This is a genomic window from Streptodolium elevatio (assembly GCF_053592165.1).
In genome coordinates, this window is record NZ_JBSFVE010000002.1 from 610,687 (window position 1) to 668,357 (window position 57,671).

At 72.6% G+C, this 57,671-nt stretch carries 38 protein-coding genes, 1 pseudogene and 1 riboswitch (1 of these 40 running past the window's edge); of the genes and pseudogenes, 8 read left to right on the plus strand and 31 right to left on the minus strand.

The window, feature by feature from the left end; translation table 11 throughout:
• Positions 1-888: 888 nt before the first annotated feature.
• On the minus strand, positions 889-1,962 hold the full coding sequence (locus tag ACWD12_RS06895; RefSeq protein WP_435839057.1) for a DUF2637 domain-containing protein: 1,074 nt from the start codon (positions 1,960-1,962) through the stop codon (positions 889-891).
• A gap of 416 nt (positions 1,963-2,378) precedes the next feature.
• Between ACWD12_RS06895 and ACWD12_RS06900 the strand changes: the two genes are divergently transcribed.
• Entirely contained in the window at positions 2,379-3,260 is an 882-nt protein-coding gene (locus ACWD12_RS06900) for a hypothetical protein (RefSeq protein ID WP_450098654.1), read from the plus strand.
• Positions 3,261-3,751: 491 nt separating this feature from the next.
• On the opposite strand, the gene ACWD12_RS06905 is transcribed toward ACWD12_RS06900, so the two are convergent.
• From ACWD12_RS06905 to ACWD12_RS06955, 11 genes and pseudogenes are all read right to left on the minus strand, one after another.
• The gene (locus ACWD12_RS06905; protein ID WP_450098655.1) at positions 3,752-5,716 is read right to left on the minus strand and encodes a serine/threonine-protein kinase; all 1,965 of its coding nucleotides are present in this window, start codon (positions 5,714-5,716) and stop codon (positions 3,752-3,754) included.
• 100 nt (positions 5,717-5,816) lie between these two features.
• Positions 5,817-6,671, minus strand: coding sequence for a TrmH family RNA methyltransferase (locus tag ACWD12_RS06910; protein WP_450098656.1), 855 nt, complete (start codon positions 6,669-6,671; stop codon positions 5,817-5,819).
• Positions 6,668-8,059, minus strand: a complete 1,392-nt coding sequence (locus tag ACWD12_RS06915) for a uracil-xanthine permease family protein (RefSeq protein WP_450098657.1) — start codon at positions 8,057-8,059, stop codon at positions 6,668-6,670. The genes ACWD12_RS06910 and ACWD12_RS06915 overlap by 4 nt, the downstream gene beginning before the upstream one ends.
• Positions 8,060-8,174: 115 nt before the next feature.
• Positions 8,175-9,413 carry a uroporphyrinogen-III C-methyltransferase gene (gene cobA, locus ACWD12_RS06920; protein ID WP_450098658.1) on the minus strand — a complete coding sequence of 413 codons (1,239 nt, stop codon included), beginning with the start codon at positions 9,411-9,413 and terminating at the stop codon, positions 8,175-8,177.
• A 92-nt stretch (positions 9,414-9,505) separates the two neighbouring features.
• Positions 9,506-11,218 (minus strand): annotated as a pseudogene (gene cobT / locus ACWD12_RS06925) (nicotinate-nucleotide--dimethylbenzimidazole phosphoribosyltransferase); the annotation flags it as partial.
• Positions 11,219-15,933: 4,715 nt separating this feature from the next.
• Entirely contained in the window at positions 15,934-17,139 is a 1,206-nt protein-coding gene (cobC, locus tag ACWD12_RS06930; protein ID WP_450098659.1) for an Rv2231c family pyridoxal phosphate-dependent protein CobC, read from the minus strand.
• 66 nt (positions 17,140-17,205) lie between these two features.
• Entirely contained in the window at positions 17,206-17,634 is a 429-nt protein-coding gene (locus tag ACWD12_RS06935) for a cobalamin biosynthesis protein (RefSeq protein WP_450098660.1), read from the minus strand.
• Entirely contained in the window at positions 17,634-18,848 is a 1,215-nt protein-coding gene (cbiE, locus tag ACWD12_RS06940; protein WP_450098661.1) for a precorrin-6y C5,15-methyltransferase (decarboxylating) subunit CbiE, read from the minus strand. Before cbiE ends, ACWD12_RS06935 begins: the two co-directional genes overlap by 1 nt.
• A 156-nt stretch (positions 18,849-19,004) precedes the next feature.
• Positions 19,005-20,441 carry a cobyrinate a,c-diamide synthase gene (locus ACWD12_RS06945; RefSeq protein ID WP_450098764.1) on the minus strand — a complete coding sequence of 479 codons (1,437 nt, stop codon included), beginning with the start codon at positions 20,439-20,441 and terminating at the stop codon, positions 19,005-19,007.
• A gap of 8 nt (positions 20,442-20,449) precedes the next feature.
• Positions 20,450-21,064, minus strand: coding sequence for a cob(I)yrinic acid a,c-diamide adenosyltransferase (gene cobO, locus ACWD12_RS06950; protein ID WP_358364803.1), 615 nt, complete (start codon positions 21,062-21,064; stop codon positions 20,450-20,452).
• Positions 21,065-21,106: 42 nt separating this feature from the next.
• Positions 21,107-23,221 carry a putative cobaltochelatase gene (locus ACWD12_RS06955; RefSeq protein ID WP_450098662.1) on the minus strand — a complete coding sequence of 705 codons (2,115 nt, stop codon included), beginning with the start codon at positions 23,219-23,221 and terminating at the stop codon, positions 21,107-21,109.
• A gap of 119 nt (positions 23,222-23,340) precedes the next feature.
• A riboswitch (cobalamin riboswitch) is annotated at positions 23,341-23,465 on the minus strand.
• A gap of 104 nt (positions 23,466-23,569) precedes the next feature.
• Here ACWD12_RS06955 and ACWD12_RS06960 point away from each other — a divergent pair.
• Both ACWD12_RS06960 and ACWD12_RS06965 read left to right on the plus strand, forming a co-directional pair.
• Positions 23,570-24,583, plus strand: coding sequence for an alpha/beta hydrolase (locus ACWD12_RS06960; protein ID WP_450098663.1), 1,014 nt, complete (start codon positions 23,570-23,572; stop codon positions 24,581-24,583).
• A 65-nt stretch (positions 24,584-24,648) separates the two neighbouring features.
• Entirely contained in the window at positions 24,649-25,419 is a 771-nt protein-coding gene (locus ACWD12_RS06965) for a class I SAM-dependent methyltransferase (RefSeq protein ID WP_450098664.1), read from the plus strand.
• 10 nt (positions 25,420-25,429) lie between these two features.
• Here ACWD12_RS06965 and ACWD12_RS06970 read toward each other — a convergent pair whose 3' ends face one another.
• From ACWD12_RS06970 to ACWD12_RS07005, 8 genes are all read right to left on the minus strand, one after another.
• Entirely contained in the window at positions 25,430-25,888 is a 459-nt protein-coding gene (locus ACWD12_RS06970) for a GNAT family N-acetyltransferase (RefSeq protein ID WP_358364022.1), read from the minus strand.
• Between the two features lie 176 nt (positions 25,889-26,064).
• Positions 26,065-26,877, minus strand: a complete 813-nt coding sequence (locus tag ACWD12_RS06975; protein WP_450098665.1) for a MetQ/NlpA family ABC transporter substrate-binding protein — start codon at positions 26,875-26,877, stop codon at positions 26,065-26,067.
• Between the two features lie 32 nt (positions 26,878-26,909).
• Complete coding sequence (locus ACWD12_RS06980; RefSeq protein WP_358364027.1) at positions 26,910-27,581, minus strand: methionine ABC transporter permease; 672 nt, start codon at positions 27,579-27,581, stop codon at positions 26,910-26,912.
• Between the two features lies 1 nt (position 27,582).
• Positions 27,583-28,683, minus strand: coding sequence for a methionine ABC transporter ATP-binding protein (locus ACWD12_RS06985; protein WP_450098666.1), 1,101 nt, complete (start codon positions 28,681-28,683; stop codon positions 27,583-27,585).
• A 553-nt stretch (positions 28,684-29,236) separates the two neighbouring features.
• Positions 29,237-29,713 (minus strand): GNAT family N-acetyltransferase, encoded by a 477-nt coding sequence (locus ACWD12_RS06990; protein ID WP_358364032.1) that lies wholly within the window; start codon positions 29,711-29,713, stop codon positions 29,237-29,239.
• Between the two features lie 226 nt (positions 29,714-29,939).
• Complete coding sequence (locus tag ACWD12_RS06995) at positions 29,940-30,797, minus strand: SDR family NAD(P)-dependent oxidoreductase (RefSeq protein ID WP_450098667.1); 858 nt, start codon at positions 30,795-30,797, stop codon at positions 29,940-29,942.
• The gene (locus ACWD12_RS07000; RefSeq protein WP_450098668.1) at positions 30,794-32,764 is read right to left on the minus strand and encodes a WS/DGAT/MGAT family O-acyltransferase; all 1,971 of its coding nucleotides are present in this window, start codon (positions 32,762-32,764) and stop codon (positions 30,794-30,796) included. Before ACWD12_RS07000 ends, ACWD12_RS06995 begins: the two co-directional genes overlap by 4 nt.
• Positions 32,761-33,999, minus strand: a complete 1,239-nt coding sequence (locus ACWD12_RS07005) for an alpha/beta hydrolase family protein (protein WP_358364039.1) — start codon at positions 33,997-33,999, stop codon at positions 32,761-32,763. Before ACWD12_RS07005 ends, ACWD12_RS07000 begins: the two co-directional genes overlap by 4 nt.
• 389 nt (positions 34,000-34,388) lie before the next feature.
• Between ACWD12_RS07005 and ACWD12_RS07010 the strand changes: the two genes are divergently transcribed.
• On the plus strand, positions 34,389-36,968 hold the full coding sequence (locus ACWD12_RS07010; RefSeq protein ID WP_450098669.1) for an ABC transporter substrate-binding protein: 2,580 nt from the start codon (positions 34,389-34,391) through the stop codon (positions 36,966-36,968).
• Positions 36,969-37,043: 75 nt separating this feature from the next.
• Here ACWD12_RS07010 and argH read toward each other — a convergent pair whose 3' ends face one another.
• The 7 genes from argH to argC form a co-directional block, all read right to left on the minus strand.
• Positions 37,044-38,462 carry an argininosuccinate lyase gene (argH, locus tag ACWD12_RS07015; RefSeq protein ID WP_450098670.1) on the minus strand — a complete coding sequence of 473 codons (1,419 nt, stop codon included), beginning with the start codon at positions 38,460-38,462 and terminating at the stop codon, positions 37,044-37,046.
• Between the two features lie 51 nt (positions 38,463-38,513).
• Positions 38,514-39,710, minus strand: a complete 1,197-nt coding sequence (locus tag ACWD12_RS07020; RefSeq protein WP_450098671.1) for an argininosuccinate synthase — start codon at positions 39,708-39,710, stop codon at positions 38,514-38,516.
• Positions 39,711-39,978: 268 nt separating this feature from the next.
• The gene (locus ACWD12_RS07025) at positions 39,979-40,548 is read right to left on the minus strand and encodes an arginine repressor (RefSeq protein WP_358362155.1); all 570 of its coding nucleotides are present in this window, start codon (positions 40,546-40,548) and stop codon (positions 39,979-39,981) included.
• Positions 40,549-40,612: 64 nt separating this feature from the next.
• Positions 40,613-41,866 carry an acetylornithine transaminase gene (locus tag ACWD12_RS07030; RefSeq protein ID WP_450098672.1) on the minus strand — a complete coding sequence of 418 codons (1,254 nt, stop codon included), beginning with the start codon at positions 41,864-41,866 and terminating at the stop codon, positions 40,613-40,615.
• A complete protein-coding gene (argB, locus tag ACWD12_RS07035) occupies positions 41,863-42,795 on the minus strand; it encodes an acetylglutamate kinase (RefSeq protein WP_435839173.1) in 933 nt (310 codons plus the stop codon). The genes ACWD12_RS07030 and argB overlap by 4 nt, the downstream gene beginning before the upstream one ends.
• A 38-nt stretch (positions 42,796-42,833) precedes the next feature.
• Positions 42,834-43,985: a bifunctional glutamate N-acetyltransferase/amino-acid acetyltransferase ArgJ gene (argJ, locus tag ACWD12_RS07040; protein WP_450098673.1), complete on the minus strand. Its 1,152-nt coding sequence runs from the start codon at positions 43,983-43,985 to the stop codon at positions 42,834-42,836.
• On the minus strand, positions 43,982-45,010 hold the full coding sequence (argC, locus tag ACWD12_RS07045) for an N-acetyl-gamma-glutamyl-phosphate reductase (protein WP_358362150.1): 1,029 nt from the start codon (positions 45,008-45,010) through the stop codon (positions 43,982-43,984). Before argC ends, argJ begins: the two co-directional genes overlap by 4 nt.
• A 182-nt stretch (positions 45,011-45,192) precedes the next feature.
• On the opposite strand from argC, the gene ACWD12_RS07050 reads away from it, so the two are divergent.
• A complete protein-coding gene (locus tag ACWD12_RS07050; RefSeq protein WP_450098674.1) occupies positions 45,193-45,933 on the plus strand; it encodes a VOC family protein in 741 nt (246 codons plus the stop codon).
• Positions 45,934-46,035: 102 nt separating this feature from the next.
• On the opposite strand, the gene ACWD12_RS07055 is transcribed toward ACWD12_RS07050, so the two are convergent.
• The gene (locus ACWD12_RS07055; RefSeq protein WP_450098675.1) at positions 46,036-48,255 is read right to left on the minus strand and encodes an NADP-dependent isocitrate dehydrogenase; all 2,220 of its coding nucleotides are present in this window, start codon (positions 48,253-48,255) and stop codon (positions 46,036-46,038) included.
• A gap of 333 nt (positions 48,256-48,588) precedes the next feature.
• Here ACWD12_RS07055 and ACWD12_RS07060 point away from each other — a divergent pair, with 333 nt between their 5' ends.
• From ACWD12_RS07060 to ACWD12_RS07070, 3 genes are all read left to right on the plus strand, one after another.
• Positions 48,589-50,427: a hypothetical protein gene (locus ACWD12_RS07060; protein WP_358362146.1), complete on the plus strand. Its 1,839-nt coding sequence runs from the start codon at positions 48,589-48,591 to the stop codon at positions 50,425-50,427.
• Positions 50,428-50,605: 178 nt separating this feature from the next.
• Positions 50,606-52,477: a hypothetical protein gene (locus ACWD12_RS07065; protein WP_450098676.1), complete on the plus strand. Its 1,872-nt coding sequence runs from the start codon at positions 50,606-50,608 to the stop codon at positions 52,475-52,477.
• Complete coding sequence (locus tag ACWD12_RS07070) at positions 52,474-53,274, plus strand: SDR family NAD(P)-dependent oxidoreductase (protein WP_450098677.1); 801 nt, start codon at positions 52,474-52,476, stop codon at positions 53,272-53,274. The genes ACWD12_RS07065 and ACWD12_RS07070 overlap by 4 nt, the downstream gene beginning before the upstream one ends.
• Before the next feature lie 91 nt (positions 53,275-53,365).
• Here the strand turns inward: ACWD12_RS07070 and pheT are convergent, their stop codons facing one another.
• The 3 genes from pheT to ACWD12_RS07085 all read right to left on the minus strand — a co-directional run.
• Complete coding sequence (gene pheT / locus ACWD12_RS07075; protein ID WP_450098678.1) at positions 53,366-55,867, minus strand: phenylalanine--tRNA ligase subunit beta; 2,502 nt, start codon at positions 55,865-55,867, stop codon at positions 53,366-53,368.
• Positions 55,867-56,988, minus strand: a complete 1,122-nt coding sequence (pheS, locus tag ACWD12_RS07080; protein WP_358362141.1) for a phenylalanine--tRNA ligase subunit alpha — start codon at positions 56,986-56,988, stop codon at positions 55,867-55,869. Before pheS ends, pheT begins: the two co-directional genes overlap by 1 nt.
• 157 nt (positions 56,989-57,145) lie before the next feature.
• Positions 57,146-57,671 carry the end of a sensor histidine kinase gene (locus ACWD12_RS07085; protein WP_358362140.1) on the minus strand. Its footprint extends 650 nt past the window's final position, so only the last 526 of its 1,176 coding nucleotides appear in the window; the start codon falls outside the window, past its right edge; the stop codon is at positions 57,146-57,148.

Genomic DNA, 57,671 nt, shown 5'->3' on the forward strand with positions numbered 1-57,671 from the left:
TCCCGGCGACCTTCGTCGGCGAGCCGGCCGTCGTCGTCGTCCTGACCCGCACGCCGGGCGCGGGCGGTCCGGTGACCCAGTTCGTCGAGTTGTTCCGCTTCGACGGCGGAGTCCCGGTGCCGCTCGGCGTGAAGGCCGTGCAGACGGATCCGCGCGCGACCGCCACGAAGTGGACCGTCGAGCCGGGGGCGATCCTGCGCACCGTCACGATCCCCGGCGAGGCCGACGTCGTGAGCCGCTACGCCGTACGCCCCGACGGCACTCTGAGCTGAGCGCCGCCAACCAGCGCCGACGGGCGCTCGCCCGGCGCTGCCGGGGCCTGAACGGCCGAACGCCGTCGGCAGCAGCCCGGCGCAAGCAACCCCCAATTGCCACATACGGGCGCGCAGGCGATCGAGGCGGCGCCGAGGAAGGTTCGCCGGATCCGGGGTGTTCGGTGCTTTGCATGGCCACACGCAGCCGGTGAGGTCTCCCAGCACCGCAATCGGCGCCCGGTGCGCAAGGCCCGATGCCCGGTGCGTGATCGACAGTTCGCCCCGTCCACCAACGGCCGTCTGTCACCGTGTTCTCCTGCCCGAGCCAACTCCCGCTCACTGGCTGCCCGCGCCGCATGCCAATCGGAACCGCCTGCAATTGCGCGCCAGGGCTGGGGGCTGACCGAGGACAGCGCACGCGCCCGCCGAGTACTGCGGTTCACGGCCACGGCAGTCTGTGCTGCTCGTGCCCTTCGGCTCCTGCTCCGCGCCTCCGACGCGGATGTGACGCACGGCCGTCACGCATGGATGCGCACTTACGCGAAGACGCAGGCACGCGAAGGCGCGGGTACGCGAAGGCGCCCTCCGCCCCGGGGAATCGGGTGGAGGGCGCCTTCCGCGTAACGGTGTCCGGTCAGCCGAACTGGCGTTCCAGATCCTTCAGTTTGCGCTCCAACGAGTCGAGGCGCGGCAGCGTCATCGTGTCGTCCTCGGCGGTGAGGTCGATGACGTCGCGTTCGCGTTCGGCGGCAGCTCCCTCGGTCGGCGCGGGAAGGGCAGGACGGCCCGCGGAGTGCGGGGCGTCGAGGGTGGAGGCTGCGGGGCCGGATGTGCTGTCGGCTATGGCCGGCTCCGAAACAGCTTCGGAGCCCCCACCTCCCGGCAGCGCCGCGATCTCCTGACGCGGGCCGGAACGGCCCCAATTGCGGCCGTCGCCACGGCTGATCGCCTTCAGCTGCGCGCGCTCGCGCTTGCTCTGCAGACGGCGCCGCTCCCGCGTGTCCTGCTTTGCACGGCGGTCGTCGCGGACCTCCTCGACGGCTTCGTCGAGCGTACGCACGCCCTCGAGCAGCATGAGCGACCAGGCCGCGTACGTCTCCCGCGGTGCGCGCAGCCAGCGGACGATGCGGATCTGCGGCAGCGGCCTCGGGATGAGGCCCTGTTCGCGCAGCGCCGCACGGCGCGTCTGCTTCAGCGCGCGGTCGAACAGCACCGCGGCGGACAGCGACATACCCGCGAAGAACTGCGGCGCGCCCGCGTGGCCGATGCCGCGCGGGGCGTGCACCCAGTTGAACCACGCCGAGGCACCCGCGAACGTCCAGACCAGGATGCGGGATCCGAGAGCCGCGTCGCCGTGGCTGGCCTCGCGCACGGCGAGGACGGAGCAGAACATGGCCGCGCCGTCGAGGCCGAGCGGTACCAGGTACTCCCAGCCGTCGGTCAGGCCGAGGTTCTCGCGGCCGAAGCCCATCAGGCCGCGGAACGACAGTGCGGCGGCGATGGCGGCGCAGCAGAAGAGCAGCGTGTACGACGCGATGCCGTACCAGAGCTCTTTCCGCCTTCGTCGCTCTTGATCGCGCTCCCAAGTGTCGTCGCCGGCCAGGGCCACTCCGGTGTCGCGCTTGGACCGCAGCAGGTACGCCACCAGTGCCACGAGGAGCACGAATTCGACCAGGCCGACGACGGCCCAGGCCAGGGGTACACCCATGATCTTCATGAAGCCGTTGTGCCTCACTTCCCATACCTGGTCCGGACCGCGGACGCCGGTCCCCCGTGAACCGAGCGAATCGGCGCGCGCCGGACCGGAGTTCGGAGCGTTCCCTGCGCGCCGGATCCCCCTCGTACGGCGCCCTATCTTGGCGGAAAATCCGCTCCGCGTATCCCGAACGGCGGAACAACCCCTGTGCGAGTGAATGGCGCTTCACCCTTGAGGGGCCTGTCCGCGTCCAATGGGCGCGTGGTGATGGGGCGGTCCGAAAACCGGTGCGGTCGGAAACCCGACCGCCCGACGATACAGCCGTTCGGGTGATGCGTGCGCCGCCGCACCGGCTCCCGCGCGTAAACGTCGGTGAAAACCGGATGACAAGCGGGTGCCGACACCTGGAACCTTGCCGCACAACGGACATGACGGACCCTCACCAGGACGGACGTGAAAAGCTGACCGGGATGACCGCGTACAACGGACTCAAGCTGCACCGCCGGACACTTCGCCTCGACGGCCGTTCCTACACGGTCCTGGGCCTGCGCCCGGGCACCGCGGAACGCTTCGCCGTCAACGAGTTCCACGGCACCTGGCACGTCGTCACCCACCGCGCGGGAGCACTCCTTTTGGGCTCCCTGCTTTGGGGCATGGCGCACCAACGCGCACAGAACACCGTCTTGGTCGTGGACCGGCCATTCCTGGACACGAATCCATTCGATGCGGAACCGTCACCGCCGATCGTGATCGCCCCCGCGCATTTGGCACCCTTCGGTGACCGAGCGGCCCGCGAACTCCGGCGCCGTCTACCGCTTTCCACGCCCTCCGAAGGCACGGTCCGATTGCACACCCCCGGATACGCGGAGGCGCTCGCCGACACCCAGGCATGGTTCCGCAACCGTCCGCCTCGGCACTTCCACGGCTACGACGAGCGGCACCGCCGCCCGGTGATCGGCGTCCGCGCGGGACTGCTCGTGCTGCCCGGCACCGCGGAGTGGCTGCGCGAATGGGCGGTGGAGATCGGTCCGCTGGACCCGGCGCGGCCCGGAGCGGCATCCGGTCTCGGCATGGTGTACGACTGCATCCACACCGATTTCAGCCTGGAAGTCCAGGTGTTCGACAACTATCACGACCGCGTCACCGCGGCCCGCCTGGCCCGCGAACAACTCGAGTCGGACCCGGCGGCGCCGAAGGACCCCGACAGCCTGCACCCCCTCGTCTGGGACCGCGGCACAACCATCCACACCCGCATGCGCCGCAACCGGACAGCACGCCGCCCCCGTTCGGCGCCCCGCACCACGCCCTGACGCACGCCCCTGCACTACTCCTTCTTCACCAGCCGACACAATCCGCCTGCGCGTAGAAGAAGGCGATCGCCACCGTCCGCGCATCGTCGACGCGACCGAGACCCGCGGCCCGGTACGCAAGCACCAGCAAACCCGCCCGGGACGGCGATATGGCAGCCGAGCAGGCGCATCGACACCACCTGGGTCGCGTTCGCCGCGCACCGCAGTTCGGCGGAAGTGGCTGTTCTCGGCCGCCTCCGCCAAGAGTGCGCAGCGCGGTCCCGCGTACCCGCTGATCTCCAACCGGCGCCGATGCGGCGTCGGTGGCGGCGTGTCCGGCTCCGAGGTCGGCGGCACGTCCCTCCCGCCATGCCGTGCGGACCTGTTCCTCCGCCGCTGTGAAACCTCCACCGCCCCCCTCCGCCCCCAGTCGTGCCCATCGCCGGCGCCTGCGCGTGCCGGCCGCGCACCGGCGTGGCACCCTGCCCCGCCTGGGAGTTCGCCGATCGGGGTCAGGTGCGCAGGGCGCGTTCGAGGGCGAAGGTGCCGGCTACGGCGGCGGCGATGAGGCAGGGCGCCATCTGCTCGGCGGTGACGGCGGTGAGGTCGGTCCATGTGTCGTGGTCGCGTCCGCCGGGGCGGGAGGCCACCAGGATCGCGGCCACGGACCACTTGAGTGCCGTGGCCAGCGCCCATCCGCCCAGGATCCCGGCGGCCACGCGGTACGGCCGCGCGAGGCCGCCGACCAGCAGGACGATGCCGGTCATCGCCACGCCCATGACGCGCGCCGATCCCTCGGGCGCGGTGACCAGGACGGACGCGGAGCCAAGCAGCGCGCACACGAGCGCCGCCACGGTGGCCCCCGGCCGCGGGCGCAAGCGCGCCCGGTACAGCAGCAGGAGCGCGGCGAACATGCCGGTCGCCCACGCTGCCAGGTACGGGGCGTAGTCGAGGATCGCGTGCACGCCGTCCTCGCCGGTCGGGACCGCGGTACTGCGGATCGCGACGCCGTCGACGAGCCAGACGGCGGCTCCGCCGGTGAGCAGCGCGGCCGCGGTCTCGGCGTGCCGGTCCGAGAACGCCAGGCGTGCCGCGATCAGCACAAGGAGGAACGGCAGATGGGTCGCGGCGAGCATGACGGCAAGCAGCCCGCTGTCCTTCGGAAGGCCTTCCGCCACGAACATCCAGTCGAGCACCCGGACATCGGAGTCCGCCGCGTCGGTTCCCCCGCGCGACGGGTCCGGTTCCGTACCGAATGCCGCACCCATCTCCCAGGACTCCCACGGCTGCGCGGCGAAGCCGGCGGATTCGCTGCCCAGGGGCACCGTGTGGAACTCCAGGGTGGCCCACGACGCGATCCAGGTGACGACCACCGCCAGGGCCGCGAGCCCGACGAGGACCAACGCGCCGCGTCGGCGTACCGGTTCGCGACCGGGCCTGGATGCGGGTGCCTTGGCGGCCGTCCCGGTCCGGACCCCGCTCCCCGGGAGGTACCCGGCCTCCGCGCGGGAGGCGGCGGACCCGGGCACCGGGACCACCGGTCCGGGCACGACGCCGGGCGGGAGTTCGAGTGTCGAGTGCCGCGGCGGGAGCGACGGCAGCGGCGGGAGCGGGGTGGTCGGTGCCGAACTGGCGTTCGCAACCCCGGTATCCGAGGAAGGCGCGGGCAGGGCCAGTGGCCGCCCGCCGCGTACGCCGCCGAGCGCGTGCAACACGCCGTCGACGTCCATGCGGTCGGCCGGGTCCTTCGCCAGCAGCGCTTCGATGACCGGGCCGAGGAGGTCCCCCGCGTGCGGGGCCTGTGGCACCGGGTCGGTGATGACCGCGGCGACGATCGCGACGATGCCGTCCCCGTCGAACGGCGCGGCTCCCTCGACCGCGTGGTAGAGCGTGGCGCCCAACGCCCACAGGTCGGACGCCGGTTCGGGGTGGCCGCGGATCTGCTCGGGGGCCATGTATGCGGGGGTCCCGACGACGGTGCCGGTCCACGGGCTGTCGTCGAGGCGGCGGGCGATGCCGAAGTCGGCCAGTTTCACCCGGTCGCCGGGCAGCAGCATGACGTTCTCGGGCTTGATGTCGCGGTGCACGATGCCGAGCCGGTGCGCGGCGGCGACGACTTCGGCGAGGCGGCGGCCGATCACGGCGACGCGGTCCGCGGACAGCGGGCCGTAGGTGTCGACGACGGCGGCGAGGGTCGGGGCCTGGACGTACTCCATGACGATGTAGACGTCGGCCCCGTCCCGCACCACGTCGTGCACGGTGACCGCGCCGGGGTGGTTGAGGCGGGCGGCGGCCCGGGCCTCGCGTACCAGGACCTCGCGGATCGCCGGGTCGCCCTGGATCGTGGGCGCGTGCAGGCACTTGACCGCGACGGGGCGGCCGAGCACGGTGTCGGTGGCGTGCCAGACGACACCCATGCCGCCGCGTCCAAGCTCCTGGTGGAGTTCGAACCGTTCGGCCAGCAGCCGTTCGCTCACCTCCGCCGCCTTTCGCCACCCGCGGTCGGACTGTTGCCCGCTGCGTCAATTGTGGTGGTTCGGACAGGAGTTGGTCAGTACTTCGGTGGCGAGAGGACGGTCAGCTCTTCGGGCGGGTGGCGTAGAAGACGACGGCCGAGGCGGCGGCGACGTTGAGCGAGTCGATTCCGGCGGCCATCGGGATGCGCACCCACTCGTGGGCGGCGTCGAGCGCGCCGCGGGACAGGCCGTGGCCTTCCGAGCCGAGCACGAGCGCGCATCGTTCGAACTGTTCGGGCGGCAACTCGTCGAGGGGCTTGGCCCGTTCGTCGGGGGTCATGGCAAGTACGCGGTACCCCGCGTCGCGCAACACGGCCAGGCCGGAGGGCCATTCGGCGAACCGCGCGTACGGCACCGAGAAGACCGCCCCCATCGACACCTTGACCGCGCGGCGGTAAAGCGGGTCCGCGCAGTCCGGCGAGAGCAGGATCGCGCCGATGCCAAGTGCGGCCGCGCTGCGGAACGCCGCGCCGAGATTGGCGTGGTCGACGAAGCCCTCGAAGACCGCGATCCGCCCCGGGCCGGTCTGACCGGCTGCGGCCGACGGGCCGGCGAGGCCCAGGAGTTCGGCGGGCTCGGGCAGCGGCTTGCGCTGCATGGACGCGAGCGCACCGCGGTGTACGTGGTAGCCGGTGACGCGTTCCACGATCTCGGGCGCGGCGACGTACACCGGCGCGCCGGACTCGGCGGCGAGTGCGACGACGTCGGCCATCGTGTCGAGCCACCGCTCGGTCAGCAGCATCGACCGCAGCGGGTGCCCGGTGTCCAGGGACCGCCGGATGACCTTGTCGCCCTCGGCCATGAACAGGCCCTCGGCGGGCTCGCGGCGGCGGCGCAGCTCGACGTCGGTGAGGTTCGTGTAGTCGGTCAGGCGCGGGTCGTCCGCGTCCCCGATGCGTACGATCGGCCCGGTCATGCGCGCTCCCCGCCCGGTTCGGAGGTGCCGCCGGGGACCGCCGCGTCGACGAGCGGCGGCTCGCTCTTGAGGTGCGGCGGGGCGAACAGCCGCAGTACGTGGTAGCCGACGATGGTCACGATGGTACCGAGGGGGATGCCGTCGAGCTGGAAGTCGTCGGTGAACTCGAGGGACACGTTGCCGATGCCGATGATGACGCCGGCGGCGATCGGCACGAGGTTGAGCGGGTTGCCGAGGTCGACCTTGTTCTCGTGCCAGATCTTCGCGCCGAGGAGGCCGATCATGCCGTACAGCACGACCGTGATGCCGCCGAGCACGCCGCCCGGGGTGGCCGCCACGACGGCCCCGAACTTCGGACACAGCCCGCACAGGATCGCGAACGCGGCCGCGGCGAAGTAGGCGGCCGTGGAGTAGACCCGGGTCGCGGCCATGACCCCGATGTTCTCGGCGTACGTCGTGGTCGCCGGCCCACCGACGGACGTGGACAGCACGGACGCGGCGCCGTCGGCCGCGATGGCCCTGCCCAGTTCGGGGTCGAGGTCGTCGCCGGTCATCTCCGCGACGGCCTTGACGTGGCCGGCGTTCTCGGCGATCAGCGCGATGACGACGGGCAGCGCGAGCAGGACGGCGGAAAGCTTGAAGTCGGGCGCGTGCAGGCTCGGCAGGCCGAACCAGTCGGCGGAACCGACGCCGGAGAAGTCGACGCGGTTGTGGTCGGTCACCTCCCCCGAGGCGGTCGCGGAGTTGATCTCGCCGAACACGCGGTCGAACAGCCAGGAGGCGGCGTACCCGAACACCAGGCCGAGGAACACCGCGATCCGCGACCAGAATCCGCGCATGACGACCATTGCGACGAGTGTGAACGCCATGGTCAGCAGAGCGATCCACTGGTCCTGCGGCCAGTACGTGCGGGCCACGACCGGCGCCAGGTTGAACCCGATGATCATGACGACGGCGCCGGTGACCACCGGCGGCAGCACCGCGTGCACGATGCGCGCGCCCAGCGCGTGCACGACGAGCCCCACCGCGAGCAGCACCACGCCGACGACGAGCATCGCGCCCGTCACGGTCTGCACGCTGCCGCCGGCCGCTTTGATGGACGCCGCGACCCCCACGAACGACAGGCTCGACCCCAGGTAACTGGGGATGCGCCCGCGCGTGATGAGCAGGAACATCACCGTGGCGACGCCGGAGAGCATCACCGCGAGGTTCGGGTCCAGCCCCATCAACACCGGGGCCACGAACGTCGCCCCGAACATCGCGACGACATGCTGCGCGCCGAGCCCCGCCGTGCGTCCCCACGACAACCGCTCGTCCGGCCGCACCACTTCTCCTGGCGCCGGGGTCCCCCCGTCCCCGTGCAGCCGCCAGCCGAGGCCGAACGCCATGAACCGCTCCTTGCCGAATCAGAAGACCGCGTACCTACCGCGCACACCGTACCGACGAAGATCGATTCGGCCGCGACCCGGTGCGCGGGCGAGCCTCACGACGAGGCGGTCCGGCCTACCGGGCTCCGGCGATCTCGTCGGCGACGGCCACGACGTCGCCGATGACGACGATGGCCGGAGGACGCATGCCGTGCTCCCGGGCGTCGGCCGCGGCGGCGGCAAGAGTGGTACGCAGCACGCGCTGCGTCGCCATCGTGCCCTCCTGGACGATCGCCACCGGGGTGTCCGCGGCACGGCCGTGCGAGACGAGGGTGTCCGCGATGGCGCCGAGACGTTCCATCGCCATGAGCAGGACGAGGGTGCCGCGCAGGCGCCCGAGCGCGGGCCAGTCCGTCAGGGACTGGGGGTTGTCGGGGGCCACGTGCCCGGAGACGACCGTGAACTCGTGGGCCACGCCGCGGTGCGTCACCGGAATGCCCGCGATGGCCGGGACCGAGATCGCGCTCGTGATGCCCGGCACCACCTCGACCGGGATGCCGGCCCGCGCACACGCGATGGCTTCCTCGAAGCCGCGGCCGAAGACGTAGTTGTCGCCGCCCTTCAGACGCACGACGAACTTGCCCGCGGACGCGTGCCTGATGATCTCCTCGTTGATCGCCTCCTGGGCCATCGCCCGGCCGTAGGGGATCTTCGCGGCGTCGATCACCTCGACGTCGGAAGGCAGTTCGTCCAGCAGGGCGCGCGGCCCGAGGCGGTCGGTGATCACGACGTCGGCCTCGGCCAGCAGGCGGCGGCCGCGCACGGTGATGAGGTCCGGGTCGCCGGGCCCGCCGCCGACCAGGGCCACCCCGGCCCGCTTGGCGCGGTAGTGCGCCGCACCGAGCGTGCCCTCGCGCAGCTCCTCGAGCACGCGGTCGCGGACCGCGGCGGCGCGGCGCGGGTCGCCGCCCGCCAGCACCGCGATCTGCAGGCCGTCGTGCCGTCCGCTCGCCGGGGTCCAGGCGCTGGCGTGCGAGGCGTCGTCGGAGCGCACGCAGAAGATCCGGCGCGCCTCGGCGTCCGCCTCGACGGCGGCGTTCACCGCCGGGTCGTCGGTGGCGGCGATGACGTACCAGGCGCCGTCCAGGTCCTCGCCCCGGTAACCGCGCCGCTCCCAGCGCAGCTCGCCGTCGTCGGCCATCGCCTCGACGGACGGCGTGGCCTCCGGCGCGACGACCAGCACATCGGCCTTCGCGTCGACGAGCCCGGGCAGTCTGCGGCGGGCGACCGTGCCGGCCCCCACCATGACGACCCGGCGGCCGGCGAGCCGGAGGCCCGCGGGGTAGGCCGGGACGTCGTCGTACTTCGGGGACATGGCGCTCTTTCTCACTATCCGTCGGAACCCGGGCCGGTGCGGCCCCGGGCCGCACCGCGCGGGACGGGGACACGCCCCGCGCGGTGGGCGGGTCAGCCCGTCTTGCCGCTGACTCCGGCGGAGTCGAACGTCGCCACATCGTGCATCACGCGGGCCGCACTCTGCACCAGGGGGAGGGCCAGGACGGCCCCGGTTCCCTCGCCCAGCCGCAGTTCCAGCTCGACCAGCGGGCGCAGCCCCAGCTTCGCGAGCGCGGCGGCGTGCCCCGGCTCGGCGGAGCGGTGGCCCGCGATGCAGGCCGCCAGCGCGTCCGGCGCGATGCGGTGCGCGGCCAGAGCCGCGGCCCCCGCGATCACACCGTCGAGCACCACCGGTGTACGCATCGCCGCGCCGCCGATGATGAACCCGGCCAGCGCGGCGTGCTCCAGCCCGCCGACCGCGGCCAGCACCCCGATCGGGTCGTCGGGGTCCGGCGCGTGCTTGGCGAGCGCGGCCCGGACGACCTGCACCTTGCGGTCGTGGGTGCTGTCGTCGATGCCGGTGCCGCGGCCGGTCACCTCGGCGGCGTCCGTGCCGGTGAACACCGCGATCAGCGCCGCCGACGCGGTCGTGTTCGCGATGCCCATGTCGCCGGTGAGGAGGCAGCGGTTCCCGGCGGTCACCAGGTCGCGCGCCGTCTCGATGCCGACCTCTATGGCACGCATGACCTCCTCGCGCGACATAGCGGGGCCCTGCGTCATGTCGGCGGTACCCGGGCGCACCTTGCGCGGCAGCAGGCCGGCCCCCACCGGGAGCTCGGACGCGACGCCGACGTCCACGACGCAGACCTCGACGCCGATCTGCCGGGCGAACGCGTTGACGACCGCGCCGCCCGCGAGGAAGTTCTGCACCATCTGCGCGGTGACTTCCTGCGGCCACGGCGACACGCCCTGCGCGTGCACCCCGTGGTCGGCGGCGAACACCGCCACCGCGGCAGGCTCCGGGACCGGCGGCGGACAGGTCCGCGACAGACCCGCCAGCTGCGCCGAGATCATCTCCAGCACGCCGAGCGAGCCGGCGGGCTTGGTCATCACCTTGTGCCGGTCCCAGGCTGCGCTGAGCGCCTTGGCGTCCAGCGGCCGCACCGAGCGGATCGTCTCGTCGAGCAGGCGTACGGGGTCCTCGCCGGGCAGCCCGCGCCGCCCGTACTCCTCCTCGTGCACCACCCACGACAGCGGACGCTGCTTCGCCCAGCCGGACTGCCCGAGCTCCGGCTCGTCGGGGAACGCGTCGACGTAGCCGACACACAGGTACGCGACGATCTCCAGGTGCTCGGGAAGCCCGAGCGCATGGCTGAGCTCGCGCTCGTCGAAGAAGCTGACCCAGCCGACGCCGAGGCCCTCCGCGCGGGCCGCGAGCCACAGGTTCTCGACCGCGAGCGCACTCGAGTACGGGCCCATCTGCGGCTGCGTGTGGCGTCCGAGGGTGTGCCGGCCGCCGCGCGTCGAGTCCACCGTCACCACGATGTTGACCGGCGTCTCGAGGATCGCCTCGGTCTTGATGCCGAGGAACTGCTTGGCCCGGGCCTTGGGCAGCGACGCGGCGTACGCCTCCCGCTGCCGAGCGGCGAGCCGCTGAACGCCCGCGCGGGTCTCCTCGTTGCGGATCACGACGAAGTCCCACGGCTGCGAGAAGCCGACGCTGGGCGCGTGGTGGGCGGCTTCCAGGACGCGGATGAGGACCTCGTCGGGAACCGCGTCGGAGCGGAAGCCGGTGCGTACGTCGCGGCGCTCGCGCATGACGCGGTGCACCGCCTCGCGGTCGGACTCGCCGTAGCCGGGCGCGGGGTCGGTCCCGACGTCGGTCGTGCCTTCGCTCGCGGTGTCGATCTCGGTTTCGCCCTCGGTCTCGGTCTCGGTCTCGTTGTCCGTGTCCGTGTCCGTGTCCGTGCCCGTGTCCGCGTCGTCTTCGGGTCCGGGGCCGGTTTCGCCGTCGGCTTCGATTTCGGCTGCTTCGGCGCGGGGCCCGTCCTGCGACGGGGCGGCGGCCGGCCCCGCCTCGGGTGCGGGGTCCGACGCGGCCGTGCCGTCCGCCGGGGTGCCCGCCTCGGCGGCAGGCGCCGGAGCGGCGTCCTGGCCGGCCTCCTGCGGGGCAGGTGCGACCGCATGTGCCCTCGGCGCCCGCGCGGCGTCGGGCTGGACGGGCGCCGCCTGGGTGGGGCCGGGGTGCGCGGGAGGCTGCGGGACGGAACTACCCGCGGCCGCAGGCGTCTCTTGCTGCTGACCACCCTGCGGGGCGGCATGCGCGGGCGCTGGGGCGGACGCCGCCTGCTCCTCAGGCTGCCCCTCGGACGGTACGGCGGGCGACACGGCAGGCCCCGGGGCACCGACCTGGGCCGGAGCGGCGGCCGCGGCCTGTGCCGGGCCCGGTGTGGCCTCGGCTGTCTGCGAAACAGCAGACTGGGCGGCGGTGGGCTGCGGAACGGTGGGCTGCGGGACAGCGGACCCTGGTCCGGCGTCGCCCGGTGCGGAAGCGGCGGCGGGCTGCGCCGGCTCGCCCTGGGGAACCGCCGCCAGGCGGACCCGCCTACGACCGCGAACGGCCTCGGCGCCCTGCTCGGCGGAAGACGCCGCGACCGCGCCGGGAGAGGCCTGCTGCTCGGCAGGCGTACCGGCCGGTGCCGCCTGACCGGGGGTTGCTGCGGTAACCGGGGTGTCCGTCACGTCTTCCTTGCCCGTCTTGCCGACGTCACCTGTGTTGCCTGTGTCGCCTGTCGTACTGGTCGTGCCGGGGCTGCTCGGGACACTGCCCGCCGGTGCCGACGCGGCGCCGGGAACCGGGACCACCGGCGGAACGGGGATGGGCCCCTGGTGTGCCGGCGCGACCGGCACACCGGCCGCGGGCGTTGCCGCCACCGGGATGCTCTGTGCGGGTGCGGGTGCGGCGCCTGCCTGACCATCGGCCTGTGCCGGTACGGCAGTGGGCACGGGGGCCGGGGCTGGAGCGGGCGCGGGGGCCGGAGCCGGGGCGGGCGCGGGAGCCACGCCCGCCTGGCGCGCCCGGCGCGCGGCGACCCGGCCTGGGGGCGGAAGGGTCGGAGCGCCGCCGGCTGCGACCGGCGGAACGGCATTTGCCCCGGCCGGGCCCGCGGCGGCACCCGGGACCGGCTGCCGGACACCGGCATTCGGCCCCTCGGCAGGCGCGGTGGCACCCTGGGCACCTTGTGCGGCCTGTGCTGCCTGTGCCGCGGGGCTAGTTGCCCCGTCGGCCGGGTTGGTGTCGCCGGCCGACGCCGACGGCATCGCCGGGTTGTCCTGCCCGGCGGTTTCGGCGACCGCGGCGGGAGTTGCCTCGGCCTGAACGCTCTCCCCCGGCTGTGCGGGGACGGTCGCGGCAGGTGTCCGCGTTGCCGATTCCGGCGCGGGCGGACCCGCGGCCGGGGCGGCGGCGTCAGCCGTGGCGGGCAGGTTCACCACGTTCGCGCCTTCGGGACCGAAGGTGGCGCCCTGCGGCGAAACAGGGCCCGTTGCGGCAACTGCCGGGCCCGAGGCTCCTGCTGTCTCGCGCTGCGGATCGTTCGCCGCCGGCTCCTGGACCGGGACCTGACGGGTACGCCCGCGGGGCCGTACGCCGCTGATCCGCGTACGCGACGGCGAAGCAGCCTGTCCCGTCGCCGAGTTGTCCGCCGCGGAAGCCGGAGAAGGCGTGCCCGCAGCAGTTGCGGCGGCTGCGGCCGGTGCCGCGGGCGCCTGCTGGGCAGGCGGCTCGACGGCGGCGGGCGCCGACGGGGGTTGTACGGCTTGCGGCTGTACGGCCTGCGACTGCGGGTCCGGCGTACCGGAACTCGGCGCCACAACCTCAGCGGGAGCCGGCACGGCCGGGGCGCTCGGGGTGTTGGGGGTGTTCGTGGCCTCGGGCGCGTCCGCCTGGGCGGTCTCGGCGCCTCGCGCGCGCAGGTTGCGCGAGCGTACGCCGCGAGGCGCGGCCGCGTCCGGGTCGGCAAACGCGGCCGTACGCATGCGGCGCGGCGAGCCCGCGGCTTCGGCCGCGGGCTCTGCGGCGCCGGTCGGAACCGCCTGCTGCGGCGCCGGCGCGGCGGTCTCGGCGACGCCCGGCTGCTCGGCGGCAGGGGGTGTCGGCGTGGCCGTGGGCGTGGAAGTGGCGAATGCGGCCTGTTCGGTCGGCGTCGGAGCCATCGGCGCGGATCCGGCCGGCGCTGCCCCCGCCTGTACCGGGTTTGCCGCAGCCGACTCGCCCGGTCCGTCCTCTACGGAGGCAGGCTGCGCCGACTCCGCGGGAGCCGCGGCGGGCGGAGTCTCCTGCGCCGGAGTCGGCTGCGCGGGGCCCGCCTGGGCGACGTCGCCGGACTGCACCGGGCCGACCGGCGGCGGCGGAATCCGCGGGACATCCGAACCCGGCGAGTTGGCACCGGTGTTCGCGCCCGCGGGCGGCGGGGCCTGATGCGAGGCGGCATCCGGGACCGGTCCGGAGGCCGGCCCCGTGGTCGCCGGCGGCGCGGCCGCCGGTGCCGCGTCAGCGGCGGGAGGCGTCAGACGGGCCGTGACCTCGGCAATGGGCTGTGCGGGGATTGCCGCCTCTTGTGCGCGTTGGGCACCTTGCACACCCGGGACACTCTGCGCACTTTGCGCGCTCTGCGCACCTTGCGCGCCCTGGGCGCCCGGCGCCGCATCGCCTGACGGGGCCCGCGCGGCCTGGTACTGCGCGGACGCGGGGCCTCGGCCCACCCGGCGCTGCCGCCGGGGCGGGAGCGTCGTCCGCGGCCCCTGCGTGAGCGGGGCTCCTCCGGACATCGCCTGGACCGGCTGCGACTGCGGCGATCCGGACGGCTGATGCGGTAGTTGCACCTGTCCGGACGCGTCCCCGCCGGGCGTCGTGAACGTCACCTCGGCGGAGGCCAAGGCGCCGGAGTGGTGCGGGTTCTGATGTTGCGGAGGCACCGCGACCGGCCCGGACCCACCGGGCAGCGGGTCACCGGGGCCGCCCGGCGGAACCGTTCCGGGGCGTACGCCGGATGCCGGGATGGCGGTGCCCGGCATCCCCGCCTGGGCGGCACCGCTGTCGGTCGCCTGCGGGGCAACCGCCGATGCCTGCCCGGGAATCTGCTGCGGAGCCGACTGAGGGCCCGGCTGGGGGGCGGCGTGTGAACCCGGCTGCGGGAACGCCTCCTGAGCCTGGGACCGCGGTTGGGCCTGCGGCTGCTGCTCCGTCTGTCCCTCGGCACGGACACCACCCGCAGCGTCGGCGGCCGGAGGCGTCTGCGCCTGCGGAGCCGCCGGCTGCTGCGCGGGCAAGTGAGGCTGCGGTTGGGGCTGGTGCCGGACCGGCTGCGGCCCCGGGGCCTGGCCCGGACCGTGCGGCTGTGCCTGGCCCGGGCCGAACTGCTGCGGTGACGCGGGCGCGCCGGCCTGCGGGACCCCCGGCTGCACCGGCGTGAGGCCCGACTGCGGGACCGGAGCCGCGGCAGCGGCCGACATGCGGTCGGCGAGCGAGCGTACGGGGCCCGATGTCGGCCCGGTCCCCGCGTGCGGCACCGCGCCGAGCGCGCCCGATCCGGCCTGGTCCCCCGGTGCGCCGCCGAACTGCGGTACGCCCTGCGGCGGGACGGGTTGCGGGCCGCCGAACTGCGGTGCCGCCGCGGGCTCCGCGGCCTGCGGCATCCCGGGGTATGCGGCACCCGGTACGTCGGCGCCGCCGTATGCCGCCGGACCGGCGGCCGGGTCGAACTGCGGTTGGCCGACATGGGGGGTCACGGGTCCGAGCTGCGACGAGGGCCCCTGAGGGCCGCCGAACTGCGGTGCGCCGGGCGCCTGGCCACCGCCCGGGACCGGGCCGCCGGGCTGCGGCATGCCGGGCTGCGGAACGCCTTGCGAGGCCGCGTCCATCGGCTGAGGGTGCACCGGCTCGGGCCGCGTCGCGGGGGACGGCGCCCCCGCGTGCGGTGCGGCAGGCTGTGTGGTCTGCGGCGGCTGCGGCATGTGCTGCGGCACGACGTACTGCGGCGCGTCGTGCTGCGCCGGGGCGGTCTGCTGAGGCGACGCGTGTTGCGGCACAGCACTGTGCGGCACAGCGCTTTGCGGCACGGCAGCCTGCGGCACACCGGCCTGGGAAACACCAGGCTGCGCAACTCCAGGCTGCGCCAAGCCGTGTTGCGGAACGCCGGGCTGCGGAAGTCCGGACTGCGGAACACCCGGCTGCGGCACCCCAGGCTGGACCATGCCGGACTGGACCATACCGGGCTGCGGCGCCATCGGCCGCTGCTGCGGCGCCGCCGGCCGGCCCGGGAGCCCCTCTCCCTCGACCGGCGCCTGGGCCGCGTACTGCCCCGACTCCGGCGACGGCACCTCGGCCCAACCGCCCTGCGGCCCCGGCATCAGCAGCGCGTCGTCGTCGTCCAAGTCGTCGAGATCGCCGAGGTCGTCGACGCCGGGGTACGCGTACGCCGGGCCCGGAGCGCCGGGGTGACCCGGCCCGCCGTCCATGCCCTGCGGCCCCTGAGCTGAACGAATCTCGTCCGGCTCGCTCATGTCGTCAACACTCCCTCTAGTGCAGCCGTGAAGGCTGTTGTCGTGGCACGGTCCCGTACCGCTATCCGGAGCCAGTCCGGGCCGAGGCCCGGAAAGGTGTCGGCCCTGCGGACCGCGAAGCCCCGCTCGCGCAGGAGTTCGCGGACCTTGAGGCCGTCCTCGACGTGCGCCAGCACGAACGAGGCACGGGGTTCGACGGGGAGCCGGACCCCGGGTATCGCCCGCAGTCTTTCGACAAGGAACGCCCGATCTGTCGCGAGCGTAACGGCCGAGGCGGACGCGCGGGCCAGGGCGTCGGGGCCGCTGCACGCCTCGGCCGCGACGAGTGCGGGAGTCGACACCGACCACAGCGGCTGCGCTTCCACGCAGCGTCGTACCAGGTCGGAGGGGGCGAGCAGGTAGCCGATGCGGAGGCCTGCCAAGGCCCAGGTCTTGGTGAGGCTGCGGACGACGACGAGGCCTGTGAGGTCGCGTCGTTCGGCAAGGCTTTCGGGTTCGCCGGGGACGGTGTCGGCGAACGCCTCGTCGACGACGAGGACGCGCCCGGGGCGGGCCAGTGCGGCCAGCGTCTCGGCGCTGTGCAGGACGGATGTCGGGTTGGTGGGGTTACCGATCACCACGAGGTCGGCCTCCTCCGGGATACGTGCCGGGTCCAGGCCGAAGCCCTCCCGTTCGGTGAGGAGGACCCGACGCACAGTATGCCCGGCCGCCCGCAGCGCGGCCTCCGGTTCGGTGAACTGGGGATGCACGACCACGGTGTGACGCGGGGTCAGCGCGCGGGCGAGCAGGACGAACGCCTCCGCGGCGCCCGCGGTGAGCAGGACTTCGTCCACCGGGCGCCGGTGCCGGGCCGCGACCGCGGCGCGCGCGGCGGTGGGGTCGGGGTACGCGGCGAGGCGCGTGAGGCTTTCGGCGATGCGTTCGGTCAGCCAGGCCGGGGGTGCGCTGCCGCGCACGTTGACGGCGAGGTCGACGAGGCCCGGGGTGGCTTCGCGGTCCCCGTGGTGGCGCAGGTCGACGTCGGCGGCGCGGGCGTCCTCGTTCGGGGAGTCTGCGGTGGCGTACGCGGGCGCGGGCAGTGTGTCGTCGGTGGTGCGCATATGCCCTGTGCCCGTGCCCCTGCCCTGCGTCGTGCGGTCCGCCGTCGTACCGTCGGCGTCCATCATGCTGGTGACTATGCCGGTGCCGGTCGGCGGGGTCATCGGAATGATCACAACCCCGCCCCCTCTGATCGTTTCACTGACCGACAGCCGCCGTCTTGCGCTCGTTCATGTCCGGTTCCCACCAACCCGATGGCATGCAACGGCAATCGTGCACATAGATGGCCGCCGCCTGCTGCGGGTTTTGGCAATCAGCAGCTCACCGCCGCGTGTTGCGGCGAGTGCCGCGGCCTCGGCGACGCTCGGCGTGCCGACCGCGGCCGCCACCGTGGGCGACGGGTGCGGCACGGCGACCGCCGCGAGCACCTCGGCGGCGTAGTCCAGCAGTTCGGCGCCCAGTCCCTCGGCAAGCGCGCGAACCGCCGGTTCGTCGCGTTTCGTGGCTACGGTCGCCACCGTGACCACCTCGGCGGCCGACAGCCCGGCGTCCGCAAGTGCGGCGCGGAGCGTCTCGTCGATCTCCGCATATGCGACGCCGCGCGACGCCCCCACGCCGACGACGAGTCGGGCGTTTCCCGACAGAACCGGACTGGCCATTACAACCGTTCGCCCCACAGCACGAACACCGGGTCGTCCGGCACGAGTCGGTGGGCAAGCCCGCTGACGGGCGCCAGACGCGAGGACTGCAGCAGCGTGCCGTCCACGGCGTACCCGGCGCCGGTGAGCGCGCCGTGCACCGCCCCGACGGCCTCCAGGGCGGGCAGCACGGTCACCACGCGCTCGGGGCGGCGGGCCGCGCACGCGGCGACCACCTCGACTCCGCCGCCGCCGACGAACGCGGTGTCGGGGTCGGGCATCCGGGACAGCGCCTCGGGCGCGGTGCCGGGGACGACGTGGATCTCCACGCCGTAGCGCGCGGCGTTGGCGGAGATGTGCTCGCAGCCGACCGGGTCGCGGTCGACGGCGATCACGGCGGCGCCCTGCCGGGCGATCTCGACGCTGAGCGCGCCGCTGCCCGCGCCGATGTCCCAGACGAGGTCGCCGGGCGTGGGGCCGAGCCTGCCGAGGACGACGGCGCGTACCTCGGGACGCAGGGTGGCGGCGTCGGTGCTGTCGTACGCGTCCTCGTCGAGGCCCCAGCCGCGCACCGGGCCGGGGAAGTTCGAGCGCTGCCCGGCGATCCAGCCCGCGGGGGCGGACGTGACGGGGTTCGGACCGACGACGATGACGACGTTGGGATCGGACCATGTGCGGTCGGCCGCCTTGTCGGCGGCCAGCATCGTGACCTCCTCCTGGTCCGTACCGAGGTTCTCGCAGACCACGAAGGTGCGCGGCACGTCGCCCAGCATCAGGCCGAGTTCGGCCGGGCCCGAGCCGGGGCCGGTGAGCACCGCGACCTTGCCGTACGCGCGGCACACGTTCACCGCCCGCCGGAGCTCGCGGCCGTGGGCGCTGACCACCTTGGCGTCGTCCCAGGGCATGGCGGCGCGCGCGAAGGCGTGGGCGACCGACGACACCGCGGGCACGATCTCGAGTTCGAGGCCGTACTCGGGGCGGCGCAGTATGCGGACGATTCCGAAGAACCCCGGGTCGCCCGACGCCACGACGACGGCGCTGCCGCGGTGCTCGCTGATCCGGCGGGCGGCGACGTGGACATTGCCCATGACGACGCGCTCGGCGGACTCCGGGACGTCCACCGCGTCCAAGTGCCGGGCGCCGCCCGCCACGAGGGTGGCCGAGGCGAGCGCGGCCCGGGCGGGACCGGACAACGGCGCACCGTCGTACCCGATCACGGTCACCCTGTCTGCCATATGCCTACCGTCCCGTTCCGTGCGTTTTGCTCCGTACCGCCACCCGGTCTCACGGGGCACGACGTGTTCCGGCCGTGCGAGGTTCCCGACACGGCGTCGACCGAGGGCGGACCATGCCGCGCGGCCACGGTACGCATCTGGCCCGTCCGTGTCGCGTCATGCACACGGTGTCGCCTCCCGGCATGCCGCGACGAATCGGCTCGCGGTCCCCGGGAATCCGGCCCAATGCGTGTGCAGGTACGAAGCGTGCACGCGCCCGGCCACGAAGCCTTCGCGTACCGGACCGACGACCGGTCCCGCGGAGCCCGGGCGTGTCGGGGATGCCTCCCAGGCCGCGCGTCGGCCCGCCCCGGGGGTCACCTCCGTGCGGTGGAACTCGTGCCCCCGCACGGCCGTTCCGGGCGACGCGAGCACGGAGTCGGCCGCGGCGACCGCCTCGCGGTAGCCGAGCGTCAGACGCCCGGTCATGCGCGCGTCGGCGTCCACGACCGCGCACATGGGGCTGCCGTCCAGCGACCGGGCCAGGTAGAGCAGCCCGGCGCACTCCGCGGCGACGGCCCCGCCGCGCTGCGCGAAGGACGCAACGGCGGTACGCAGCTTCTCGTTTGCCGACAAATCCGCCGCATAGACCTCCGGAAATCCGCCGCCGATCACCAACCCCGCGGTGTGCTCGGGCAGTCCCTCGTCGCGAAGAGGGTCGAAGGGCACCACCTCGGCGCCTGCGGCGGACAGCAGTTCGGTGGTCTCGGCGTAACCGAACGTGAACGCCGCCCCGCTCGCGACCGCGATGCGGGGACGCCGCAACGGCGGCAGGCCGCCGTCGTGCCTCGTCGCGCCGCCGCCCGATGGGCCGTCGTTCTCGAGCGCGGTCTCGCGTACCGGATCCCAGGCCTCGACCTTTGAGGGCCCTGCCTCGCGGGCCACGTGCCACAGCGCGTCCAGGTCCACCGCCGCGCCGACCAGCGTGCCCAGCGCGGCGACTGTCGCCACGGCCTCCGCATGCCGCTCCGCGGCCGGGACCAGGCCCAGATGCCGCGACGGCTTCGCGATCGCGTCGTGCCGCCCGAGCACCCCGAGCACCGGGATGCCGAGCGGTTCGAGGGATTCGCGCAGTATCGCCTCGTGCCGGTCGGTGCCGACTCGGTTGAGGACCACCCCGGCCACCCGCACACCGGCCTCGTACGTGGCGAAGCCGTGCACGAGAGCCGCCACCGAGCGCCCCTGCGAGCGGGCGTCGACGACCAGCACCACGGGAGCCGCGAGGAGGCGCGCGACGTGCGCGGTAGAGGCGAACCCGCCCAGGCCGGCCGCCCCGTCGTACAGGCCCATTACACCTTCGACGACGGCGATGTCCGCACCAAGCGCGCCGTGCGCGAACAGCGGGGCCACACGCTCCTCGCCCACCAGGAACGGGTCGAGGTTGCGGCCCGGCCGTCCGCACGCGAGCGCGTGGTACCCGGGGTCGATGTAGTCGGGGCCGACCTTGTGCGGCGACACGCGCGCCCCGCGCGCGGTGAGAGCGGCCATCAGGCCGGTCGCCACGGTGGTCTTGCCCTGGCCGGAGGCGGGTGCGGCGATGACGACGCACGGCATCGGCGTACTCACCACTCGATGCCCTTCTGGCCCTTCTGCCCGGCGTCCATCGGGTGCTTGACCTTGGTCATCTCGGTCACGAGGTCGGCGTACGCGACGAGGTCCGGGTGCGCGTCGCGCCCGGTGATCACCACGTGTTGGCGCCCCGGCCGGGAGGCGAGCGCGTCGACCACGTCGGCGACGTCGACCCACCCCCACTTCATCGGGTACGTGAACTCGTCCAGCACGTAAAGCCGGTACGTCTCCGCCGCCAGGTCGCGCCGGATCTGCGCCCAGCCCTCCGCCGCGTCGGCGGCGTGGTCGGCCTCGGTGCCGGGCCGCCTACTCCACGACCACCCCTCGCCCATCTTGTGCCAGGTGACCGGCCCGCCCTCCCCCGTTTCATCGTGCACGCGCCCGAGGGTCCGCAGCACACTCTCCTCGCCGACCCGCCACTTGGCCGACTTGACGAACTGGAACACCCCGATCGGCCAACCCTGGTTCCAGGCCCGCAGCGCGAGGCCGAAGGCCGCGGTGGACTTGCCTTTGCCGGCGCCGGTGTGCACCACCACCAGGGGCCGGTCGCGGCGCTGACGTGTCGTCAGGCCGTCGGCGGGGACATGGTCGGGCTTGCCTTGCGGCATGGTCGTCTCCTCGCAGTGGCCGGGCAACGGCCGATAGGGCGGTCAGCTTGCGGCGCGCAGGTCGCGCACCAGTCCGGCGAGGCCGTCGGCGGCCAATTCGCCCAGACCGAGCACGGGTCCGCCGAGGTCGGCGGCGAGCCGGGCGGCCAGGCCGAGGCGGACCCGGCCGCTCTCGCAGTCGACGACCACCGACGCCGTGCCGGAGGCGGCCATCAGCGCGGCGGCACGCCGCGCGTCGCCGAGCGCGTCGCGCCCGTGTGTGGCGCGCCCGTCGGTCACCACGATGACGAGCGGCCGCCGCCGCGGGTCGCGCAACCGCTCGACGCGCAGCGCCTCGTGGGCGCGCAGGAGACCGGCGGCGAGCGGCGTGCGCCCGCCCGTCGGCAGCGCCGCGAGCCGGGCCGCGCCCGCCTCGACGGACGACGTGGGCGGCAGCGCGAGTTCGGCGCCGGCGCCCCGGAAGGTCACCAGCCCCACCTTGTCGCGGCGCTGGTACGCGTCGAGCAGCAGCGACAACACCGCGCCCTTCACGGTCCGCATGCGGGCCCGGGCCGCCATCGATCCCGAGGCGTCGACGACGAAGAGCACGAGGTTGCCCTCGCGGCCTTCGCGGACCGCCTCGCGCACGTCGTCGCGGCGCACGACGAGCCCGGGGCCGCGGCGCCCGCGCGCGAGCTGGTGCGGCGCGGCGGCGCGCACGGTGCCCGCCAGGTGCAGACGCCCGGGTCGTGCGCCGGTCGGGCGGCGCTCCCCGGTGGTCCGGCCGGTGCCGGTCTCGGCACGCGACCGCCGCCCGGCCGCGCCCTGGCCGAGGCCGGGGACGGCGATCAACCGCGCGCGGAAGGGCTCGGCCGCGGCGACGGCGGGCTGATCGGCGGCGGCCGACCCCGGTGCGGCGGGCGGGTGTTCGGCCGCCGGGGGCGCTGTGTCGTGTTCGCCGTCTCGGGGCCGGTCGGCGGCGCGGTCGTCGCGGTCCGCGGCCGGGCCGGCTTCGGGGCCGTTGCGCGGTGCTCCCCCGCCGCCGGGGCCCGGCGCGTCGGGACCGCCGTCCGGATCCGGGTCCGGGTCCTGCTCGGGTCCGTCGGGGGTACCCGACTCCGAGGGGCCGGCCGGGTCGTCCGGGTCCTCCGGGGCGTCCGGCGCCTCGGGTTCGTCGGCCAGCGCCTCGTCCAACCTGTCCTCGTCGAGCCCTGGCGCGTCGAAGGGGTTGCGGCGGCGCCGGTGCGGGAGGGCGAGCCGCGCGGCCTGGCGTACGTCCGCCGCCTCGACCTCGGTGCGCCCGTGCCACGCCGCGAGGGCCATCGCGGTGCGTGCCGTGACCAGGTCCGCGCGCAGCCCGTCGACCTCGAACGCCGCGCACACGCGCGCGATCCGCTCGAGTTCGGTGTCGGGCAGCACGACGTGCGGCAGCAGCTCCCGCGCGGTGCGGATGCGCTCCGCGAGCGCCGCGTCGCCGCCGTCCCAGCGGCGCGCGAAGCCGTCGGGGTCGGCCTCGTACGCCAGCCTGCGCCGCACGACCTCGGCGCGCTCGCGTGGTTCGCGGCTGGCCGCCACCTCGACGGTCAGGCCGAAGCGGTCGAGCAACTGCGGGCGCAGCTCGCCCTCCTCGGGGTTCATGGTGCCAACGAGGATGAAGCGCGAGGCGTGCCGCACCGAGACGCCCTCGCGCTCCACGTGCGCGGTGCCCATGGCGGCCGCGTCGAGGAGCAGGTCGACGAGGTGGTCGTGCAGCAGGTTGACCTCGTCGACGTACAGCAGGCCCCGGTGGGCGGCGGCGAGGAGGCCCGGTTCGTACGCCTTGACGCCCTCGGCGAGGGCGCGCTCCAGGTCGAGCGATCCGACGAGGCGGTCCTCGGTGGCGCCGACCGGCAGTTCGACGAGCCGCGCCCGGCGCACCTCGCCGGGCACGCCCGGGTCGTGGGGCCCGTCGGGGCAGGCCGTGTCGGGGGCCGCGGGGTCGCACGCGAAGCGGCAGCCGGACACCATGGCGGCGTCGGGCAGCAGCCCCGCGAGCGCGCGGACCACGGTCGACTTGGCCGTGCCCTTCTCCCCACGGACCAGCACTCCGCCGACGCCGGGCGAGACGGCGTTCAGGAGGAGCGCGAGGCGGAGGTCGGCGAGGCCGACGACGGCGGAGAAGGGGTAGCCGGCGGTCACCGGCGTACCGCCAGGCTCCGGGAACGGCACGGTATGCGCGGCGACATGGGCTGTCGGCCTCCCTCGGGTGTCCACGCCCTGGTAGGTGGCGGGCCCGCGGCGCGGGCCCGGACAGCCGGAAGTGTCTGGCTCCCGGAAGGCTGATGCCCCTCGCGCGGGCGCGTCGAACGGAGTCGGCGCGCCGGTCGGGTTCAGCCGTCCGGTCACAGTGGCGGGACCGCTCCGGTGTCGCACCGGATTCCTTCCCTGCTGTCGGGCGACAGCCTCTCATACCGCCCACGGGCCGGTATTTGCGGCGGTCGGGGCGCCTTGCGGGACACGCGGCACGGCGATGGCAGACTGCCCTGCATGGAAGACCCGGTATACGTACCCGACGTCCTGGGCGCGCCCTACGAGAGCGCGACGCTGCAACTCCGCGACGACGCGGAGGGCGAGGCGGTGGCGACGCTGGTCCGGCGGCGCGCGGATGCCCCGACACGTCGTGCGGTGCTCTATGTGCACGGGTTCAACGACTACTTCTTCCAGACCCATCTGGCCGACCGGTTCGTCGCGCTCGGCTTCGACTTCTACGCGCTGGACCTGCGGTCGTACGGCCGGTCGATCCGCGCGCACCGCCGCACCAACTACGTCGACGACCTGGGCCGCTACTCCGAGGAACTCGACCTGGCCGCGCACGTCGTCCGCGAGGTCGAGGGCCACGACACGCTGCTGGTGAACGGCCATTCAACGGGTGGCCTGGTGACGGCGCTGTGGGCGCACCACCGCGCGGGGCGGGGCATCGTCGACGGGCTGTTCCTCAACAGCGCCTTCCTCGACCTGAACGCCCCGTTGGTGGCGCGGACGGTCGGGGTGCGGGCCGTGCACGCGGCGCGCCACTACGTCTCGCAGCGGCCCCTGCCGGGCGGCCTCGGCGGCGGCTACGGGCAGAGCCTGCACGTCGGCCACCACGGGGAATGGGAGTTCGACCCGGCGTGGAAGGCGATCGAGGGCATCGCGCCCTACGCGGGCTGGGTGGCCGCCGTGCACCGCGGCCACCGCGCGGTGGCGCGCGGACTCGCCGTCGACTGCCCGGTGTTGGCGATGTCGTCCACCGCCAGTGTGGACGGGCGCGTGTGGCACGAGGGGCTGCACAAAGCCGACGCCGTGCTGAACGCGGACCGCATCGCCCTGCTGGCGCCGCGCATCGGCCGTCACGTCACCATCGTCCGCGTGCCCGGCGGCATGCACGACCTGGCCCTGTCCGGGCCCGAGGTGCGTGCCCAGGTGTTCGACGAACTGGCCCGCTGGATCGGCGCGTACGTGCCATCCGGAACGTCGGCCTCCGCCGCGCGAAGCCTGTCACCGGATCGGGTTAACAGGTGACGGCGAGTACACAAAATCCGTTCTACCTGCGGCGATTCACGGTCCCGGGCTGTTAGCATCGGCGCGTGGGGGCTCACGAGGTCGCGAACACCGGTTACGCACGCTCGGTACGCGTCTACGAACGGGCGCGCCCTGCCTACCCGTTGCCCGTCCTGGCCGAGCTGACGGACGCGCTCGGTCTCGGAGCGGGCCGTACCGTCGTCGAACTGGGCGCGGGAACGGGCCTGTTCACCCGGCTGCTCATGCTCACCGGGGCGCGCGTGGTCGCGGTGGAACCGGTCGCCGCGATGCGCGGACGACTCGTGGAACTGCTGCCCTCGGTCACCGTGGCCGACGGGACCGCGGAGCACACGGGCGTCGCCGCCGGCTCCGCGCACGCGGTCATCGCGGCGCAGGCGTGGCACTGGTTCGACGCTCAGGCGACCCCGGCCGAGGTCGAACGGGTGCTCGCCCCGGACGGCGGGCTCGGGCTGGTGTGGAACACCTCTGACGACACGGTCCCGTGGGTGCGCGACTACCAGGACATCTACTTCCGCCGCGCCCCCGCGGACCTGCCGTCGCACCAGGACGGCACGTGGCGCAAGGTGCTCGAGTCCCGGCCCGGTTGGAGCGGCATCAGCGAGCGGCACTTCCCCAACCCGCACAGGATGTCGCGGGACGGCGTGATCGACCGCATGCTGTCGAGCAGCCACATCGCATGCCTGGACGCCGGCGAACAGGCCCGGGTTCGCCGCGAGGTCGAGGGCGTGCTCGACGGGCACCCGGAGACGCGGGGCCGCGACACCGTCGAACTGCCCTATGTGACCGACCTCTACTGGATGGTCCGGGCCAACTGAGCGGCCGGGCTCAGCCGGTCGCGACCGGCGTGGCCGGGCGGCGCATCTCGACGTGCGGGATGTCGTCCTCCAGGTAGGTGGCGCCGGCGCGGCGGAACCCGAAGCGGGCGTACCAGTCCTCCAGCGGCTCCTGCGCGTCCAGGATGCACGGCGCGTCGCCGATCAGGTCGATCGCGTGCTCCATGAGGCGGGCTGCGGAGCCGGTGCCGCGCTCGGCCCGGGTGGCGCACATGCGTCCGATCCGGGCGGTGCCGTCGGCCTCGCGCAACAGGCGCAGGGTCGCGGCGATCTCGCCGTCGCGCTCGAGCCAGAGCTGACGTGCGCCCGGTTCCAGGTCGCGGCCGTCGAGTTCGGGGTACGGGCACCGCTGTTCGACGACGAAGACGTCCACGCGCAGGCGCAGCAGCCGGTAGAGCACGACGACGTCGAGGTCGAGGGTCCGGGCGCTGCGGAACTCCAGGTCACTCACGCACTCCACGGTACGCTTTCCGGCCACGTGAACAGCCCGGCCGGGCCCCGTGTGTCGGGCCCCGGCCGGGTGAACTCGCCGTGCGCAGCGGTGCTCGGCGCGCGGGCGCAGGTGGGCGCGTACGCGGGCGCGCCCGTGTGGGACGGTGCGGACTTGCGCGGGCCTGTGCGGTCGGCTCAGAAGGCCGGGAGCACCGAGCCCTGGTAGTTGTCCTCGATGTACTTCTTCACCTCGGGCGAGTTGAGGAGCTTCTTCAGCTTCTGGACGTTCTCGTCGTTCTCGTGGCCCTTCTTGACCACGAGCACGTTGGCGTACGGGTTGCCCTCCGCCTTCTCCAGCACCAGTGCCTGCTTGGCCTCCAGGTTCGCCTGGAGCGCGTAGTTGCCGTTGACGACCGAGGCGTCGACGTCATCCAGCGTGCGCGGCAGCTGCTCCGCGTCGAGGGCCTTGAACTTGAGGTTCTTCGGGTTCTCGACGACGTCCTTCTCGGTGGCGTTGACGCCGACCCCGTCCTTGAGCTTGATCAGCCCGTTGTCGGCGAGCAGCTTGAGGGCCCGGCCGCCGTTGGTGGCGTCGTTCGGGAAGGAGATGGTCGCGCCGTCCTTGATCTCGGCGACGGACTTGTCCTTCTTCGAGTACAGGCCGAGCGGTTCGAGGTGGACCGGCGCCACCGGGACGAGGTCCTTCTTGTTCTCCGAGTTGTACTTGTCGAGGTAGGGCTTGTGCTGGAAGAAGTTGGCGCCGACGCTGCCGTCGTCGAGGGCCGGGTTCTGCAGCGAGTAGTCGTCGAAGACCTGGACGTCGAGCTTGAGGCCCTCCTTGTCCGCCAGGTTCTCCTTGACGTACTCGAGAATCTGCGCGTGCGGTACCGCGGAGGCACCCACCTTGAGCGTCCCGGACCCGGAGGACGAGGAGTCGTCGTCGCTGCCGCAGGCCGCGAGGCCCAGCGCGAGGGTTCCGACGGCCGCGAGAGAAATGAGCTTGCGCACGAAGAGTGCCTTCCTACTTGGGTGGGTGGTTCTCAGCGGTGGCTCAGTCGGCGCGACACGAAGTCGCCGACCAGCTGGACCGCCTGCACGATGACGATCAGGACGACGACGGTCACGAGCATCGTCCGGTCGTCGAAGTTCTTGTATCCGTAGCGGATGGCCAGGTCGCCGAGGCCGCCCGCGCCGATCACCCCGGCCATCGCGGAGTACCCGATGACCGCGATCACGGTGACCGTGAAGCCGGAGACCAGGGACGGCAGGGCCTCGCGTACCAGGACCTTGCGCACGATGGTGCCCACCGAGGCGCCCATCGCCTGGGCCGCCTCGACCAGCCCCCGGTCGACCTCGCGCACCGAGGTCTCGACGAGGCGCGCGAAGAACGGGATGGCGCCGACGGTCAGCGGGACCACCATCGCGTCCGTGCCGATCGCGGTGGCCTGCCCGAACAGGCCCATCACCCAGCGGGTGAAGGGGATCAGGGCGACCAGCAGGATCAGGAACGGGAAGGACCGGCCGACGTTGACGACGAAGCCGAGCACCTTGTTGACCGGGGGCACGGCCAGCAGGCCGCCCTTGTCGGTCAGCACCAGCAGGACACCGAGCGGCAGTCCGACCAGGACGGTGAACAGCATCGTCCAGCCGACCATCGAGAAGGTCTCCTGGGTCGCCGTCCACAGCAGCGGGCGCAGTTCGTCCCAGGACATGTCAGGCCTCCTTGGCGAAGGTCGGGGCGGCACCGGGCGCGGTGGCGGCGATCCGCGCGCCGACGATCCGTCCGGCGGCCGGCCCGTCGACGGCCCCGGCCACGTCGGCGTCGGCGTCGGCGTCGAGCACGTCCACCTGGAGCCCCTGTTCGCGCAGGTAGCCGATCGGGACGACGTTCTGCTCGAAACCGCCGTCCAGCGCGATGCGCATGCGGCCGACCTGGCGTCCCCCGACGGTCTCGACGGCGGCACCGAGGATGTTGACGTCGACGTTGTAGGTGCGCGCGAGCGTCGACACGAACGGATGCGCGGTCTCCTCGCCCCGGAACGTGATGTCGACCACGGTGGAGCCCTTGCCGTCGACCGGAACGCCGAGCGGGAACATGTCCCGGGCGAGCCGCGAGTCGGGGCGGGTCAGCAGGTCCGCGACGGAGCCGGACTCCACGACGCGCCCGTCCTCCATGAGCGCGGCGGAGTCGCAGATGCTCTTGACGACATCCATCTCGTGGGTGATGAGCAGGATCGTCAGGCCCAGCGACGAGCGCAGGTCGCGCAGCAGGCCGAGGATCGAGCGGGTGGTCTCGGGGTCGAGGGCCGAGGTGGCCTCGTCGCACAGCAGCACGCGCGGGTCGTTGGCCAGTGCGCGGGCGATCCCGACGCGCTGCTTCTGGCCGCCGGACAGCTGGGCCGGGTACGCCTTGGCGTGTCCCGAGAGGCCGACCAGGTCCAGTAGTTCGGCGACCTTGCGGTTGCGCTCGACACGTCCGACGCCGGCGATCTCCAGCGGTACGGCCACGTTGCCCGCCACGTCGCGGCTGCTGAGCAGGTTGAAGTGCTGGAAGATCATGCCGATGCGCAGGCGCTCGGCACGCAGGTCGCGGGCCGACAAGGCGGTCAACTCGCGGCCGCCCACCTCGACCGTGCCGGAGGTGGGGCGCTCCAGGAGGTTGACGCAGCGGATCAGGGTGCTCTTGCCGGCCCCGCTGCGGCCCAGGACCCCGAAGATCTCGCCTTCGGCGACGTCGAGGTCGACGTGGTCGAGGGCGGTCACCTCGCGATCTCGGGCGCGGAAAACCTTGGTCAGGGCGTGGGTACGGATCACCGTGGATTCCAGGTTGCTCGGGGGACCACCGCGACAGCCGGCAGGACGCGGCCCGCGGGGATGTCGGCGGCGAGCGCGGTCAGGAGCCGGCGTTTCGGGTCGAACGGGGATGAACCGGGGCGCCGCCGGTCGGCGGGGCGCTCATCCGGTCGCCGGGCTCAGGGCCTCAGCAGCCGCACATTCGACACATTCGGCACATACAGAGGCGAGCCGTGGCGATAGCCCCGACCGCGCGCATGTGTGCCGTGATGAACATGCCAAGGATTAAAACAGACCAACGCCGACGATGGGAAATGCCATCGGATGCGAAAAGCCCCGACGACCATGACTTCGCAGGTCGGCGGGGCTTTTCTCAAGTTGTTTCCAAGGTATGAACGAGGGACTCCACCCTTGGGTCGGGCACGGTCACACCGTGCAGCCGGGCCGTGCGGTCCGGCAGTGCGCGGTGCAGCCCGGCGGTGCAGCCGGGCGATGCGGTTCCGGCAGTGCCGCCTGGTCGTGCAGCAGTGCGGTCAGGCCGTGCGGTCGGCTCGGGCCGGCCGCGTGGCGGCGGTCACGCGGCGAGCGACGTGGTCTTGGTGAGGTAGACGAGGCTGAGGCGCGGGCCGACGCGCTCGACGCGGTCCGCCGCGTACCCGAGCCGGACGTACAGGCGCAGGTTGTCCTCGCTGCGGTGCCCGGTGAACAGTTCGAAGGACTCCGCGTGCGCGAGCTTGTCCTCGACCGCGTTGAGGAGACGCGTGCCGAGGCCGTGGCCCTGGAGCCTGGGGTGCACGATCAGGCGGCCGATGCGGGCCACCCCGTCCTCGACGACGCCGCGGACCGATCCCACGACCTCGTCGCCGAGGCGTGCGACCAGCACGGCGTGCGTCGCGAACTCCTCCCTCAGGCTGTCGAGGGTCTGGGTCAGCGGCGCGATGCCGTAGTCGTTGTAGAGGGCCGCTTCGCCCTGGTAGCAGAGGTACTGCAACTTCAGGATCTGCTCGGCATCGGATACATCGGCGGTATCGATGCGTACGTTCTGCCCCATCCGGTACTCCCTGGTGTACCCGTGGGCGCGTGCGACCGAGGGACGCCGTCCCGGCATCCCCCGGTCGCACGGGCCCTGATCGCCCTGATCGCCGTGCATGGTCCGGAGCGGCCGCGGAATGCCCGCCACCCCGTGTTCGGTCACTGTTCCACACGGCTTTTCCGGTTCTTCTACCCGGGTGGGAACGCGCGGCACACCCGCGTTTGTCGGCCAAAGCCCGTACGGGTCAGGGCAAACCGATCAGGCGGCGCACCGCCTTGTCGCGAAATTCCACCGCGGCCCCGAAGTTCTCCACGATGCGGGAGACCAGCAGGGTCACCTGCGCGTCGCGGCCCACCACGTACCTGCCCTTGGGCTCCGGGTCCGTCGCCGCCTCGGCGATGACCCGGGCGACCCGCTCGGTGTCCGTCCAGAACGGTTGGACCAGGGTGAACCCGAGGTCGAGGCGGCGGAACGCGGTGGCGTATTTCGATCCCCGGTACCGGTGCGCGACGTCCGCCATGTCGTCGCTGATGCCGCTGCGGAACCCGCCGGGTGCGACGACCACGACGTGCACGCCGGAGCCGGCGACCTCCAGGCGCAACGCGTCCGACAGCGCCTCCATGGCGTGCTTGCCCGCCTGGTACCAGCCCATGAGGGGGTAGCTGACCTTGCCGGCCACCGACGAGATCTGGATCACGCGCCCCCAACCGCGTTCCTGCATATGCGGGATGGCCAACCGGGCGAGGCGGATCGGGGCGAACAACGACGTTTCGAGGTGGTGCCGGGCCTCCTCCTCCATGACGTCCGCGACCGGCGCGTAGAGGGTGCCGCCCGCGTTGTTCACCAGGATGTCGGGGCGGACCTCGCCGACCACGTCCTTGCATCCGGCGGCGTCGGTGACGTCGAGGATGCGCGTCTCCACCTCGACGCCGGCCTCCTCCGCGGCCCGCCGCACCTTCTGCCCCTTCTCGGCGGAGCGCACGGTGCCGACCACCCGGGTCCCGTCCCGGGACGCCAGCTCGAGCGCGGCGGCCAGGCCGAGCCCGGAGTTGGCGCCCGTGACGAGAGCCGTCCTGTGCGGTGTTTCCTGATACACCGTCACCCGCCCGTCACGAACCGGCCCGTCGGCGCGCCCGCCGAGGCCGGGACGGGTGCGTCTGCGGCAGGTGCGGTCGGTGCCGACGCCTCCGGCGCCGCGACCGGATGCGACGGGGCGGTACGCCTGCCGCGCGTCTCCGCGGTCGCCTGCGCCGGTATCGCCACCCGCGCGGGACGCGGCGCGGACTGCGGCGGCTCCGGGGCCGCCGCCTCGGGCGCGGGGGCGCTGCGCTCGGGCGTCTCGGCGGCGGTCACCGGAGACGGGGCCGCCGATGGCGACGGTGCGGAACGCTTCGACGTGGCACGGCTCGTGGTACCGCGGGCTCCGGCGGGCTTGCGGGCCGCCGGCTTCCGGGTGGTCGCCTTGCGGGCCGCCGCTTTGCGACCGGCCGGCTTGCGCACCGCCGCTTCGGGGGTCGCGAGGGCCGGCTTGCTGTCGGCGTCGGGCTCGACCCCGGTCGCGGTCGCGGGCTCGACTGTGCGCTCGGACTCGGGCGCGGGCTCGGGCTCGTGCTCCGGCGCCGGGTCGGCCGCCGCCGTCGGGCCCGGGGTCGGGTCCGAAGTCGGGGCCGGCTGCGCGAACTCGTGGGCGGCTTTCAGCAGGACGTTCAATTGCTCGACAATGCTGTCCGCCAGCGCAAAGGGGTCGGGAAGCGCATCACGGTCCGCCAGCACCCCGATGTCGATCTGGTCGTCGTAGCTCATGCCTCCGACGAAGAGGCCGAATCCGTCCGCGATTATGCCCATCGAGTGGAACGCCTCCACTTTTTGTCCCTGCGAATACAGCGTCGCGCGGGGGCCCGGAACGTTGGATATGACCGCGTTGCACACGGGCGGCAGAAGCGTGGACAGCTTCGCCGCTCGGTATGCGTCACCGCCTAGGCTGACCACGGCCGGAGGCGGGGCGTCCGCCAGGCCGGTCAGCAGGTCGTTGCCCAACGCGCCCTGCACCGCCTTGGAGGCGAGCGCGTTTTCGTGGATGCACAGCAGCCGCTCGGCCGGGTCGTCGACGTCGGTCGACAGGCCGACGAGCATGCCGGTGATGAGGTTTCCGCTGGAGCGCGTGTCGCCCTTCGTGGCGTCGACGGGAACGGTACCCACCAACTGCTTGTCGGATGGTTCGCCGAAAGAATCGAGCAGGCCCCGCACCGCACCGCCCACGATCGCCAGAATGACGTCGTTGACCTTGACGCCGAACGCGTTCTTGACGGTCTTCACATCCGACAGCGACACCGTGCAGAACCCGTACGAACGCGCTTTGCCGATCGGCTCGTTGAACCGGGTACGCGGCATGTTGAGGGGCATCGCCTGGCCCAGGCGACCGGTCATGGCCGCGGCGATTACGCCCTGCGCGGTCGAGCCGAGCTGCCCGGCCAGGCGTACCGGGGTCCCGGCGACCGACTTGGCCAGGTCGGCCACCCGGGCGATACCCTCGGGGACTCCGTCCTCCTCGTCCGGCATCGGCAGTGGGACCAGTTCGCGGGAGACGCCGCCGTGCGGGTCGGCGTCGAAGAACACCTCCTGCATGGACGCCCCGGCCCGCCCGTCGATGCACGCGTGGTGCACCTTCCACAGGTGGGCGACACGGCCGTTCTCCAGCCCCTCGACGACCCACCACTCCCACAGCGGACGGTTCCGGTCGAGCCGGTGCCGGTAGATCTCGGTGGCCAGTTCGGCCAGCTCCGCGCGTCCGCCGGGCGCCGCGACGGCGGCGCGGTGCACGTGGTTGCGGAAGTCGAAGTCCGGGTCGGGGACCCAGTGCGGCCGCGACAGGCCCCAGGGACTCTGCACCAGCTTGCGGCTCAGCAGCGGCAGGCGCGGCAGTCTCTTGGCCAGCGTGTCCTTGAAGGACTCGTAGTCGACGCGGCCGCCGGAGGCGGAGGCATCCACGATCGTGAGGCACACGACGTGCATGGGCCATGTCTCCGACTCCAGCGCCAGGAAGGCCGAGTCCAGACCGGAGAGCTTCACCAGGTGTTCCTCCTCCCGATGCCCGACGAGGTCAGGGCATCATCGATGAAGCGGCGGGTCTGCCGGTTCCACATGGCCCCGATGTGCGAGCCGCGGTACCAGCAGACAGACGGTTCCTCCCAGTGCTTCCAGAGCCGGTACGCCTGCTGCGGGGTCGCCATCCGGTCGGCGAGCCCCGCGTAGACGAACCGGCGCTCCAGCGGCACCCGTGGGGTGAGGGCAAGGGGCGAGACGACGCGGTGTACGGTCTCGGCCTCGTCGCCGAGCAGTCCGGCGGCCTGCACCTCGCGCTTGATGTCGTCCGGCACGTGGTGTGACATGACCCAGGCCATGTCGACCGACGGCACGCCCACGATCACGCAGTCGAGGTCCTCCAGACCGGCGAGCAGTGCGGCCACGTACGCGCCGAGGGAGAGCCCGTGGACGGCGATCCTCGGCGCGCCCTGGCCGCGAGCCCAGTCCAGGCAGCGGCGCACGTCCCACACGGCCTGGCCCAGCCCGTGGACGTTGCCCAGGTAGTCGAAGGAGATGAAGGGCGCGTCCTGGGTGCGTGTCGCCTTGCGCGGTCCGTGCATCGGGAGGACCACATGCATGACGTTGACGCCGAACTCGCGGTGCGCGCGCTGCGCGCGGAAGGCGGCCAGGTCGCCGGGGCGGCCCATGCCGAATCCGTGCAGGTTGACGAGCCAGGGGCGGGGCTTTCCCGGATGCCGGAGCACGTACGCCCACACGCGCTGGTTCGCGCCGGCGGACTGCCACCGGGTGGCGCCGGGGATGCCGGGCCACGGAACGTAGTCGCTGTCGAAGGCCAGCTGTTCGTAGCTGATGGTGCCGTACAGCTTGCCCCGGATGACCGGGTCGGTCAGCGGCGGTGGCTCGGGGTGGAACAGCGTCGGATCGTCGAGGTAGGTCTCGGCCTGGAACTTGCCCAGCGCCTCGGAGACCTCCTCGCGGATGCGCAGCGCGTCCGTCGGCCCCGGCGAGAGCCGGCTCGTGGACATGAACGCCACGACGAGTTCGTCGAGGAACGCCGCCGAGACGAGCCCCGGAGTGGGGAACACCGTCGGCATGTCCGGGTAGTTGCGGCGCTCGGCACGCAACGAGCGGACGTACGAGCGCACTCCGAATCCGACCGAGCGCGGCACGCTGCGCAGCATCGCGCTCGCCGGAATGTCGGAGAGCATCGACGCGGACTTCTCGCCCTCGGACCTGATCTGTCGCAAGCGATCGAACATGGTCGACTCCCCTCCCCCGAGTGGTGAGTACGCGGCCCCGTCCAAAGCAGGACAACACGACGCCGCCGATCACTCTCAGTGGTGCCGTGGCAACCCTGAGGCGATCCGGCACGGTCGACAGTAGTACGGAATCAACGGAGCGAACACAGTCACTCGCGAGTAGTAACGGCGAATTCACATATAGCTCCGGAACCTTTACTTCCGCTCAGGAACGCACACTCAGTAGAGACCGCGACGAAACGGAACGGCAATGTGGCGGTCCACGCGGCGACCGAACGGCCTTTCCGGACAATCGTTTCCGCCAGGTCCTGGCCACTTCACGACCGAGGTGGTGAAACGATGTCTCGACGAGATCGGTTCCGCGATCACAGGGGGAAAGGGACCAGCACGTGCAGCCACTGCAATCTGACGACCCGTCACGGTTGGCCGACTACCGACTGTTGGCGAGACTGGGCGCCGGAGGCATGGGGCAGGTCTACCTGGCCCGCTCGCCCGGTGGCCGGACCGTCGCGATCAAAGTCGTCCGCCCCGAGCTCGCGGACGAGGAGGGCTTCCGGGCGAGGTTCCGCCGCGAGGTAGCGGCCGCGCGCCGGGTCTCGGGCGCCTACACCGCGCCGGTCGTCGACGCGGACCCGGACGCCGAAGTGCCGTGGCTGGCAACCGCCTACGTCGCGGGCCCCTCGCTCGTCGACGCGGTGGCCGCGCACGGCCCGCTGCCGGAGCCCACGGTCCGCGCGCTGGCGGCCGGCCTCGCGCAGGCGCTGCGGGCCGTGCACGACGCGGGCCTGGTGCACCGCGACCTGAAACCGTCGAACGTCCTGCTCGCACTCGACGGCCCGCGCCTGATCGACTTCGGCATCTCCCGTGCCGCCGACGACACTTCGATCACCAGCACCGGCCTGGTCGTCGGCTCCCCCGGCTACATGTCGCCGGAGCAGGCGAACGGGCTGGACATCGGCCCCGCGTCGGATCTCTTCTCGCTCGCGTCGGTCCTGGTCTTCGCCGCCACCGGGCAGGGGCCCTTCGGGGTGGGTTCCACACCGTCACTGCTCTACCGCATCGTGCACACACCGCCGGACCTGGAACCGACGCCCGGCTACCTGCGCCAGATCGTCGCGCCGTTCCTCGACAAGGACCCCGCGCGCCGCCCGGGTGCCGCCGAACTGCTGGACGTGGCACTGCCCGACGGGCAGACCACCGAGGTCATGACGCGGTCGGGCTGGCTGCCGCCGGCGATCACGTACGCCATCGCGGAGCGCAGTGCCGCGCTCCTCGACCTCGACGCGGCGACCGGCGCCGCCGCCGTGCAGGCACCGCCGCCCTCGCCCACGCCGCAGGGCCCGCCTCCGCCGCCGTCGTACGCGCCCTCGCCCCCGCCGTCACCGCAATCGGGGGCATCACCGGGTGGCGTCCCTTACACCGGGGCGCCGCAGTCGGGAACGCCGCAGTCCGGGGCGGCGCAGTCCGGACACCCGCATCCGCGGCCGCCCGCGCAGGGACAGCCGTTCCTGGCGCCGTCCGGCCTGGCCTATCCGCCTCCGCAGGCACCGAACCTGCATGAACAGCCGACTCCTGCGGGGGCGTTCCCGTCGCCCGGGCCCGCGTACGGCTCACCGCCCACGCCGTACGGCGCCATGCCCCCGCCCGGGGCACACCTCGTCGGCCCGGCGGGCTCCGGTTCGAGCGGGCGCGACGGCTCGGCCGACCCCAAGCGCCGCGCCCTGCTGATCGGTGGCGCCGCGGCATCGGTGGCCGCCGTCGGCGGCATCGCCGCCTGGCTGCTGACCAGGTCGGACGGGGGCGGCGACGGCGCCGAGAGCGTGGGCGAGGGCCCCGACGCCACGGGTGACCCCACCAAACCCGCGCAAGGCGGCAGCACTTCCTCGCCGAACGCACCCAAGCCGGTGTACAAGATCGGCCTGCAAGCCGGGCTCTCCGGCGAGAACTCGGCGCTGGGCGTCAACGTGCAAAACGGCGTGACGCTGGCCGTCGAGCAGGCCAACCAGCGGGGCGACTTGGCGTTCACCGTCGAACTGGTGAGCGCGGACGACCAGGCCAAAGAGGCCAACTCGCCCGCCGCCGCCCGGAAGTTGATCGACGCGGAGGTGATCGCGGTCGTCGGACCGGTGTTCTCCGGACCCACCCGAGCGGCCGCCAACCTCTACGAAGACGCCGGTCTGGCCTGCGTCTCCCCGTCCGCGACCAACCCGTCCCTCACCCAGATGGGGTACTCCTTCTTCAACCGCGCCACCCCCCACGACTACAACCAGGGCACCGAGATCGCGAACTACCTGGTCAAGAAGGTCAAGGCCGCCTCGGTCCTGGTGGTCGACGACAAGTCCGAGTACGCGACCGGTCTCGCCGAGGCCGTCCGCAAGGGTGTGGGCAACGCCGCCACCGTCACACCCCGGAGCATCGCGCGCGACACACCGGACTCCGTCGCCGCCGCGCTGGAGGCGAAGAACTCCAATGTCGCCGCCGTGGTCTACGCCGGCTACTACCAGGACACGGCGCCGTTCGCAATGGATCTCACCGAAGCCGGCTACAAGGGAGCGCGCGTCGGGCCGGACGGCGTCGCCGACGACAACTTCGTCAAACTCGCCGGCGCGGCGTCCGAGGGCTGGTTCCTGACCGTCCCCGCGGTGGACGCCAACGCCGAGCCCGCACTGCGGGACTTCGCGGCCGCGTACCAGGCGAAGTTCTCCGACAAACCGGGCACCTACTGCGCCGAGGCGTTCGACGTCGTCAACCTCGTCGTCGCGGCGATCAAATCGCTCGGCGGCCAGAAGCCCACCCGCGCGGCGATGAAGGGCGCCATCCGCGCCATCCGCTACCAGAGCCCGGTCAAGGAGTACGCATTCGACCGCGCCACCGGGGAGTTCGCCGGCTCCGGCGCGATCTACGGCTACGAGGTCAAGGCCTCGAAGATCACCTACGCCGGCAGCATCCGCAGCCTCACCGGCGGCTGATCCCCCGGATGCCCGATCGGGCCCGGCCCGCGCCTTGCGGCGTGGCGGCCGGGCCCGATGCCGTACTGCGCCGGGTCAGCCCTGCGCCCACTCCCGCTGGACCTTCAAGTCGTCGCGCAGCTCGGCCAGTTGCTCGGCGACGCGGACCGGTGCCGTACCGCCGCGCCCGTTCCGCGAGCGGATCGAGCCGAGGACGGTCAGCACGCCGCGCACCTCCGGCGTCAACTCGGGCGAGATCTCGGCCAGTTGCGCATCCGTGAGGTCCCACAGTTCGAGGCCGCGCGGCTCGCAGTACTTGACGCAGGCACCCGCCACCTCGTGCGCGATGCGGAACGGCGTGCCCTGCTTGACCAGCCACTCCGCGATGTCGGTCGCGAGCGAGAACCCGGCCGGCGCCAGCTCCTCCATGCGCTCGCGGCGGAACCGCAGCGTCGCGACCATCCCGGTGAACGCCGGCAGCAGCACCTCGAGCGTGTCGATGCTGTCGAACACCGGCTCCTTGTCCTCCTGCAGATCGCGGTTGTACGCGAGCGGGAGGGCCTTGAGGGTGGCCATGAGCCCGGTCAGATTGCCGATCAGGCGCCCGGACTTGCCGCGCGCCAGCTCGGCGATGTCCGGATTCTTCTTCTGCGGCATGATCGACGAGCCGGTGGAGTACGCGTCGTGCAGATCGACGAAGGAGAACTCCTTCGTGTTCCAGATGATGATCTCCTCCGCCAACCGCGACAGGTTGACGCCGAGCATGGCGGTGACGAACGCGAACTCCGCCGCGAAGTCGCGGCTCGCGGTGCCGTCGATGGAGTTCGCCGCCGAGGCGCTGAAGCCCAGGTCGCGCGCCACCGACTCCGGGTCGAGGCCGAGTGACGAGCCGGCGAGCGCACCCGAGCCGTACGCCGATACATCCGCCCGGCGGTCCCAGTCCCGCAGCCGGTCCGCGTCCCGTGCGAACGCCTGGACGTGCGCGAGCAGATGGTGGGCGAGCAGCACCGGCTGCGCGTGCTGGAGGTGGGTGCGGCCCGGCATCGCGACGTCGAGGTTGGCCTCGGCCTGGCCGACCAGGGCCTCCTGGAGGTCGGCGAGCAACGACCCGATCGCGCGCCCGTGGTCGCGCAGGTACATCCGGCCCAGCGTGGCGATCTGGTCGTTGCGCGAGCGCCCCGCGCGCAGCTTGCCGCCGAGGTCGGGGCCGAGGCGTTCGAGCAGGCCGCGCTCCAGCGCGGTGTGCACGTCCTCGTCCGCCACGGTCGCGGTGAACGTGCCGGCGGCGACGTCCGCCTCCAGCCGGTCCAAGCCCTCCAGCATGCGGGCGAGCTCGTCGTCGGCCAGCAGCCCGGCCTTGTGCAGGACACGGGCGTGCGCGCGTGAACCGGCGATGTCGTACGGCGCGAGCCGCCAGTCGAAATGCACCGATGCCGACAGCTTCGTCAGCGCCTCGCTCGGGCCGTCGGAGAACCGGCCGCCCCACAGACGGGTGGTCTCCTGCTCGTTCGTCACTTTCCTGCCTTCTCCCTGGTACCGGTTGCACGGGTCACGCGGGGCCCGACCTTACTGCTTGAGGTCCCGGCCGGCCGCGATCTTGCTCGACAGGCCGAAGATCTCGATGAAGCCCTTGGCCTGCGACTGGTCGAACGTGTCGCCCGTGTCGTACGTGGCCAGGTTGAAGTCGTACAGCGACGATTCGCTGCGCCGACCGGTGACCGTCGCGCGGCCGCCGTGCAGGGTCATGCGGATGTCCCCGGACACGTGCTCGTTCGCCTCGGCGATGAAGCCGTCCAGCGCACGCTTGAGCGGCGAGAACCACAGGCCGTCGTACACCAGTTCCGCCCAGCGCTGCTCCACCTGCCGCTTGTAGCGGGCCAGCTCGCGTTCGACGGTGACGTTCTCCAGCTCGGTGTGCGCGGTGATGAGCGCGATGGCGCCCGGCGCCTCGTAGATCTCCCGGCTCTTGATGCCGACGAGCCGGTCCTCGACCATGTCGATACGGCCGACGCCCTGGTCGCCCGCCCGGCGGTTCAGCTCCTCGATGGCCTGCAGGACGGTGACCGGGCGGCCGTCGATCGCGACCGGAACGCCGGACCTGAAGGTGATGACGACCTCGTCGGCGTCGCGCGGCGTCGCCGGGTTCTGCGTGTACTCGTACACGTCCTCGATCGGGCCGTTCCAGATGTCCTCCAGGAACCCGGTCTCCACGGCCCGCCCGAAGACGTTCTGGTCGATCGAGTACGGCGACTTCTTGCTGGTGGCGATCGGCAGGCGGTTGGCCTCCGCGAAGGCGATGGCCTTGTCGCGGGTCATCGCGTAGTCGCGCACCGGCGCGATGCACTTGAGCTCGGGGGCCAGCGACGCGATGCCCACCTCGAAGCGGACCTGGTCGTTGCCCTTGCCGGTGCAGCCGTGCGCGACCGTGGTGGCGCCGTGCTTCTTGGCGGCGGACACCAGGTGCTTCACGATGACGGGCCGGGACAGCGAGGAGACCAGCGGGTACTGGTCCATATAGCGGGCGTTGGCCTTGATCGCGGGCAGGCAGTACTCGTCCGCGAACTCGTCGCGGGCGTCCGCCACCTCGGCCTCGACCGCACCGCAGGCGAGCGCCCGCTTGCGGATGACCTCGAGGTCCTCGCCGCCCTGGCCGACGTCGACGGCCACCGCGATGACCTCGGCGCCGGTCTCCTCAGCGATCCAGCCGATGCAGACCGAGGTGTCCAGCCCTCCGGAGTATGCGAGTACGACGCGCTCGGTCACGAGCCTTGCTCCATTCGGTTCAGCCGCCGAGCCGGGCGGATCGGCGGCGTTCGTTCAGGTCCTGCGGGTGCTCCGGCCTCAGGTGCTTCGGGCCTCAGTACTGCGGGTCTTCGGGCGCCCCGGGTGGGTCAGGTCCCTCCAGTGCCGCAAATCTTCGGGTGTTCGGGTGTTCGGGTCTTCCGCTGTTCGGGTCTTCCGGTCCAGGTGTCGCGGGTCTTCGGCGGGGCCTGCGCCAAGCCCCGCAAGGGTGTCCCGGCGACCCCGGTGCTCAGTCTCGCGCCGCCGCGGACCGGCCGCCCTCGGCGAGCGCGACCAGATGGGCGACCAGTGCGGCCCCGCCCTCGGGGTCGCGGCACACCAGCAGGATGGTGTCGTCGCCCGCGATCGTGCCCAGGATCTCGCGGCTGTCGGCGTGGTCCATCGCCGAGGCGAGGAACTGCGCCGCTCCGGGCGGGGTACGGACCACGACGAGATTGCCGGAGGCCTCCGCCGAGACCATGAGCTCCCCGGCGAGCCGGGCCAACCGGCCCTCGCTCACCGAGTCGTCGGAAGGTACGCGCGGGGTGCGGTCGCCGCCCTCCGCGGGAACGGCGTAGATCAGCGCGCCCTGGCCGTCGCGGATCTTCACCGCCCCCAACTCGTCGAGATCGCGCGACAGCGTGGCCTGGGTGACGGCGAGGCCGTCGTCGGCGAGCAGCGCGGCAAGTTGCGCCTGGGACCGGATGCGGTGCCGGGTCAGGATGTCCACGATGCGCCCGTGGCGTGCGGCACGGGTGCTCGGCACCGCGTACACGCCTTCGGGGGCGGGCGTGGGCATGGTCTCTTGCTCGTTGCTCATGACGACCTCGCCTACCTTCGGACTCGTCGTCGGCCGCGCGGGTGCGGCACCGCGTGCGTGATGGTCACCGGGAGCCTCCCGCGGCCGAAGCGGCGGACGCCGCGTCGAGGATCTGGGGCAGCGCCGCGATCAGCTCGGCCACGTCGGCGTCGTCGACGACCAGCGGAGGAGCGAGCCTGATGACGTCCGGCGCCACCGCGTTGACCAGGAAGCCGGCGTCGCCCGCGGCGTCGGCGACCTGACCCGCGACGGGTGTGGTCAGCACGATACCCAGCAGCAGGCCCGCGCCACGCACATGATCGACCAACGGGTGTCCCAGCGCCTCGACGCCGGCCTTGATGTGCGCGCCGAGCGCGCGGGTCCGGTCCAGCAGCCCGTCGGCGGCCAGCGTGTCGAACACCGCGAGACCCGCCGCGCAGCACACCGGGTTTCCGCCGAACGTGGAGGCGTGCTGGCCGGGGCCCAGCAGCTCCGCGGCGGCACCGAACGCGACGCACGCCCCGAGCGGCAGGCCGCCCCCGATGCCCTTGGCCAGGGTCATGACGTCGGGCTGCACACCCCCGAAGTACGGGTCCTGGTGCGCGAACCAGTAGCCGGTGCGCCCGGTGCCGGTCTGCACCTCGTCGAGCATGAGCAGCGCGCCGCGCTCGGTGGTGATCTCGCGGGCCCGTTCGAGGTAGCCGGGCGGCAGCGGCCGCACGCCGAACTCGCCCTGGATGGGCTCCAGGAGCACGGCCGCGGTCCGCTCGGTGACCGCCGCGTCGAGGGCGTCGATGTCGCCGAACGGGACGTACTTCACGCCGCCGGGCAGTGGCTCGAATCCCTCCCGCTTGCCGGGCTGGCCGGTCAGCGCGAGCGATCCCATCGTGCGGCCGTGGAACGAGCCTTCGGCCGTGACGACCTCGGGCCGCCCGGTCTTACGCGCGATCTTGAAGGCCGCCTCGTTCGCCTCGGCGCCGGAGTTGCAGAAGAACACCCGGCCGTCCCGGCCGGTCAGGCCGAGGATCCGCTCGGCCAGTTCGACGGCGCGGGTCGAGATGAACAGGTTCGAGACGTGGCCGACCGTGGAGATCTGCGTGGTGACCGCGTCGATGATCGCCGGGTGGGCGTGGCCCAGCACGTTGACCGCGACCCCGGACAGGAAGTCGGTGTACTCCCGGCCGTCGGCGTCCACGACATGGGTGCCCTTGCCGGACACCAGAGCTACCTTCGGCTGCCCGAGCGACGGCATGAGCGCACCGCCCCAACGCTGCTGGTACGCCTCGTTGGTCTCCGGGTGGCCCGGTGCCCCGGCCGCCGTCCCGCGTTGCTCCGTCATGCGCCCGCCCCCTGGTTCTGTGCCGGGACGACCATGGTCCCGACGCCTTCGTCGGTGAACACCTCGAGCAGCAGCGAGTGCGCGACCCGGCCGTCGAGGACGTGGGCCGCCTTGACGCCGGCCCGCACGGCGCGCAGGCACGCCTCCATCTTCGGGACCATGCCACTGGCCAGCGTCGGCAGCAGCTCCGCCAACTCGTCGGCGTCGAGGCGGCTGATGACCTCGTCGCTGTTGGGCCAGTCCGCGTAGAGGCCTTCGACGTCGGTGAGCACGACCAGGCGCTCGGCACCGAGGGACGCGGCCAGGGCCGCGGCGGCGGTGTCGGCGTTGACGTTGTAGACGTGTCCGTCGGCGCCGCGGGCGACCGAGGAGATGACGGGGATGCGGCCGTCCTCCAGCAGGGCGGCGATGGCCCCCGGGTTGACCTCGACGATGTCGCCGACCAGGCCGATGTCGACCAGCTCGCCGTCGACGACGGCGTGCCGCTTCTCGGCGGTCATGGTGTGCGCGTCCTCGCCGGTCATGCCGACCGCGAACGGGCCGTGCTCGTTGACCAGGCCGACGATTTCGCGCTGCACCTGGCCCGCGAGAACCATGCGCACGATGTCCATGGCCTCAGGGGTGGTGACCCGCAGGCCGCCCGCGAAGGTGGACTCCAGGCCGAGCTTGTCCAGGTGCGCGCTGATCTGCGGGCCGCCGCCGTGCACGATCACCGGCTTGAGGCCGGCGAAGCGCAGGAAGACGACGTCCTGGGCGAAGGCGCGCTTGAGTGCGTCGTCGACCATGGCGTTGCCGCCGAACTTGATGACGACGGTCTTGCCGTAGTAGTGCTCCAGCCACGGCAGTGCCTCGATGAGGGTGTGCGCCTTGCCGAGCGCCACGTTGTGGCGTGCGGCCCGGATCGCTTTGCCCACGGACTCGGTCTTCACTGTGCTCCCCCCGGACGGGTTCTGGTCGGTTGCAGCAGTCATGACGAGTACGCCGAGTTCTCGTGGACGTATTCGGCGGTCAGGTCGTTGGTCCACACGGTGACGGCCTCGCCGCCCGCGTTGAGCCGGGCCGTGATGCGCACCTCGCGGCCGGTCATGTCGACGAGGTCGCGGTCCTCGCCGACGGCGCCGCCCTTGCAGACCCACACGCCGTTGATGGCGACGTCGAGCCGGTCCGGGTCGAACTCGGCGGAGGTGGTGCCGATCGCCGAGAGCACCCGGCCCCAGTTGGGGTCCTCGCCGTGGATCGCGCATTTGAGCAGGTTGTTGCGGGCGATCGACCGGGCGACCTGGAGCGCGTCGGCCTCGGTGGCCGCGCCCTCGACCTCGACGGCGATGTCCTTGCTCGCCCCCTCGGCGTCGGCGACGAGCTGGCGCGCGAGGTCGGCGCACACGGCGCGCACCGCCTCGGCGAACTCGCCCGTCTCGGGCGCGACTCCGGACGCCCCGGAGGCGAGCAGCAGCACGGTGTCGTTGGTCGACATGCAGCCGTCGGAGTCCACCCGGTCGAACGTGGTGCGGGTGGCCGCCCGCAGCGCGGTGTCCAGCGCGTCGGCGGGGACGTCGGCGTCGGTGGTCAGCACGACGAGCATGGTGGCGAGGCCGGGGGCGAGCATGCCCGCGCCCTTGGCCATGCCGCCGACGATCCATCCGGCGCCGCCCGCGGTCGCGACCTTGTGCACGGTGTCGGTGGTCTTGATGGCGACGGCCGCGGCCTCGCCGCCGTCCGCGGACAGCTCCGCCGCGGCCGCGTCGACGCCGGGCAGCAGCTTGTCCATCGGGAGCTGTAGGCCGATCAGGCCGGTCGAGCACACCGCGACCTCACCGGCGTTGAGGCCGAGGGCCGTGGCGACCTGCTCGGCGGTGCGGTGGGTGTTCTGGAAGCCTTCGGGGCCGGTGCAGGCGTTGGCGCCGCCGGAGTTGAGCACCACGGCCTGGAGTCGGCCGCCGGTGAGCACCTGCCGCGACCACAGGACCGGAGCGGCCTGCACGCGGTTGGCGGTGAAGACACCCGCGGCCGCGAGCGACGGGCCGTCGTTGACCACCAAGGCGACGTCGGTCGCGCCGGTCGTCTTGAGGCCGGCCGCGACGCCCGACGCCCGGAATCCTGCTGCTGCGGTGACGCTCACGGTGCAACCCCCGTCTTGCTCAGTCCCAGGTCCTCGGCGAGACCGAGGGCGATGTTCGTGCTCTGCACCGCGCCGCCCGCGGTGCCCTTGGCCAGGTTGTCGATCGCGCCCACGGCGACCAGTCGCCCGGCCCGCTCGTCGACGGTGACCTGGATCAGCGCCGTGTTGGCGCCGTAGACCATGGCCGTCGCCGGCCACTGCCCCTCGGGCAGGAGGTGGACGAACGGTTCGGCGGCATACGCCTTCTCGTACGCCTCGCGCACCTGCGCGGTGCTCACGCCCGGTTTGATCTTCGCCGTGCAGGTCGCGAGGATGCCGCGCGACATCGGGACGAGGGTCGGCGTGAAGGAGACCGTGACCGGCCCGCCCGCGACGGCGGCGAGGCCCTGGCCGATCTCCGGGGTGTGCCGGTGCACGCCGCCGACGCCGTACGCACTCGCGGACCCCATGACCTCGCTGCCGAGCAGGTGCGTCTTCGGTGACTTGCCCGCACCCGAGGTGCCGGACGCGGCGACGATCACGACGTCCGGCTCGACCAGGCCCTCGGCGAACGCCGGGAAGCAGCTGAGCAGCGAGACCGTCGGGTAGCAGCCGGGCACGGCGATGCGCTTGGTGCCGCGCAGCAGATCGCGCGCACCGGGCAGTTCCGGCAGGCCGTACGGCCAGGTGCCGGCGTGCTCGGAGCCGTAGAAGTGCTCCCAGTCGGCCGCGTCGTGGAGCCGGAAGTCGGCGCCGCAGTCGACGACGAGCACGTCGTCGCCGAGCTGCCGGGCGATCTCCGCGGACTGCCCGTGCGGCAGGGCGAGGAAGACGACGTCGTGCCCGGCCAGCGCGTCGACCGTCGTCTCGGACAACACGCGGTCGGCCAACGGGACCAGGTGCGGCTGCAGCGCGCCCAGGCGCTGACCGGCGTTGGACCCCGCGGTGAGCGTGCCGACCTCGAAGTGTGGATGTGCGAGCAGCAGCCGGAGAATCTCTCCGCCCGCATAGCCGCTGGCTCCCGCCAGTGCCGCCGTGACCCCCATGGTCGCCTCCTCCCGACGGAATGAATATACGGAGGAGCGAAGTTTTATGCAAACACGTTCCGCGGTCGCCGCGCCGTCCCGCCGTCGGCCGACGCTCCATTTACGACGATTACGACGATACTTCGGGCATGGTCGACGATACGTCCGGCGTCGCCGCAGGGCCGCGACCTAGGATCGCCGGCATGGTGCTGCGACCGGCTCAGGTGAACATCAAAGCCCTAGACGCGCCGGCGATCGGCCGCTTCTGGGCGGAAGCGCTCGGCTGGAACGCCTTCAGCCCCGGCGCCACCACCTACGTCGGACCTGCCGACGACTTCGTCTGGCCGGACCCGGTCGCCGTCGGCATCGACGTCGTCCCCGTCCCGGAACCCAAGACGGCGGCCAAGAACCGCACGCACCTCGATCTCGCCACCACCTCCGCGGCCCACCACACCGAGTTGGTCGCCCGACTCCTGACCCTCGGTGCGACGCCCGCCGACGTGGGCCAGGGCGACGTGCCGTGGACGGTGCTCGCCGACCCCGAGGGCAACGAGTTCTGCGTGCTGGAGCCCCGGGACATCTACCGGGACACCGGGCCGATCGCCGCGATCGTGGTCGACTGCGAGGACCCGCACGCCATGGCCCGGTTCTGGGGCGAGGCCGTGGACTGGACCCTGCACGAGGTGACCGACGGCATCGCGCGACTGCGCTCCGCCAAGGGCGTCGGCCCGTACCTCGAGTTCCTCCGCACGCGCGGCACCAAGACCGTGCCGGACCGCATCCACCTCGACCTACTGCCGTACCCCGGTGACGACAAGGCAGCAGAGGTCGCCCGGCTGCGCGCGCTCGGCGCCACCGACCACGACCTCGGCCAGGGCGACACCCCGTGGACGGTCCTCGCCGACCCGGAAGGCCACGAGTTCTGCGTCCTCGCGCTGTCCTGAGCGCCGAGCGCCCCGTGCGGCAGGTGCCGCGCGGGGCGCTCGGGTGGTGTCTCACCGCAGTTGCCAGCCCAGGAGGCCACGGTCTGGGGACCGGCGGCTGGGTCAGGCCAGCGACGCGAGAGCCTTGTTGAAGGTCGCCGACGGACGCATGACGGCGGCGGCCTTGGCCGGGTCGGGCTGGTAGTAGCCGCCGATGTCGGCCGGGGAGCCCTGGACCGCGATCAGCTCCTCGTTGATCGTCTGCTCCTGCTCCGCCAGCGTCTTGGCGAGAGCGGCGAACGCCTCGGCGAGGGGCGCGTCGTCGGTCTGCTTGGCCAGCTCCTGCGCCCAGTACAGCGCGAGGTAGAAGTGGCTGCCGCGGTTGTCGATGCTGCCCACGCGGCGTGCCGGCGACTTGTTCTCGTTGAGGAAGGTGCCCGTCGCGCGGTCGAGGGTGTCCGCGAGGATCTGCGCGCGGGCGTTGTCCGTGGTCTGCGCGAGCTGCTCGAAGCTGACCGCGAGGGCCAGGAACTCGCCCAGGCTGTCCCAGCGCAGGTAGTTCTCCTTGACCAGCTGCTGCACGTGCTTGGGGGCCGAGCCGCCCGCGCCGGTCTCGAAGAGGCCGCCGCCGTTCATCAGCGGGACGACCGACAGCATCTTCGCGCTGGTGCCGAGCTCGAGGATCGGGAACAGGTCGGTCAGGTAGTCGCGCAGCACGTTGCCGGTGACCGAGATGGTGTCCTCGCCGCGGCGGATGCGCTCCAGGGAGAACGCGATCGCGTCGACCGGCGCCATGATCTCGATCTGCAGGCCGGCGGTGTCGTGGTCGCCGAGGTACTTGCGGACCTTCTCGATCAGCTGCGCGTCGTGCGCGCGGTCGGCGTCGAGCCAGAAGACGGCCGGGTTGCCGGTGGCGCGGGCGCGCGTGACGGCGAGCTTCACCCAGTCCTGGATCGGCAGGTCCTTGGTCTGGCACATGCGGAAGATGTCACCCGGCTGGACCGGCTGCTCCAGCACGACCGCGCCGGACGCGTCGACCACGCGCACGGTGCCCTCGGCGGCGATCTCGAACGTCTTGTCGTGGCTGCCGTACTCCTCGGCCTTCTGGGCCATGAGGCCGACGTTGGGCACCGAGCCCATCGTCGCCGGGTCGTACGCGCCGTGTGCCCGGCAGTCGTCGATGACGACCTGGTAGATGCCGGCGTAGCTGCTGTCCGGGATCACCGCGAGCGTGTCGGCCTCCTCGCCGTCCGGGCCCCACATGTGGCCGGAGGTGCGGATCATGGCCGGCATCGAGGCGTCGACGATGACGTCGCTCGGCACGTGCAGGTTGGTGATGCCGCGGTCGGAGTCGACCATCGCGAGGGCCGGGCCCTCGGCGATCTCGGCGTCGAACGAGGCCTTGATCTCGGCGCCCTCGGGCAGCGACTCGAGGCCCTTGAGGATGCCGCCGAGCCCGTCGTTCGGGGTCAGGCCGGCCGCGGCGAGCGTGTCGCCGAAGCGCGCGAACGTCTTGGGGAAGAAGGCGCGTACGACGTGACCGAAGATGATCGGGTCGGAGACCTTCATCATCGTGGCCTTGAGGTGGACCGAGAACAGGACGTCGTCGGCCTTGGCCCGGGTGACCTGGGCGGCCAGGAACTCGCGCAGCTTCGCGACGCGCATGACCGACGCGTCGACGACCTCGCCCGCGAGCACCGGTACGGACTCGCGCAGCACGGTGGTCGTGCCGTCCGCGGCGGCGAGCTCGATGCGCAGCGCACCGTCCTCGGCGACGACGGCGGACTTCTCGGTGGAGCGGAAGTCGTCGGCGCCCATGGTGGCGACGTTCGTCTTCGACTCGGGGGTCCAGGCGCCCATGCGGTGCGGGTGCGCCTTGGCGAAGTTCTTCACGGACGCGGGGGCGCGGCGGTCCGAGTTGCCCTCGCGGAGCACCGGGTTGACCGCGCTGCCCTTGACCTTGTCGTAGCGCGCGCGGACGTCCTTGTCCTGGTCCGTCTGCGGGTCGTCCGGGTAGTCCGGCAGCGCGTAGCCCTGCTGCTGCAGCTCCGTGATCGCGGCCTTGAGCTGCGGGATCGACGCCGAGATGTTCGGCAGCTTGATGATGTTGGCCCCGGGGGTCTTGGCCAGCTCGCCCAGCTCCGCGAGCGCGTCATCAATACGCTGCCCCTCCTCCAGGTACTCCGGGAAGCCGGCGATGATCCGGCCCGCCAGGGAGATGTCGCGGGTCTCGACCGCGACGCCGGCCGTCGAGGCGTACGCCTCGATGATCGGCAGGAAGGAGTACGTCGCCAAGGCCGGGGCCTCGTCGGTGTGCGTATAGATGATGGTCGAGTCAGTCACCGGGTGCTCCGCTCCACGTCTGCAACATTGCTCGACATCAAGATATCCCGTGAACGGCGCTGCCTCGACAGGGCCCCGCCCGCACCCGCCCCCCATTCGGCCGAACGTGGGGCGAGGGCACCCCAGACAGGGATCCAGCGGACATCACGCGGGTAAATTCCCGGCCATCATCGAGCCCGGTACCCACCCCGGCGGCGCGCCCGTGACCTGGGCGTCCTACGTTAGAATCTGGCCTTTCACTCACAGCCACGCGCCCGTTCGCAGCACTGTGTCCAGGGCGCGGAACCCGACCGTCGCGCGGCAGCTTGCGCGCCCAGAGACGAACGAGACGAAGTGACCACTCCCCTCGGATCGGACCACCGGATCGAGACCACGGCTCCGGAGTCCCCGTCCCAGGCCCCAGGAACCTTCGGCGAACGCCTCAAGACCCGGCTGCGCGCGGTGCGCCCGGCCGACCTCGTCGTGATGGCGATACCCACGATCATCCTGGCGGTCATGGGCTGGCAGAAGCGGTGGATGACCGACGACGGGCTCATCTTCACCCGCGCCGTCCGCCAGATCCTCGAGGGCAACGGCCCTGTGTACAGCCCCGGGGAGCGCACCGAGACCTCCACAAGTACCGCGTGGCAGTGGCTCCTTGTCGCGGTCGACTGGATCAGCCCCTGGCAACTCGCCGTCACCGCCGTCTACCTCGGCCTCGCCCTGTCGGTGACGGGCCTGTGGCTGGCCCTGGACGGCACCCGCCGCCTGTACCGCGGCGCGAGTTCGGGACGCTTCCTGCTGCCCGCCGGCGCGCTGGTGTTCGTCGCCGTGCCGTCCGTCTGGGACTTCACGACCGCGGGCATGGAGACGGGCCTGATCATCTTCTGGGTGGGGTCGTCCTGGGCCCTGCTCACCTCGGTGTGGCAGCGCGAGCCCGACGAGACGAGCCTGCGCCGGCTGCTGCTGACCAGCGCGTACGTCGGCCTCGGCCCGCTGGTCCGGCCGGACCTCGGCCTGACCATGCTCATCTTCCTGGTGGCGATCGCCCTGCTCACCCGGGCGAACTGGAAGCGCTGCGCGGGCATGCTCGCCGCGGCCGGCTTCCTGCCGGTGGCGTACGAGATCTTCCGCATGGGCTACTACGGCCTGCTGTTCCCGATGCCGGCCCTCACCAAGGAGGCGTCGGACTCGCCGTGGGACCGCGGGTGGGTCTACCTCAAGGACTACGTCAAACCGTACGACCTGTGGATCCCCGCGCTGCTGCTGGCCGCGCTGATCGTGGTGCTGGTGCTCCGCATCCGCCCCGCCCGCCGCACGATGATCGTCGCACTCACCCCCCTGGTCTGCGCCGCGTTCCAGGGCCTGTACGTCGTCAAGGTCGGCGGCGACTTCATGCACGGCCGCATGTGGATGCCGGTCCTCCTGCTGGCCGTCCTCCCGCTCGCACTCACGCCGTTCACCAAGCTCTCCGCCCCGCTGGTGGCAGCCCTGTGCGCGTGGGCCGTGTTCACCGGCGGCTTCCAGCGCACCGGCCACGTCACCTCGCCGCACATCCAGGGCATCTACCTGCCGCAGGTGTGGAACGAGCGCGACATGTACCTGACCTGGACGCAGTCCGACCACCCGGTCAGCCAACAGGCCCACGTGCGCACGCTGCAGAAGACATACAGCCAGATCGTGCACGCCATCGAGGACGGCGACCGGGTCCTGCTGTTCGACCCCAACTTCGGGGACTTCAGCAAGATCGTCCCGCAGGGCCTGCCGCTGCGTAAGGACCTCGACTACCCCGTCGGGCTGGTCATCGGCCGACTGGGCGCGGGCGGTGCGGTCGTGCCGATCGACGGCATAGTGGTCGACGTGTGGGGGCTGTCGAACCCCATCGGTGCGCACATCGAGCAGACCCACCCGTCGCCGTCCGGGCACCAGAAGCTGCTCCCGGTGGCGTGGGCGATCGCGATGTACGTCGACCCGGCCGCGTTCCGGGACATCCCCCCGTCGGTCGCTCCGCAGGACCAGATCGCCGCCGCCAAGCGCACGTTGGAGTGCGGGCCGGTCAAGGAACTGATGGAGTCGGTGACCGAACCGATGTCCGCGAAGCGGTTCTGGAAGAACCTCACGGGCGCCTACGACCGCACGACCCTGCGCATCCCGTCGAACCCGGTCGACGCCGAGAAGAAATTCTGCAAGTAGGCCTGGAAACGGCCGCGGCCCGGCGCGTGAACCCGCGCCGGGCCATACCCGCCACGGGACGCGACACCCGCTATCGTGACGGTAACCTGCGCGTAATCAGGTGATCCCCGCGAGACCCGGGTCCCCCATGCCCGTCCCCCGTCACCCGTCGCACCGGCCCATCTGGAGTCCCCGAAACATGAGCCTCGTCAGTGTGCTGTCGCGGCGCACCGGCCTAGGACAAGCGCAGGACGAGTCCCCGCGCGGTACGCAACTGGCGAAGCGCTGGAACACCCTGATGGTCGTGCTGCCGACCGCGGTGATCCTCGTTCTCGGGTTCGCCCGGCGCTGGATCAGTGACGACGGCCTGATCTTCACCCGTACGGTGCGTCAGATCCTCGCGGGCCACGGCCCCGTCTACAACGTCGGCGAGCGCGCCGAGGCGTCGACGAGCACCGTGTGGCAGTGGCTGCTGGTGCTGGTCGGCTGGGCCACCGGCGCCGACATCAGCCGCATCGCCGTCTACCTGGGCCTGTTGTGCGCGACCGCCGGATACGCGCTCGCCCTCGACGCCACCCGGCGCCTCTACCAGCCGCTGGCCCCCGGTCGACTGCTGCTCCCGGCCGGCGTCGCCGTGCTCCTCGCCCTGCCGCCGATCTGGGACTTCGCGACCTCGGGCCTGGAGACCGGCCTGACCACGCTGTGGACGGCCGCCTGCTGGTGGCTGCTGGTACGCGCGCTGCTGCACAGCCGAGCGCGTGTCACCTACCCGCTCGCCCTGCTGGCCGGCCTCGGCCCGATGGTGCGCCCCGACCTGGCCATCGCGAGCGCCGGGTTCCTGGTCGCGCTGTGGTTCGTGCGGCGGCCGCGCCTGCGCGCGGTGTTCGCCCATCTGGGTGTCGCCGCGGCGCTGCCGGTCGCGTACGAGATCTTCCGGGCCGGCTACTACGGCGTGCTGCTGCCGCTGCCGGCCATAGCGAAGGAGGCGTCCGGCAGCGACTGGCGGCGCGGCGGGACGTACGCCCGCGACTTCATCGCCCCTTACGGCCTGTGGCTCCCGATCCTCGCGCTCAGCGCGATGGTCGTGGCCACGCTCGTGGTGCGCATGCGCCCGACCGGGTTCAAGGCCCTCGCCCGCGAGGACGCCGGGCGCACCGCCGTCTTCGTGATGCCGGTGATCGTCGCGGCGCTGATGGGCCTGTACGTCGTCAAGGTCGGCGGCGACTTCATGCACGCGCGCATGATGCTCCCCGCGCTGTTCGTCGCCCTGCTGCCGATCCTGCTGGTTCCGTCCGGCCGCCTCGCGCTGCCGGTCGCGAGCGTGGTCGTCGTGTGGGCGCTGGTCTGCGGGTTCGTCCTGCGCGTGCCGTACACCGGGCTGAGCCCGAACAAGATCATCGCGGACGAGCGCGGCTTCTACGTCGACGCGATGGGCATCGCCCACCCGGTCACCGCCGACGACTACCTCGCGCACTATCCGCGCTTCCCCGAGGCCGTGCGCGTGGCCAAGAGCGAGCACCAGCACGTGCTGATCTACCCCTGGTACGACGGCTTCTACGTCACCCCCCTCAAGCCCGACGACCCGGCGCCGTACGCCGCCTCGTGGCTGAACCTCGGCATGAGCGGCGCCGCCGTCCCCCTCAACGGCCGCTCCATCGACATCCTCGGCCTCGCCTCGCCGCTCGCCGCGCACCAGGAATTGACCGGGCGCGGCCGCCCCGGCCACGAGAAGGAACTCGACATCGCCTGGCTGTTCGCGATGTACGCGCCGACCGACGCCATCCTGCCGCCCGGCATCGACCCGCTGCGCGTCGCGCAGGCGAAGTTCGCGCTCACTTGCGGCGACGAGAATCGCGGGAAGCTCAAGGAACTGCAGGACTCGGTCACCGAGCCGATGTCCTGGAAACGGTTCTGGAAGAACCTCACCGGATCGGTCGAACGCACCTCCTTCCGGTTCCCGAACAACCCGCACGAGGCCATGAAGAAGGTCTGCGGCGTGGAAGAGCTCCCCGAGGGGTACCTCGAGAAGATGTTCACGCTCGAAACCATCCCGGGCCGGGAATCCTCGTGACCGCGACGGCGCTGGTCACCGGTGCCGGACGCGGCATCGGCCGGGCGGTCGCCGAGCGCCTGGCCGACGAGGGCATCGCCGTCGCGCTGCTGGGCCGCTCGCCGTCCTCCGTCGCGGACGTGCACGCTGACCTGACCCGCAGCGGCGCTCGCGCGACCGCGGTCGTCGCCGACGTCACCGATCCGCGGGCCGTCTCGCGGGCCGTACGCGAGGCCGAGGCCGCACTCGGCCCGCTGGACCTGGTCGTCAACAACGCCGGGCTCATCGACGCCAAGGAAGTCCCCTTCTGGGAGGCCGACTTCGCGCAGTGGTGGGACGTCGTCGAGACCAACCTGCGCGGCCCCGCAAACGTCGACCGGGCGGTGCTGCCCGGCATGGTGGCCCGCCGCCACGGCCGCATCGTCAACCTCGGCAGCGGCTTCGCGGTCGGCCCGGACCCGCACTACTCGGCGTACTCGGTGTCCAAGGGGGCGCTGATGCGCCTCACCGACACCATCGCCGCGCCGCTCGCCGAGCACGGCGTGTACGTCTTCGACATCTCCCCCGGCGCGGTCGCCACCGACATGACCGCGGCGATGGACATGTTCGAGGGCAAGACCGACTGGTACGACATCGACCTGTTCCTCGACGCCGTGGTCGCCGTCGCGCACGGCCGCCTCGACGCCCTTTCGGGACGCTTCCTGCACGCCGGCAAGGACGACCTCGGCGCCCTCGCGGCACGGGCGGCCGAACTCGCCGAGTCCGACGCCCGGCGGCTGCACTTGCGCCCCTACGGTCCCGACGACCCGCAGCGCTGAGCCCCGCCGCACGACCGCGGCAACGCCGCGGGCCCCGGGAGTGTCTCCCGGGGCCCTCGGCCGTACCGTCCGCGGCGGAACCGCGCCGGGGTCACGCCCCGCGCAGCACCGCGCCCGTACGCTCCGCCGCCAGCGCCACCGCCGCGTCGCGCGCGGCCGTGGACTCCTCGGCGGTCAGCGTGCGGTCGGCCGCCCGGAACCGCAGCGCGTACGCCAGCGACTTCCGGCCCCCGCCAACCTGCTCGCCGGTGAAAACGTCGAACAACCGCAGCGACTCCAGCAGTTCACCCGCACCCTCACGCAGCGCCGCCTCGACCTCGGCCGCGGGCACGGCCTCGTCGACGATCAGCGCGACGTCCTGGGTCGCGACGGGGAAGGCCGAGATGTGGCCCGCCGCCGCGAGCCGCTCGCCGCCGTCCGCGGCCAACGAAGCGGTCAGCAGGTCGAGGTCCAGCTCCATCGCGCCGGTGCGCTCCGGCAGCTGCAGCGCCTTCACGACCCGCGGGTGCAGCTCTCCGGCGTGGCCCACGACCGTGTCGCCCACGAGCAGCGCGGCGCAGCGGCCGGGGTGCCAAGGGGCATGCCGGTCCTGACGTACCGTCAGCTCCACCCCGACGGTACGGGCGACCGTACGGGCGGCCTCGACGGCGTCCGCCCAGCTCTCCGGCCGACCGCTCCCCCACCAGCCCGACGGCGCGCGCTCGCCCGCGAGGACGGCGGCGACACGGTACGGCTGGTCGGGCAACGCGGCGGCCAGCTGCGCGAGCTCCTCGTCGGTCGGACGCCGGTCCACCGGCAGGCGCGGCGCCACCGGGCGCTCGGCCTTGGGCCGGAACACCAGGCCAGCCTCGAACAGCGCGGCGTCCGTGTTACCGCGCCCGATGTTGCGGCGCAGCGCGGTGAGCAGCCCGGGCAGCAGCGTGGTGCGCAGCCCCGGCTCCTCGTCGGAGATCGGGTTGACCAGCTTGACCGTGGCCCGGCGCGGGTCGGAGGCGTCGAGCCCGAAGGCGTCGAACACCGCGTCCCCGACGAACGGGTAGTTCAGCACCTCGGTGTAGCCGTCGCCCGCGAGCGCGCGGCCGACGCGGCGGCGCAGCCGCTGGGCGGCGGTCAGTCCGCGGCCGGCCGGCACCTGCGGTAGCGACGACGGGACGCGGTCGTAGCCCTCCAGGCGGATGACCTCTTCGGCGAGGTCGTTGGGGTCGGTCAGGTCCGGCCGCCAGGTGGGCGGCGTGACGGTGAGGGCGTCGATGCCCTCGACCGCGCAACCGACCTCCTGGAGGCGCTGCGCGACCGTCTCCGCCGAGTAGGCGATGCCCGCGACGTTGGTCGGGTGGTCCACACCCATGCCGATGCGCACCGGCTCGCGCGGCTCGTCGACCTCGGTGACCCCGGCCTCGGCGACCGCGCCCTCGCCGCCGAGCAGCACGAGCAGGTCGACGGCCCGCTGGGCGGCCGCGCGGGCGGCCTCGGGGTCGACGCCGCGCTCGAAGCGCCGCGAAGCCTCGGAGCCCAACTTGTGGCGGCGCGCCGTGCGGGCGATGGAGACCGGGTCGAAGTTGGCGGCCTCGATGACGATGTCGCGCGTCTCGGGACCGATCTCGGTGGTCGTGCCGCCCATGACGCCGGCCAGGCCGATCGGACCGCTCTTGTCGGTGATCAGCAGGTCCTCGTGGTCGAGGACGCGCGTCACCCCGTCGAGGGTCGTCAGCTTCTCACCCTCGTGTGCGCGGCGGACCGTGATGGTGCCCTGGAGGGCGGTGCGGTCGTACGCGTGCAGCGGCTGGCCGAGTTCGAGCATCACGTAGTTGGTGACGTCGACGGCGAGCGAGATCGGGCGCATGCCGGCCATTTGGACGCGGCGCTGGAGCCACAGCGGCGACGGCGCGGCGGGGTCCACGCCGACGACGGTCCGGGCCACGAAGCGGCGGCAGCCGTCGGATGCCTCGACGGCGACCGGGTAGCCGTACGAGTTGGGCGTGGGCACGTCGAGGAGGGCCGGGTCGCGCAGCGGGATGCCGTACGCGATGGCCGCCTCGCGGGCGACGCCGCGCAGCGAGAGGCAGTAGCCGCGGTCGGGGGTGACCGCGATGTCCAGTACCTCGTCGACCAGGCCGAGGAGTTCGATCGCGTCGGAGCCGACCTCGACCTCGATGGGCAGGACGATGATGCCGTTGTGGTCCTCGCCCATGCCCAGTTCGCGGGCCGAGCAGATCATGCCCTCGGACGGCTTGCCGTACGTCTTGCGCGCCGAGATCTCGAAGCCGCCGGGCAGCACGCCGCCCGGGAGGATCACCACGACCTTGTCGTCGACGTCGAAGTTCGTCGCGCCGCACACGATCTGCTGCGGCTCGCCGGTGCCGTTGGCGTCGCCGACGTCGACCCGGCAGAAGCGGATCGGCTTCTTGAAGCCCTCCAGCTCCTCGATCTCCAGGACCTGGCCGACGACGAGCGGCCCCTTGAGGTCGCTGCCGAGCTGGTCGACCGTCTCGACCTCGAGGCCGAGGCCGACGAGCTTGGCCGCGACGTCGCGGCCGGAGGCCCCGGCCGGCAGGTCGACGTACTCCCGCAGCCAAGAAAGCGGGACCCGCATCAGATCTCCATCCCGAACGGAAGGGTGAAGCGCACGTCACCCTCGACCATGTCCCGCATGTCCTCGACGTTGTGACGGAACATCAGCGTGCGTTCCAGTCCCATGCCGAAGGCGAAACCGCTGTACTCACCCGGGTCGATGCCGCACGCGACGAGCACCCGCGGGTTGACCATGCCGCAGCCGCCCCACTCGATCCAGCCCTCGGACCGGCAGGTGCGGCACGGGTTGTCGGGGTCGCCCACCGACGCGCCGCGGCACACGAAGCACTGGAGGTCGACCTCGGCCGACGGCTCGGTGAAGGGGAAGTACGACGGGCGCATGCGCGTCACGATGCCCTCGCCGAACATCGAGGACGCGAAGTGGTCCAGGGTGCCCTTGAGATGCGCCATGGTCAGGCCCTTGTCGACGGCGAGGCCCTCGACCTGGCCGAACACCGGGGTGTGCGTGGCGTCGAGCTCGTCGGTGCGGTAGACGCGGCCCGGGCAGATCACGTAGATCGGCGGCGTGCGCGTGAGCATGGTGCGGATCTGCACCGGCGAGGTGTGGGTGCGCAGCACGACGCCCGAGTCCGCGGTGCCGTCGGCGGCCTGCACGAAGAAGGTGTCCTGCATCGTGCGGGCGGGGTGGTCCGGAGCGATGTTGAGGGCGTCGAAGTTGTACCACTCGGCCTCGACCTCGGGGCCCTCGGCGACCTCGTAGCCCATCGCGACGAAGACGTCGCCGACGCGCTCCGCGAGGGTCGTCAGCGGGTGCCGCGCGCCGCGCTGGGCGCGGTCCCACGGCAGCGTGACGTCGACGGTCTCCTCGACGAGGACGCGCGCGTCGCGCTCCGCCTCGAGCTCCGCCCGGCGGGCGGCGAGCGCCTGGTTGACCGCGCCGCGGGCCTGGCCCACGCGCTTGCCGGCCTCGGCCTTCGCGTGCGGTGGCAGCGCGCCGATCTCGCGGTTGGCCAGCGCGAGCGGAGAGCGGTCGCCGGTGTGCGCGATCTTCGCCTCGTGGAGGGCGTCGAGATCGCCGGCGGCGGCGAACGCGGCGAGTGCCGCATCGCGCGCCTTGTCGACCTCCTCCGGTTTCAGCGACTCCACCTCGACCGGGTCGTACGACTTGTTCGGTGCCGACATCTGATTCCAGTGCTCCTGTAGGGATGCTCGCCCGCGGGGTCTCCGGTCGAAGCCGGGCGGCCTCATACTCCGGCTTCGCGGCGTCGGGCCGCGGGAGAGTACGGGGCGACGGGTCGAGTCTAGGTGGTTTGGGCCGCGTACCTGGAACCGCCCGCGGTCAGGCCAGAACGTCCGGCATGCCCGCGGGCAGGCGAAATCGGAACCTGGCACCGCCGCACGCCGCGCGGCCGACGTCGATCGTGCCGCCGTGCGCCTCGACGAGGCCCTTCACGATGTACAGCCCCAGGCCGGTGCCGCCGCGGCGGTTGCCGCGCCAGAAGCGCGTGAAGACGCGGCCGAGCAACTCGTCCGGGATACCCGGGCCCTCGTCGCTCACCGTGATCTCCGTCCCTTCGTCACCGACTTCCGCGGTGCCGCCGTCGGCCGCGGCTCCGGCACCGGCGCGGCGGCGCCCGTCGGGAACCTCGCCGGCCTCGGGCCCCTCGTCCGGGCCGAAGCGGGTCCTGACCATTTCGATGGTGACGGCTCCGGCGCCGTGGCGCACGGCGTTTTCCAGGAGGTTGCCGAGGATCTGGTCGAGCTTGTCGCGGTCCATCCACGTCTGCGGGAGCGGTTCGTCGCAGCGCACGCGGAAACGGTCCTCCGGCTGCCCGGAGGCGATCTGCGCGCGTACGTGCCGGTCG

Coding starts and splice junctions, on each gene's coding strand:
- ACWD12_RS06895 (WP_435839057.1), bottom strand. CDS start 1,962: ATGGGTGTACCCCTGGCCTGGGCCGTCGTCGGCCTGGTCGAATTCGTG.
- ACWD12_RS06900 (WP_450098654.1), top strand. CDS start 2,379: ATGACGGACCCTCACCAGGACGGACGTGAAAAGCTGACCGGGATGACC.
- ACWD12_RS06910 (WP_450098656.1), bottom strand. CDS start 6,671: ATGACCGGGCCGATCGTACGCATCGGGGACGCGGACGACCCGCGCCTG.
- ACWD12_RS06915 (WP_450098657.1), bottom strand. CDS start 8,059: ATGGCGTTCGGCCTCGGCTGGCGGCTGCACGGGGACGGGGGGACCCCG.
- cobA (WP_450098658.1), bottom strand. CDS start 9,413: ATGTCCCCGAAGTACGACGACGTCCCGGCCTACCCCGCGGGCCTCCGG.
- cobC (WP_450098659.1), bottom strand. CDS start 17,139: ATGACCCCGCCGACCGGCACCGGCATAGTCACCAGCATGATGGACGCC.
- ACWD12_RS06935 (WP_450098660.1), bottom strand. CDS start 17,634: ATGGCCAGTCCGGTTCTGTCGGGAAACGCCCGACTCGTCGTCGGCGTG.
- cbiE (WP_450098661.1), bottom strand. CDS start 18,848: ATGGCAGACAGGGTGACCGTGATCGGGTACGACGGTGCGCCGTTGTCC.
- ACWD12_RS06945 (WP_450098764.1), bottom strand. CDS start 20,441: ATGCCGTGCGTCGTCATCGCCGCACCCGCCTCCGGCCAGGGCAAGACC.
- cobO (WP_358364803.1), bottom strand. CDS start 21,064: ATGCCGCAAGGCAAGCCCGACCATGTCCCCGCCGACGGCCTGACGACA.
- ACWD12_RS06960 (WP_450098663.1), top strand. CDS start 23,570: ATGGAAGACCCGGTATACGTACCCGACGTCCTGGGCGCGCCCTACGAG.
- ACWD12_RS06980 (WP_358364027.1), bottom strand. CDS start 27,581: ATGTCCTGGGACGAACTGCGCCCGCTGCTGTGGACGGCGACCCAGGAG.
- ACWD12_RS06990 (WP_358364032.1), bottom strand. CDS start 29,713: ATGGGGCAGAACGTACGCATCGATACCGCCGATGTATCCGATGCCGAG.
- ACWD12_RS07005 (WP_358364039.1), bottom strand. CDS start 33,999: ATGTTCGATCGCTTGCGACAGATCAGGTCCGAGGGCGAGAAGTCCGCG.
- ACWD12_RS07025 (WP_358362155.1), bottom strand. CDS start 40,548: ATGAGCAACGAGCAAGAGACCATGCCCACGCCCGCCCCCGAAGGCGTG.
- ACWD12_RS07030 (WP_450098672.1), bottom strand. CDS start 41,866: ATGACGGAGCAACGCGGGACGGCGGCCGGGGCACCGGGCCACCCGGAG.
- argC (WP_358362150.1), bottom strand. CDS start 45,010: ATGGGGGTCACGGCGGCACTGGCGGGAGCCAGCGGCTATGCGGGCGGA.
- ACWD12_RS07050 (WP_450098674.1), top strand. CDS start 45,193: ATGGTGCTGCGACCGGCTCAGGTGAACATCAAAGCCCTAGACGCGCCG.
- ACWD12_RS07065 (WP_450098676.1), top strand. CDS start 50,606: ATGAGCCTCGTCAGTGTGCTGTCGCGGCGCACCGGCCTAGGACAAGCG.
- pheT (WP_450098678.1), bottom strand. CDS start 55,867: ATGCGGGTCCCGCTTTCTTGGCTGCGGGAGTACGTCGACCTGCCGGCC.
- pheS (WP_358362141.1), bottom strand. CDS start 56,988: ATGTCGGCACCGAACAAGTCGTACGACCCGGTCGAGGTGGAGTCGCTG.